This window comes from Halorubrum zhoui, from assembly GCF_051194155.1.
GTDB lineage: Archaea > Halobacteriota > Halobacteria > Halobacteriales > Haloferacaceae > Halorubrum.
Map to the genome: position 1 here is coordinate 1 of NZ_JBLZNJ010000007.1, position 57671 is coordinate 57671.

Annotated in this window: 44 protein-coding genes and 6 pseudogenes; 24 read left to right on the forward strand and 26 right to left on the reverse strand. The window is 57.6% G+C overall.

Translation table 11 applies throughout. The features are described 5' to 3' along the window. Nucleotides 1-191: 191 nt before the first annotated feature. The 3 pseudogenes from ACNTAO_RS10640 to ACNTAO_RS10650 all read right to left on the reverse strand — a co-directional run. A pseudogene (locus ACNTAO_RS10640) lies at nucleotides 192-704 on the reverse strand (UDP binding domain-containing protein); the annotation flags it as partial. 3 nt (nucleotides 705-707) lie between these two features. After that, a pseudogene (locus ACNTAO_RS10645) lies at nucleotides 708-2060 on the reverse strand (LAGLIDADG family homing endonuclease); the annotation flags it as partial. Nucleotides 2061-2099: 39 nt separating this feature from the next. Next, nucleotides 2100-2927, reverse strand: a pseudogene (locus tag ACNTAO_RS10650) (nucleotide sugar dehydrogenase); the annotation flags it as partial. A 417-nt stretch (nucleotides 2928-3344) separates the two neighbouring features. Between ACNTAO_RS10650 and ACNTAO_RS10655 the strand changes: the two are divergent. Beyond that, nucleotides 3345-4166, forward strand: a complete 822-nt coding sequence (locus ACNTAO_RS10655; protein ID WP_435161989.1) for an SWIM zinc finger family protein — start codon at nucleotides 3345-3347, stop codon at nucleotides 4164-4166. Nucleotides 4167-4211: 45 nt separating this feature from the next. Here ACNTAO_RS10655 and ACNTAO_RS10660 read toward each other — a convergent pair whose 3' ends face one another. The 8 genes and pseudogenes from ACNTAO_RS10660 to ACNTAO_RS10695 all read right to left on the reverse strand — a co-directional run bounded on the left by ACNTAO_RS10660 (nucleotide 4212) and on the right by ACNTAO_RS10695 (nucleotide 9160). Then, nucleotides 4212-4763, reverse strand: a complete 552-nt coding sequence (locus ACNTAO_RS10660; RefSeq protein WP_435161990.1) for a DUF7342 family protein — start codon at nucleotides 4761-4763, stop codon at nucleotides 4212-4214. Nucleotides 4764-4774: 11 nt separating this feature from the next. Next, nucleotides 4775-5146, reverse strand: coding sequence for a type II toxin-antitoxin system VapC family toxin (locus ACNTAO_RS10665; RefSeq protein ID WP_435161991.1), 372 nt, complete (start codon nucleotides 5144-5146; stop codon nucleotides 4775-4777). A gap of 132 nt (nucleotides 5147-5278) precedes the next feature. Then, nucleotides 5279-5590 (reverse strand): hypothetical protein, encoded by a 312-nt coding sequence (locus tag ACNTAO_RS10670; RefSeq protein WP_435161992.1) that lies wholly within the window; start codon nucleotides 5588-5590, stop codon nucleotides 5279-5281. Nucleotides 5591-5789: 199 nt separating this feature from the next. Further along, nucleotides 5790-6074: pseudogene (locus ACNTAO_RS10675) on the reverse strand (zinc ribbon domain-containing protein); the annotation flags it as partial. A 26-nt stretch (nucleotides 6075-6100) separates the two neighbouring features. Beyond that, nucleotides 6101-6334 carry a hypothetical protein gene (locus ACNTAO_RS10680; protein WP_435161993.1) on the reverse strand — a complete coding sequence of 78 codons (234 nt, stop codon included), beginning with the start codon at nucleotides 6332-6334 and terminating at the stop codon, nucleotides 6101-6103. Next, nucleotides 6331-6606 (reverse strand): hypothetical protein, encoded by a 276-nt coding sequence (locus ACNTAO_RS10685; protein WP_435161994.1) that lies wholly within the window; start codon nucleotides 6604-6606, stop codon nucleotides 6331-6333. The genes ACNTAO_RS10680 and ACNTAO_RS10685 overlap by 4 nt, the downstream gene beginning before the upstream one ends. A 76-nt stretch (nucleotides 6607-6682) precedes the next feature. Beyond that, complete coding sequence (gene aglF / locus ACNTAO_RS10690; protein ID WP_435161995.1) at nucleotides 6683-7462, reverse strand: UTP--glucose-1-phosphate uridylyltransferase AglF; 780 nt, start codon at nucleotides 7460-7462, stop codon at nucleotides 6683-6685. A 282-nt stretch (nucleotides 7463-7744) separates the two neighbouring features. Next, nucleotides 7745-9160 carry an ATP-binding protein gene (locus ACNTAO_RS10695; protein ID WP_435161996.1) on the reverse strand — a complete coding sequence of 472 codons (1416 nt, stop codon included), beginning with the start codon at nucleotides 9158-9160 and terminating at the stop codon, nucleotides 7745-7747. Nucleotides 9161-9384: 224 nt separating this feature from the next. Here ACNTAO_RS10695 and ACNTAO_RS10700 point away from each other — a divergent pair, with 224 nt between their 5' ends. The 3 genes from ACNTAO_RS10700 (at nucleotide 9385) to ACNTAO_RS10710 (ending at nucleotide 13897) form a co-directional block, all read left to right on the forward strand. Continuing rightward, nucleotides 9385-10371, forward strand: a complete 987-nt coding sequence (locus ACNTAO_RS10700) for an SDR family NAD(P)-dependent oxidoreductase (protein WP_435161997.1) — start codon at nucleotides 9385-9387, stop codon at nucleotides 10369-10371. A 101-nt stretch (nucleotides 10372-10472) separates the two neighbouring features. Then, entirely contained in the window at nucleotides 10473-12272 is a 1800-nt protein-coding gene (locus ACNTAO_RS10705; RefSeq protein ID WP_435161998.1) for an ABC transporter ATP-binding protein, read from the forward strand. A gap of 470 nt (nucleotides 12273-12742) precedes the next feature. Further along, the gene (locus ACNTAO_RS10710; protein WP_435161999.1) at nucleotides 12743-13897 is read left to right on the forward strand and encodes an N-acetyl sugar amidotransferase; all 1155 of its coding nucleotides are present in this window, start codon (nucleotides 12743-12745) and stop codon (nucleotides 13895-13897) included. Nucleotides 13898-14311: 414 nt separating this feature from the next. Here the strand turns inward: ACNTAO_RS10710 and ACNTAO_RS10715 are convergent, their stop codons facing one another. Further along, nucleotides 14312-15439, reverse strand: a complete 1128-nt coding sequence (locus tag ACNTAO_RS10715) for a DegT/DnrJ/EryC1/StrS family aminotransferase (protein WP_435162000.1) — start codon at nucleotides 15437-15439, stop codon at nucleotides 14312-14314. Continuing rightward, nucleotides 15436-16455, reverse strand: coding sequence for a UDP-N-acetylglucosamine 4,6-dehydratase family protein (locus ACNTAO_RS10720; protein ID WP_435162001.1), 1020 nt, complete (start codon nucleotides 16453-16455; stop codon nucleotides 15436-15438). Before ACNTAO_RS10720 ends, ACNTAO_RS10715 begins: the two co-directional genes overlap by 4 nt. Nucleotides 16456-16554: 99 nt before the next feature. On the opposite strand from ACNTAO_RS10720, the gene neuB reads away from it, so the two are divergent. Further along, the gene (gene neuB, locus ACNTAO_RS10725; protein WP_435162002.1) at nucleotides 16555-17610 is read left to right on the forward strand and encodes an N-acetylneuraminate synthase; all 1056 of its coding nucleotides are present in this window, start codon (nucleotides 16555-16557) and stop codon (nucleotides 17608-17610) included. Between the two features lie 32 nt (nucleotides 17611-17642). Here the strand turns inward: neuB and ACNTAO_RS10730 are convergent, their stop codons facing one another. Beyond that, nucleotides 17643-18044, reverse strand: a complete 402-nt coding sequence (locus ACNTAO_RS10730; protein WP_435162003.1) for an acyltransferase — start codon at nucleotides 18042-18044, stop codon at nucleotides 17643-17645. Nucleotides 18045-18103: 59 nt separating this feature from the next. Beyond that, entirely contained in the window at nucleotides 18104-19267 is a 1164-nt protein-coding gene (gene neuC / locus ACNTAO_RS10735; RefSeq protein ID WP_435162004.1) for a UDP-N-acetylglucosamine 2-epimerase, read from the reverse strand. Between the two features lie 43 nt (nucleotides 19268-19310). On the opposite strand from neuC, the gene ACNTAO_RS10740 reads away from it, so the two are divergent. The 5 genes and pseudogenes from ACNTAO_RS10740 to ACNTAO_RS10760 all read left to right on the forward strand — a co-directional run bounded on the left by ACNTAO_RS10740 (nucleotide 19311) and on the right by ACNTAO_RS10760 (nucleotide 25592). Next, complete coding sequence (locus tag ACNTAO_RS10740) at nucleotides 19311-20270, forward strand: Gfo/Idh/MocA family protein (RefSeq protein ID WP_435162005.1); 960 nt, start codon at nucleotides 19311-19313, stop codon at nucleotides 20268-20270. Further along, nucleotides 20257-20973 (forward strand): acylneuraminate cytidylyltransferase family protein, encoded by a 717-nt coding sequence (locus ACNTAO_RS10745; RefSeq protein ID WP_435162006.1) that lies wholly within the window; start codon nucleotides 20257-20259, stop codon nucleotides 20971-20973. The genes ACNTAO_RS10740 and ACNTAO_RS10745 overlap by 14 nt, the downstream gene beginning before the upstream one ends. Then, entirely contained in the window at nucleotides 20970-21746 is a 777-nt protein-coding gene (locus ACNTAO_RS10750) for an oxidoreductase (RefSeq protein ID WP_435162007.1), read from the forward strand. Before ACNTAO_RS10745 ends, ACNTAO_RS10750 begins: the two co-directional genes overlap by 4 nt. Before the next feature lie 136 nt (nucleotides 21747-21882). Continuing rightward, entirely contained in the window at nucleotides 21883-23787 is a 1905-nt protein-coding gene (locus ACNTAO_RS10755; protein WP_435162008.1) for a sulfatase-like hydrolase/transferase, read from the forward strand. A 743-nt stretch (nucleotides 23788-24530) separates the two neighbouring features. Further along, nucleotides 24531-25592 (forward strand): annotated as a pseudogene (locus tag ACNTAO_RS10760) (transposase). Nucleotides 25593-25687: 95 nt separating this feature from the next. On the opposite strand, the gene ACNTAO_RS10765 reads toward ACNTAO_RS10760, so the two are convergent. From ACNTAO_RS10765 to ACNTAO_RS10775, 3 genes are all read right to left on the reverse strand, one after another. Further along, nucleotides 25688-27046 carry a surface carbohydrate biosynthesis protein gene (locus tag ACNTAO_RS10765; RefSeq protein WP_435162009.1) on the reverse strand — a complete coding sequence of 453 codons (1359 nt, stop codon included), beginning with the start codon at nucleotides 27044-27046 and terminating at the stop codon, nucleotides 25688-25690. Nucleotides 27047-27112: 66 nt separating this feature from the next. Then, a complete protein-coding gene (locus ACNTAO_RS10770) occupies nucleotides 27113-27904 on the reverse strand; it encodes an alkaline phosphatase family protein (RefSeq protein ID WP_435162010.1) in 792 nt (263 codons plus the stop codon). A gap of 322 nt (nucleotides 27905-28226) precedes the next feature. After that, a complete protein-coding gene (locus ACNTAO_RS10775) occupies nucleotides 28227-28862 on the reverse strand; it encodes a hypothetical protein (protein WP_435162011.1) in 636 nt (211 codons plus the stop codon). 415 nt (nucleotides 28863-29277) lie between these two features. On the opposite strand from ACNTAO_RS10775, the gene ACNTAO_RS10780 reads away from it, so the two are divergent. Next, nucleotides 29278-30399: a glycosyltransferase family 4 protein gene (locus ACNTAO_RS10780; RefSeq protein WP_435162012.1), complete on the forward strand. Its 1122-nt coding sequence runs from the start codon at nucleotides 29278-29280 to the stop codon at nucleotides 30397-30399. A gap of 159 nt (nucleotides 30400-30558) precedes the next feature. Continuing rightward, the gene (locus tag ACNTAO_RS10785) at nucleotides 30559-31662 is read left to right on the forward strand and encodes a glycosyltransferase family 4 protein (RefSeq protein ID WP_435162013.1); all 1104 of its coding nucleotides are present in this window, start codon (nucleotides 30559-30561) and stop codon (nucleotides 31660-31662) included. Nucleotides 31663-31765: 103 nt separating this feature from the next. On the opposite strand, the gene ACNTAO_RS10790 is transcribed toward ACNTAO_RS10785, so the two are convergent. Together ACNTAO_RS10790 and ACNTAO_RS10795 are read right to left on the reverse strand one after the other, a co-directional pair. Continuing rightward, nucleotides 31766-32743 (reverse strand): alkaline phosphatase family protein, encoded by a 978-nt coding sequence (locus tag ACNTAO_RS10790; RefSeq protein WP_435162014.1) that lies wholly within the window; start codon nucleotides 32741-32743, stop codon nucleotides 31766-31768. Nucleotides 32744-32836: 93 nt separating this feature from the next. Then, nucleotides 32837-33979: a glycosyltransferase family 4 protein gene (locus tag ACNTAO_RS10795; protein ID WP_435162015.1), complete on the reverse strand. Its 1143-nt coding sequence runs from the start codon at nucleotides 33977-33979 to the stop codon at nucleotides 32837-32839. Between the two features lie 204 nt (nucleotides 33980-34183). Here ACNTAO_RS10795 and ACNTAO_RS10800 point away from each other — a divergent pair, with 204 nt between their 5' ends. Beyond that, entirely contained in the window at nucleotides 34184-35935 is a 1752-nt protein-coding gene (locus tag ACNTAO_RS10800) for a carbamoyltransferase family protein (protein ID WP_435162016.1), read from the forward strand. Here ACNTAO_RS10800 and ACNTAO_RS10805 read toward each other — a convergent pair. After that, nucleotides 35932-37206 (reverse strand): nucleotide sugar dehydrogenase, encoded by a 1275-nt coding sequence (locus ACNTAO_RS10805; protein ID WP_435162017.1) that lies wholly within the window; start codon nucleotides 37204-37206, stop codon nucleotides 35932-35934. The two genes, ACNTAO_RS10800 and ACNTAO_RS10805, sit on opposite strands and share 4 nt — an antisense overlap. An 84-nt stretch (nucleotides 37207-37290) precedes the next feature. Beyond that, nucleotides 37291-38211, reverse strand: coding sequence for a glucosyl-dolichyl phosphate glucuronosyltransferase (gene aglG, locus ACNTAO_RS10810; RefSeq protein WP_435162018.1), 921 nt, complete (start codon nucleotides 38209-38211; stop codon nucleotides 37291-37293). 225 nt (nucleotides 38212-38436) lie between these two features. On the opposite strand from aglG, the gene ACNTAO_RS10815 reads away from it, so the two are divergent. The 4 genes from ACNTAO_RS10815 (at nucleotide 38437) to ACNTAO_RS10830 (ending at nucleotide 44788) form a co-directional block, all read left to right on the forward strand. Then, nucleotides 38437-41709: an oligosaccharyl transferase, archaeosortase A system-associated gene (locus ACNTAO_RS10815; protein ID WP_435162019.1), complete on the forward strand. Its 3273-nt coding sequence runs from the start codon at nucleotides 38437-38439 to the stop codon at nucleotides 41707-41709. Between the two features lie 7 nt (nucleotides 41710-41716). Beyond that, nucleotides 41717-42661 carry a DUF368 domain-containing protein gene (locus ACNTAO_RS10820; protein ID WP_435162020.1) on the forward strand — a complete coding sequence of 315 codons (945 nt, stop codon included), beginning with the start codon at nucleotides 41717-41719 and terminating at the stop codon, nucleotides 42659-42661. A 351-nt stretch (nucleotides 42662-43012) separates the two neighbouring features. Beyond that, entirely contained in the window at nucleotides 43013-43273 is a 261-nt protein-coding gene (locus ACNTAO_RS10825) for an AbrB/MazE/SpoVT family DNA-binding domain-containing protein (RefSeq protein WP_435162021.1), read from the forward strand. Between the two features lie 249 nt (nucleotides 43274-43522). Continuing rightward, nucleotides 43523-44788, forward strand: coding sequence for an RNA-guided endonuclease InsQ/TnpB family protein (locus tag ACNTAO_RS10830; RefSeq protein ID WP_435162022.1), 1266 nt, complete (start codon nucleotides 43523-43525; stop codon nucleotides 44786-44788). 45 nt (nucleotides 44789-44833) lie between these two features. Here ACNTAO_RS10830 and ACNTAO_RS10835 read toward each other — a convergent pair whose 3' ends face one another. Then, complete coding sequence (locus tag ACNTAO_RS10835; RefSeq protein WP_435162023.1) at nucleotides 44834-45166, reverse strand: type II toxin-antitoxin system PemK/MazF family toxin; 333 nt, start codon at nucleotides 45164-45166, stop codon at nucleotides 44834-44836. A gap of 1 nt (nucleotide 45167) precedes the next feature. Continuing rightward, complete coding sequence (locus tag ACNTAO_RS10840) at nucleotides 45168-45524, reverse strand: MarR family transcriptional regulator (protein ID WP_435162024.1); 357 nt, start codon at nucleotides 45522-45524, stop codon at nucleotides 45168-45170. Between the two features lie 786 nt (nucleotides 45525-46310). Here ACNTAO_RS10840 and sucC point away from each other — a divergent pair. From sucC to ACNTAO_RS10870, 6 genes and pseudogenes are all read left to right on the forward strand, one after another. Next, complete coding sequence (gene sucC / locus ACNTAO_RS10845) at nucleotides 46311-47456, forward strand: ADP-forming succinate--CoA ligase subunit beta (RefSeq protein WP_435162025.1); 1146 nt, start codon at nucleotides 46311-46313, stop codon at nucleotides 47454-47456. Next, nucleotides 47453-48322, forward strand: coding sequence for a succinate--CoA ligase subunit alpha (gene sucD / locus ACNTAO_RS10850; RefSeq protein WP_435162026.1), 870 nt, complete (start codon nucleotides 47453-47455; stop codon nucleotides 48320-48322). Before sucC ends, sucD begins: the two co-directional genes overlap by 4 nt. Before the next feature lie 165 nt (nucleotides 48323-48487). Continuing rightward, a complete protein-coding gene (locus tag ACNTAO_RS10855; protein WP_435162027.1) occupies nucleotides 48488-48763 on the forward strand; it encodes a winged helix-turn-helix transcriptional regulator in 276 nt (91 codons plus the stop codon). Between the two features lie 87 nt (nucleotides 48764-48850). Beyond that, on the forward strand, nucleotides 48851-49540 hold the full coding sequence (gene deoC, locus ACNTAO_RS10860; protein ID WP_435162028.1) for a deoxyribose-phosphate aldolase: 690 nt from the start codon (nucleotides 48851-48853) through the stop codon (nucleotides 49538-49540). Nucleotides 49541-49637: 97 nt separating this feature from the next. Next, nucleotides 49638-50199 (forward strand): annotated as a pseudogene (locus tag ACNTAO_RS10865) (DUF2267 domain-containing protein). A 3-nt stretch (nucleotides 50200-50202) separates the two neighbouring features. Beyond that, nucleotides 50203-51606 (forward strand): tRNA (N(6)-L-threonylcarbamoyladenosine(37)-C(2))-methylthiotransferase, encoded by a 1404-nt coding sequence (locus ACNTAO_RS10870; protein ID WP_435162029.1) that lies wholly within the window; start codon nucleotides 50203-50205, stop codon nucleotides 51604-51606. A gap of 91 nt (nucleotides 51607-51697) precedes the next feature. On the opposite strand, the gene ACNTAO_RS10875 is transcribed toward ACNTAO_RS10870, so the two are convergent. Then, complete coding sequence (locus tag ACNTAO_RS10875) at nucleotides 51698-53218, reverse strand: uracil-xanthine permease family protein (protein WP_435162030.1); 1521 nt, start codon at nucleotides 53216-53218, stop codon at nucleotides 51698-51700. A 160-nt stretch (nucleotides 53219-53378) separates the two neighbouring features. Further along, complete coding sequence (locus ACNTAO_RS10880) at nucleotides 53379-55433, reverse strand: AMP-dependent synthetase/ligase (RefSeq protein ID WP_435162031.1); 2055 nt, start codon at nucleotides 55431-55433, stop codon at nucleotides 53379-53381. A gap of 110 nt (nucleotides 55434-55543) precedes the next feature. On the opposite strand from ACNTAO_RS10880, the gene ACNTAO_RS10885 reads away from it, so the two are divergent. Next, complete coding sequence (locus ACNTAO_RS10885; RefSeq protein ID WP_435162032.1) at nucleotides 55544-57391, forward strand: helicase C-terminal domain-containing protein; 1848 nt, start codon at nucleotides 55544-55546, stop codon at nucleotides 57389-57391. Nucleotides 57392-57671 lie beyond the last annotated feature (280 nt).

Below are 57671 nucleotides of genomic sequence, written 5' to 3' on the forward strand. Positions count from 1 at the left end.
AACGGCCAACGAGGAATGCACAACCCAGAGTACCACAGCGAGTGGGAATGTCGCTCTCGGGGAAGCTCAGACCGACTGAGACTCCCACGAGAGGAATCCCACGACTTCAGTCGTGGGTGGATGTCAAGTGGAGACGGCAGAGACGGTCGATGGGTGGTTCTGATCGCTGAACCGACTGGTGGCGAGCAAGCTCACCAGGTCAATCCCTCGTAGATGATTCCCTCGCGGCGCTCGATGATGCGCCTTCCATCGACGACGATCGGGATCGTCATCGCATCGAACGCCTCGTCGAGGGCGGCAAACTCGTCCCAGTCGGTCACGACGACGGCACCGTCAGCACCCTCGAGTGCGGCTGCTGCCGAGTCCGCGTACGTCACGTCGTCGACGTAGTTCGGCGCGTTGTCGGTCGCGACCGGGTCGTAAGCGGTGACCATCGCGCCGCGGGCTTGGAGGTCGTGGATGACCGGGATCGCTCGGGAGTTCCGCATGTCGTCGGTGCCGGGCTTGAACGCGAGTCCGAGCACCGCGATCTCGGCGTCCTCGAACCCCGCGTCACGGTTCGCTGTGAGGTGGTCGGCGAGGAGGGAAACCAGGCGTTCCGGCTGGCGATCGTTGACCTCGACCGCCGCGTTGAGGACGGCCGGGTCGTAGCCAGCCTCCTCGGCGGCCGAGATAATTGCAGCGACGTCTTTCGGGAAGCAGTTGTGGACAACGACTCCATCGGTCGTGACGAACGTGTGCTCGTCGGCGACCTCCAGTGAGTACACGTCAGTGGTCGTCTCCTCGACGGTGATGTCACGAACAGGGACCGACGTGAAGCCGCCGTCTGCGGTGTGCCCGGTCGGCGCAATGTCCCGATCATACTTCGCGAGTCGGTCGTCGATCCGGTCCCGCTCTTCCGGCAGAAACATTTCTTTCAGTCGGATAATCTGTCGCTTTGAGCTCACACGAAGGAAATGAGCCGGCCGCGTCGCCTTTGCTGATGTCGAGGTTTTGTAACTCGGAACGATACCGAGGCTGTGTAAGAGTAGCGTCATCCCATCGATGAGCTCCTCACTTACCGACCCGTACTCGTAGACGACTGCGTTTGAGTGGTTGGGGTAGGCGACATGACCGTCCCCCCGGAACAGTCCCGAAAGCAGTGCGACGCGCTCGTCGGCTGTTGCTTGAAACGCCGTGTCAGGAACAGCCGCGGAGTAGGATCCGGTCCCACACCCGAGCCACTCAAGGAACTCGGCGAATACACGGCTGGAAACGGTGACAGCCGTCGCGGTCTCTTGTTGTGTCGTTTGATACCGGATACCTAGCCGCTCGTAGTACGACTCCACATCGCGGACGTACGCCGGCTCATCGGTGGGATGAAAACTCAGTTCTGCCCGCCGTCGCGCTGTAGAGCCGTGGCCGGAGGTGTCGTCGTTGATGTGTCCCTCGCTGAGATAGTAGCCGATAAATCGCCAGAACTGCTCATCAACGGGAAGGATCGCTGGGATGTACGTCTGTCCACCGCCTCGCGTCGTGTACAGCGAGAGCTCTGCCCTGTCGACGGGCAGCGTATCCTCGTAGTTGAGGAACACATCAAGGGGGAGATAATTATTCCGAACGAGGTCGTGGACCTTGTGATAGCTGAACTGTCGGTTGTACTCCTGGAGCGTCTCGTACAGTTCCTCTTTGACCGTCTCAAGCGGCGTCGATGGTTTCAGATAGACGCGATCGTTCTCGAAGGTGGACGACGCATCGATAATATCAATAATATCAAAGGTTGAGACGGGGTCGTTCGGGATATCGGCCACCACGGGCAGGGAATCACCCACTTCGAGCGCGTTGGCTGGCTTGACCGTGGTTTCGTTGCCGTCAAGCGTGAGCATGGGATGATCATGGGTGACGGTTACGCGCTTGTTCATTTTCGTCCGAATCGTGTGGAGCGGACCCTCGTACTCTCGGCGTGTCGCCGCAGTGACCGGGTTGAACACGAACGTTCCACCAGTGGACCGACTGAGGACGGAGACATCCTCAAGCGTCCCTTCGGAGACGTATCGCTCGAAGAACTCGGCAAGCGTGAGGTGCTTCGTTCCTGTATCGTCTTTTGCGACAACGTGCTGGTCGCCCGTGAGACAACTCCCGCCCCAGCCCGCGCCACTCTGGAGGAACTGCTCGCTGATTCGGTCGTCGAGGCCGATCGCATCGGCGACCTCGTAGGCGTCGACGCCGAGCTCCTTACAGATATTTCCGAGGTCGTTGATGAGGCTGACCTTCGCCGCGAGGAAGCCGTTGTTGGCGTACTTGATCATCTCGGCGGTACGGGTGTCGGTCTCGACGACGGGCGCGTCGGCCGCCTCGACGAGTGGTGCGAACACGTCGTGCATATCCGCGAGCGCGCGGTCGTCGTCGGCACCGAGGACGACCTTGTCCGGGTGGAGGAAGTCGTGGACGGCCGTCCCCTCGCGGAGGAACTCCGGGTTCATGCCGACGCCGAACGCCTCGCCGGCGGTCTTGCCGCTCTCGCTTTCGAGGATCGGCGTGATGGTGTCTGCGGTCGAGCCGGGCACGACCGTGCTCTTGACCACGACGGTGTGCCAGTCTTCTTTGCCGGCGAGCGTCTCGCCGAGTTGGCGCGCGCCCGCCTCCATGACCGAGAGGTCGATGCTGCCGTCGTCGTGCTGCGGCGTGGGGAGACAGAGGAAGGTGACGTCGGTGTCGAGGACGGCCCCGTAGTCGGTGGTCGCCCGAAGGCGACCAGTGCCATCTGGCCCGGTGTGGGTGGCGATGAGATCCGGGAGGCCCGCCTCGTGGATCGGGGCGTCGCCGGCGGTGATCGTCTCGACGACCGACTCGTCGATGTCGATGTTGACGACGTCGTGGCCGAGATCCGCGAAGCAGGCTGCGACAGTGGTGCCGACGTAGCCGCTGCCGACGATAGAGAGGTGCATGTGACTGGGTTCGTGGATTACCGATAAGAAACGTGTGGTCGGGAGGGTGGGCGAGGCTGATTGGGGTCGCGCGTGCTGACTCGGGGATACGCTGGGGTGCTGGTAGCTATTTCACAACGAGTGCACCGATACATAATTTTCTCAGAAAATTATTTGTCTCTCAATCGCGTAACATCTAATGATCTGCCCCCCGAGGAGGCGCGGCAGTATCTCATTCGATTCCTCGGCCGGCAGGACCTCGACGAGCACGAGGAGATCTACGACTAACTCGCGACCGAGTAGGACTCTCTCCAAGCTGTTCTTCGTAGTACTGCGACAGTACCGTGGTTTCTCGCAGAGCAAGACCGTTCCAATCCGGATCGAAAGCGAGATTGACGCATCGGTTTTCCCGTTCGCACTGGAACATCGGCCACGCATATGGGCGTAACCGAGGACGCAGTTCGGGATATCTGCACGGACGCGGTCTTCGAACGCGGCAAACGATATCTCGCTGACGGTCGTATCCGCGAGATCCACCGCGTCGACAGCACCGTCACCGCCGTCGGGAGCGGTAGCCGTCAGTACGATGTCCGTGTCAATCTTGTCGCCGACGGGTTCACCCCGTGGTGTGATTGTCCGTACGATGGGCCGGGAACGTGCAAGCACATCGTCGCCGTGTTGTGTCGGTGTATCGACGACCCACCGGCAGATGACGGCGACCGACTCGACGCCGCACTTGACGATGCCGACGCCGACGACCTCCGCGCGTTCCTGCGTGGGGAACTCGCGAGCAATACGGCTCTCCGCGAGCGGTTTCTCGCCCGCGCTGGCGAGCCGACGAGCCGGTCGGTCGACGAGCTTCGGGCCGCGATCGACCGGCAGTTTGACCAGACGAACCCCGAGTACCACGTCGTCTTCGAGCCGATCGACGTCACGCGGTGGTTCGATCTCGCGAACGAGTACCGCGAGCAGGGGCAATACGCGTCGGCGGCGACCGTCTATCGGGCGCTCGTCGATTCACTTGACGACAACATGGTGCGCGTCGACGGCGCGTACGACCACTTCTCGCGTGCGTTCAGTCGGGCACTTGATGGGTACGTCGACTGTGTCGTGACCGCGGAACGCGACGCTAATGCGGTCACTGACGCCGTCGCATTTCTTGAAGCACGGGGGACATCGGGCACACCGCTCCTCGCGGAACACTTCGAGAAGGCCACAGTCGAACTCCGGGAGAAGGCGAATGAACAGTCTGACAAGTAGCCTTGTCGCCCTCGATGACGCCCGCAAGTTCGAAGATCACGAGAATTAGTTTGTGTCGCGGTCAGCCACGTCGATCATCTGCTCGCGGGCGGCTTCGACGTCGGTGTAGAGTTCCAGTGCGTGCTTGATGAGGCGACGGTCGTCCGAGTTCTCTTCCCAGCGTGTAATCACGTCGCGGCGGTCTCGGAGCTTCGCACTTGCGAGGTCGCCGTCGGCGAGCGACTGTTCGAGCCCTTCCCACGTCTCAACGTCGTAGGTCACCTGCCACTCCTCGATCTCCTCAGTGATCGCGGTCAATTCACTCCGCAGCTCCTCGCGAGTGTTCTCCTCGATGAGCGTCCGGATCTCCTCGAAGAGTAGTCGCGTGTAGTCCGGCTGGTAGCGTGTGGTCTCGCCAGCCTCGATGCGACGCAATTGGTCCTGGTCGACGAGATCCTGCAGTTCCTCGTTGGTCGTGCTCCAAGCGGCGTCGGCCTGCTCGCTGATCCTGTTGACCGACCGCGGTTCCCGAAGGGTCTCGGCAACTGCTCGAATGCGGGCGCGGGCGCTCATCGACTCCGTCCACGACTGGATTCCATTTTGTGGAGGATCGGACATGTTTGGCACCGCTAGTCCTGATTCCGATACGGGAGCGTTGTCACGTCGAACGCATCGTAGTGTCGGTCGTAGGTGAGGATGTGATCGACCGCCAGCTCATCCATGTGTGCGGCGACGGCGAAATCAGTGAATGACGCATTCAGGTCGGTCCACTCGACGAACGTCGCTTTCGCGGCATCGAAAACATCCTCGGAGACGGATTCGAACTGATAGAGCGTACTCTCGTCGAGCGTCGTTAAGAATGAGGCTGCGTTCTGTATCGCCGCCTGCTTTTTCAGCCGGGTGGCCGCCTCGTCGACAATGTGATCGTTGACGATGAGGCGACGATACGGGAGATCGCCGTCGCGGACGAACGCCATGAACGCCCGCGAGACTGTGTGCATCTGCTCTTGCGGGTTAAATAATGCATATAGGAACTTCGGACCGACGACGACCTGATGTCGGACGTGACCTGGGCGAAAATGCTCGGGTGTGACCGTCCCGATCGGGGTTTCAACTGGCTCTGCCATCTGGATTCAGGGTTGCGCGGACGGGTCGTCGGCGAGCGTGAAGGACTCGTTGCTCCCATGCCACTCGTCAACGGGATCGTCTTCCTCGCGGGCATCGGTCGCCGCCGATGCTGGAAGCGATTCGTCCTCGAGGTCGTCGAGGACGGTAAACGCCGGGTCGTTTGGATCGGCTTGCTGCTGGCGTTCGATCCACTCGATGAGCGCCTCGTGGCCGGCTTGTTTGAGCGAGAGACCGTGTTCGCTCGCAAACTCGCGGAAGCGTTCGTATTCGTCTTCGTTCAGTTCGGTTTGAACGTGCTTGGTGTCGTTACTGCTCATAGGGACCCTCGTTGCTACGTTCTTCTAGTTTTCTATGAAGTATAAGATGTTCGCATGAACATTCTCATGAGATTTGCTACAGACGGATGATAGCAGGGAGTTCTGACCACCTGAAGGTCAACTGCCCCGCGCACGGTGGCGCGGGGCTTGTCAGTGAACTCGGCCTCTACCCCAAGAGTGGGGGAGCCAGTGTATCTGGCTAACTCGGCGTCCTTGCTCCTGACTTTAGAGCGGATTGACTGACGCTCTTCCGACCGTACGGCTGATGGCCCCGCCGGAGATACAATTCTGCCACGTTCTTCGCCGCATTATAATCCGCGTGATTCGACTTCCCACACGACTGGCACTCGAACTGCCCAGCGTGTCGGTTGTCATTGTGTGTGAACCCGCACTCGTTACACCGCTTCGACGTGTTCCGAGGATTCGTCGTATCAACAAACAGGCCCTCGTACTCGGCTTTGTACTCCACGAACTCCTTCAGCTTATGTGGTTGTCGTCGGGAGAAAGGAATTATCGCATCGGTTCTCTGCCCCCGATGGGTCCTCTCACCAGACGGACACCAGCGATCACTCTCCGGACGAGAGCGTGCTCAGCACGAGCCGAGTAGATGTAGTCGCTCGTCATCACGTGGCCGTATTCGGGCGATCTGAGAACGGCGTTCAGCGCCGCCGTTCCCGTCCCGTGTCGGCTGGCATCGGTATCGTGGTGCGCGTAGAACACCCCGGTATCGACGAAGACGCTCATCCGTAGAGGACGTCGTCGATATCTTCTTGATCCGTCTCCACGCCGGACGCGATCGCCCCCTTATTAAACGCTTGTATCTCCGTCTCACGCAAACTCGTCTTCCCGTCGCGAAACGAGTCGACGAACCCCGTCCGCGAGTCGACGGCCGATTCGATCAGCCGCGTGAGGAGCTCCTGTTGCGTGACCTTCTTTCCGGTCTTCAGCCTGATCTCCGCCTGAAGCTCCTCGAGTTTGGATTTCGCCGCTTCGTCCATTTTCACCGCTGTCGACATACATATCAGTAGTTTCTGCAACGTAGTTACTCTTTAGACCGAGTGTCGTAGTGGTGGATTAGTCTGATACGAATCGTCAGCCGTCGACGACCGCTTCGTCGCTGTCGGCGGCTCCCTCGGTATTCTCGGTGCCCGAGTCGGCCGCCAGCTCGTCCAGTCGCTCCGCGGCGCGGTCGCGGTCCTCGGGGTAGCCCACGTCGATCCGCCAGCCGTCGAGTCGGAGCGCGTCGATGGTGCGGCCGGACTGGATGAGCAGATCGATCGCGTCGGGAAGTTCGTACTCGCCGCGGTCAGAGGGCTGGACGAGGTGACACGCGTGGAAGATGGCGGGCGTGAACGTGTAGAAGCCAGTCATCACGAGGTTGCTCGGCGGGTCGTCGGGTTTCTCGACGACTTCGACGACCTCGCCGTACTCGTTCGTGTCGAGGACGCCATAGCGGGAAGCCTCCTCGTAGGGCACCTCTTCGACGAGGAAGGCGGCGTCGGCGCGATCTTCCTGCTGGCGATTGGTGACGTCGCCGAGGTTGCCACGGAAGATGTTGTCACCGAGCATGAGCATGAAGTCGCCGTCGATGTGTGGCTCCGCCTGGAGGATGGCGTGCGCGAGGCCGAGCTGTTCGCGCTGGTGCGCATAGGTGATCGGGACGTCGCGGTAGGTGTCACCGAAGTAATCGATGATCTGTTCGGCCTTGTAGCCGACAACGACGACGAGGTCGTCCGCGCCCGCGTCGATCAGGTTGTCGAAGACGTCCTGGATGAGTGGGGTGCCGTTCACCTCGACGAGGACCTTCGGTTTGTCCTCGGTGAGTGGTTGAAGGCGCGTGCCCTTGCCGGCGGCGAGTACGACTGCTTGCATGGGTTTTCGGTATCAGCGTGGTGGCAAATAGTTTGTGAGATTCGTCTCCGAATCAGCTGTTGATCCATGGGTACGCGAGTGTCGAATTGTCGGTCGTCTGGGCAACCATCTACGAGGGGATCCTGATCTTGAAAACGTGAACCCACCCCGAGGTCAAGCCTCGGGGCTTGCCTTCGAGGCACTCGCTTGCGTTCTCTGTGGGTATCAGACCGTTTGCTCGGCGAGAGCAGAAGCACCTTGTCGATTGCGGCAGAGCAATTGCGGTACCGATTCACGTCGACATCACCGGTCGGATTCACGCTCGAGAACGGCAACAATATCGGACAGATCGAAGAGCCGAAGATTGTCACGCTCGTCTGCCGCTTCTTCGACGGACCGTTTGAACCCGGCGCGGCTGAACAAAGCGAACTCATACGTGGGCTCGCCACCTCCGGTAGGTGTCCAGTCGATATGAGAGATATCGTCCTCAAGCGTCGCGAGCACAGCATACCCGAGAGGAGTGGAGGTGAATTTCGCTTCGCCAGCGATCAGCGTTGACTCGTCGGTTGGTGCAACAACATCTATTTCGCGGCCCTTGTACCACCACTGACTCGGAACCTGTGTCAGCTGGTAGTCTGGATAGAGCGCTGGCACCGCCTGGTGACAGAGTGATTCGAACGTTTCGCTGACAAAGTCGGCCAGTTCCGGCTGAATGAGATCCTCATAGGCGCCCTCGCCGTAGAGGTCGTACTGCCCCCCACGGCCGTAGAGATACCGGAAATAAAACCGGAAGACGGGATCACGAATCCGATACCGCGTCCGCTTGCTGCGCGCCGGCTCGGCGAGTGCTGGATAGTGTTTCTCGATAATCTGGAGCGTGTCCAATCGGTCGAAGTAGTACGATGTGTTGGTGCTCTCGATGCCAGCCCCCTGTGCGATCTCGTTTCGACTGCGGTTCCCGCTCGCCATCGACTCCAGAATCGAAAAATACGTGTTCACCTCGGTGAGTTCCATCTGGAGGACCGTTTCGGGCTCGTTGTGGAGTGGCCCATCCGGGTCATACAACAACCGCGTGATATTCTCACCAAGGCTCCGTGCTGGATCGAGTGGGGTGAGATAGCGGGGTGTGCCGCCGAAGACGCCATAGACGAACACCCGCTGTTCGGACGTGTAGGTCGGTACGAACGCTTTGATGGAGTGAAACGGCAGCTGGGTGAGTTCGACACGACCATTCGGTGTCTGAGAGACCCGACCGTAGAGTGGCGCACCGCCGTCCAGGACGTGGGTGTGAATCATCCCGATTGCAGAGCCCGTGAGCACGAGGGTTGCTTGGCTTTCGTCGACGGCGGTATCCCACAGGTGCTGAATAATCGATGGGAGCCCCTCGTTCGATTCGATAAGGTATGGAAATTCGTCGATGACGATGATGGCGTCTCGCTCAGTAAGGTACGTTACGAGGGGTTCCCACTCTTCTTTGACGGCCGTACTGTCCGGATAGGTCGTCGCCGCGGCCTCGACAAACCGCCGGAGCTGTGTCGTCGCTGTCCCCTGGACGGCCTGATAGTAGACGGCATCGTCGCGGTCGGCGATCGATCGACGGACGAGTTCGCTTTTGCCGATCTGACGACGCCCATACACGATCGCGAGTTCTGCAGTGTCACTCGCATAGAGGGACTGTAACCGATCAAGTTCCTCAAGACGGTTGACAAACTGGGTCATACTGTTCCTCGTTGTGTGAGATACATATATGCTCCGAAGTTAGAAACGAGGCTATAATAGTCTGCGCTATAATAGTCTATTTACTAATATGGGGCCGCTGACCAGAGAGCACACGAAACGTACTCTCTCACCACTGAACAGATCGTCGTATTTGAGCACTACCGGTCGGAGACGTCAGCGCGACGTTCCACAACCCATTTGACTACACCCCGAGACGAACCCGCATGGATATTCTCGTCACGGGTGGGGCCGGGTTCATCGGCGGCCACCTCGCCGAGACCTTCGCCGAAGACGGCCACGACGTCGTCGTCCTCGACAACTTCGAGCCGTACTACGACCTCGGCATCAAAGAGCACAACGTGGAGGTCGCTCGGTCGGCAGCCGACTCCTCCGCTGGAAGCTACGAGCTCATCAGGGGATCGACAACCGATGCGGACCTGGTTGCTGACATCGTCTCCCGAGTCGACGTCGTGTACCACCAGGCGGCACAGGCGGGGGTTCGGACCAGTGTCGATGAGCCACGAAAGGTCACCGACTACAACGTGGAGGGGACGCTGAACGTGCTTGACGCGGCTCGAGACGCCGAGGTGACGCGGGTGGTAAACGCCTCCTCCTCGAGTGTGTACGGCAAGCCGGAGTATCTCCCGTACGACGAGGCTCACCCCACGACACCGATCTCGCCGTACGGAGCCTCGAAGCTCGCTGCGGAACACTACGTGCGCGTGTACAACGAGGTGTACGGACTGCCGACGGTTTCGTTGCGATACTTCACCGTGTACGGCCCCCGGATGCGTCCGAACATGGCGATCACGAACTTCGTGTCGCGGTGTCTGCACGGCGAACCGCCGGTCGTCTACGGTGACGGCTCACAGACGCGAGACTTCACGTACATCGAGGACGTCGTCGCCGCGAATCAGCAGTTGTTAACCGACGACAGTGCAGACGGCGAGGTGCTAAACATTGGCTCGACGGACAACATCGACATCCTGACGCTTGCCGAGGAGGTCCGGGATGCGATTGATCCGGGGCTTGCAATTGAGTTTGCGGATCGCCACGACAGCGACGCCGAACACACCCACGCAGACATCACGAAGGCGGCCGAGTTGCTCGGGTACGAGCCGACCAAGAACATCCGTGCCGGGGTGTCGGCGTTTATCGAGTGGTATCGAGCAAACGAGGCGTGGTACGACCCGCTGGTTCGGAACTCCTGACGCTGGGATCTGGATGTCTCTCGTCAAATTGGGGAGCGAGACCTGCGCGGAGACAAACAGCATCCTTATGCCGAAACACGAATGAGCCGTTCGTACACCAGATGTCCACCTCCGAACAGCTCTCGAACCGAGAGAAGCTGCAGGCACTCCGACGGGTTGCAGCGTACCGACCAGGATTCTCCTTCGGTCTCGTCGTGCTCGGTGCAGTCGTCGCGGTGTTTGAGGGAATTGGCCTCGGATTCATCTACCCGATAATCGAGACAGCGCAGTCCGAGGATCCAACGGCGGTAAGTGGGCCAGTGATGGAGACGTTCGTCGGGGCCTACGAGCTTGTTGGGCTGCCGTTTACGCTTGGGTATCTCATTCTCGGTGTCGCCGGGGTCATGACCGTTCGGTACACGATGTCGTTCGTCGTTAGTTGGCTTTCAGTCATCCTCACAAAGCGGTACGAGAAGCACCTCCGTGAGCGTGCCTTCGATGGTGCACTCGACGCTGAGATTGGCTACTACGATCAAGAGGGAACAGACGACATTCTCAATGCGATTATTACTGAAACGCGGTACTCAGGAGGAGTCATTGATAAAGGCGTTAGACTCATGCAGACGTTCTTTCTCGTCGGGATGTACACCGCCGTGATGCTATACACGTCGCCACCGATGACCCTACTCGCAGTCGTGATTCTTGGCGGGATCACGATCCTGCTACGGTTCGTCATTGAGCCAGCAGTGACTGTTGGGTCGCGGGTCGCCGAGGCGAACGAACGGATTCAGGAGGCAGTGCAAGCCGGTACACAGGGCATTCGAGACGTGAAGCTGTTCGGGCTCCGTGAGGAGACGTTCGAGTCGTTCGACGAGTCAATTTCTCAGTACGTCGACTCAGAGATCGACCTCGGCCGAAATGAAGCGGCGATCAAGAATTTATTTGAGCTTTCTGCAGCGGTCACAATCTTCGTGCTGATCTACGTCGGATTCACATTCACGGGGCTCGCACTCGGTGAACTCGGCATCTTTCTCATTGCAATGTTCCAGCTTGCGCCACGGGTGAGTACACTCAACAGCGTGTACTACAAAGTCGAGGGCCGACTCTCTCACGCGGTTCGTACGTACGACTTCTTGGACAGGCTGGATGCACGCACAGAGGCGAGTGGTGATCGACCAGTCGATGCCATAGACGCGATTGAGTTCGACGACGTGGTGTTCAGTTATACCGACGACGAGCCCGTGTTACGCGGGTTGTCATTCGAGGTCACTAAGGGTGAATTCATTGCGTTTGTAGGACAGTCCGGGGCAGGCAAATCGACGATCGTCTCGTTGTTAGCGCGAATGTACGATCCAGATAGAGGGGTCATCCGTGCTGATGGAGTGCCGATCGATGCGTACGACATCAGGGCGTGGCGCGAGCGGATTGCAGTCGTCCGGCAGAAGCCGTTTATTTTCACTGACACACTAGAGAACAACGTAACCATCGGTAATCGAGATGCGACGCGTCGAGAGGTTGAACGCGTCTGTGAGATCGCCAAGGTTGACGAGTTTGTCGATGAGCTTCCGAATGGGTATGAGTCACAGCTGGGTGATGATGGTGTTCGGCTATCAGGAGGGCAGCGGCAGCGAGTGGCACTGGCACGGGCTCTCCTGAAGGACGCTGACTTTCTGGTGTTAGACGAGGCAACGAGTGATCTCGATTCGAATCTGGAAAAAGAAGTGCAGGCAGCTATCGAGTCGATGGATCAAGACTATGGGATTATCGTAATTGCTCACCGGTTGTCGACGGTGAAGAACGCGGATCGGATCTATACTGTTGACAACGGTGAGATCATCGAAGCCGGCACACATCAGGAGTTACTTGGGGAGAAAGGGGAGTATGCAGAATTGTATACTGTTCAGTCGTCAGGTACATCATGACGCCCAACAAGAATTTTGTTAATTAATGAAATAATCAAATTCGTCACTGATTTACAATCGCCACTGTAGATCTTCCCTTCTGATTGTTAACTATGAATATTTTATATAGGCTCTTACCTAATCTGGTGAAACAACTGTCTGAAGTGTGATATGGGAATGTTCGGAGTGCTGAATATAGAGAATCCATGCAGCACGGGATTGTAATACAAAACCAACATCCGGATCTGTAGTAAACTACGACGTTCGCCGGACGCCGTGACACACCTCGAAGGGTGGATACATTACAGTACGTCAGACAAAGCGGGCCGGCGTTACTCCTCGCCGGCGCTCGGGTTTGGGACGCCGAACCCGTCCCGGTAGCACGGTCAACACGGGAGTTCGGCGTCCCAACAGTCGCAGTCCTCGGTGGTGGTTGCGGAAGTCGATATATCTCATAAGATTTAATTTTGTTGCGGGCCACGCTTGAGGTTGTGCGACGATGCACTAATTGCTTGATTCCAGTCACAAAACCTGGTGTGGAACTTGATTCCGATGGGCGGTGCCAAGGTTGCGCACATCTTGAAATGCGCGAGGATACCGATTACGAGCAGAGATTCGAGAAACTCGAGAAAATCTGCGATCGGCATCGGAGTACTGACGGGTCGTACGATTGTATTATACCGGTGAGTGGGGGGAAAGATAGCCACTACCAGACGTACATGATGAAAGAGGAACTAGACATGAATCCTCTGTTAGTAGCTGTGAGCGATCCATTCTCAAAGACTGAGGCTGGGAAACATAATATATACAATAACTCGGAGGCCTTTGATTGTGACCTAATCACTGTTGACCTCAGTCCAGCAACGGTGAAGAAAATGATGCGAACGGCGTTCGAGGAACTTGGGAGCCCGACCTGGCCAGTCGACCGGGCTATCTACTGTGTGCCTATCCAAATGGGCATCAATCTCGATATTCCTCTTATCGTGTACGGCGAGAATACGAGTTGGGAGTACGGTGGCGTGCAGTACGACCACGAGGCAGAAGAACCGTATAGTGCCATCGACCAAATCGAGAACGACGTTGCGAAGGAAGTAGACTTCGACCTCTGGTTTGAGAATGGCGTAAGTGAAGAGGATATGAACATGATGCGCTATCCCGAGATCGAAGAGCTGGAATCTGCTGGTCTTGAGCCAATCTATCTTAGCTACTTCCAGCCCTGGGACGGATATAGAAACTATCAAATCGCGAGAAACTACGGGTTCCGGACGCTCGAAAACGAGTGGAATCGTGAGGGGTTCATCGAGTCGTACGATCAAATTGACTCGAAGGCCTATCTGATGAATGTATGGATGAAATATCCCAAGATGGGGTATATGCGGACTACAGATGTTGTCGGGTATCGTCGCCGAAGTGAATATTTTGACATTAGCGTGGAAGAAGGCGTGGAACTTATTCGCGAACACGATCACAAACTTGACGAGGAGATTCTTGACGATTTCTTGGATTTCACTGGATACTCCGATCGTGAGTTTTGGGAGATTGTCGAGAAACATCGAAACGAGGAGATTTTCGACGAATCCTTCCTCAAATCCGGCACAGTACCCAAACCAGTTTCCGACTTCGAGAACATAGAGTACGCTAACTGAGGAACTATTCCACTGTTTCTCTGAACTGGTCTGAGCTGATCCAGTATAGCAGGCTGATCATAAGTCGGTACCATTGGTGTTCGGTTAACCCCGAGAGCGCCAGATTGTTCGGTACCAGCTTTGACGAGGAACGTTCAAGCAGTCGAATTCGGCAAGTTCAGCGAGTCCGGTTGATTATCACTGCTCGAAAATATTACCGGCAGTGTTAACCGAGCATGAATTGAGTCGGCACCTAGTCCTCGCCGGCGCTCGGGTTCGGGACGTCGAACCCGTCTCGGTAGCACGGCTAACACAGGAGCTCGGCGTCGGCGTCCCAACAGTCGCAGTTCGGTGCAAGATACGCGCGTTCCATCTTGCACTGCCCATCTTGATAGAATCGTGATAAATATGTTTCGCCATCTTCGGTAAGAGCCTTTATATATTTTCACACGCGTCACGAATAGTTTTTACTACTCTCTCCACATCTCGGAGCGGTAGTGTTGGATACATTGGTAAGGAGACCACTCGATCACTTACATCTTCGGTCTGGGGAAGTGATTGGTGTTGTTCTGACGCAAAGGTTCCATTACGATGGACTGGAGTATCCCAGTAGATTTTACAACTGATGTTCGCTGCTGTCAGGGCGTTTATAATATGGGATCGGGTGATTTTATCTTCACAGAGCACAGTATACAGTTGGTATACATGATCATGACCCTCCACTGGCTTGTGAGGGTTAATTTTGTTGACTGCTGACAACCCATCATGGTAGCGGGCTGCTATGTTTTGTCGGGACTCAATGAGGTCATCAACTTTCGAAAGCTGAGCACAGCCGACTGCGGCAACCATGTCTGCCATCCGATAGTTTGAACCGACAGTGACGTACTCACCGCTTTCGACCGAATCGAAGTACTCTCCTTCAGTTCGGCCGTGATTACTGAATTGACTTATCGCCGCTGCGAGTGTTGCATCATCTGTTATGATTGCTCCACCCTCTCCAGTCGGGAGTATCTTGTTCTGGCAGAAGCTCAGTGCTGCGATATCACCAATTGTTCCTACTAGGTCTCCATTTGCGGTGGCACCGAAGGCTTCGGCCGCATCTTCGATAACCCACAGATCATGATTCGCTGCAATTTCAGTGAGTTTGTGGATTTGACACGGAGCTCCATAGAGATGTACTGGTATAATGGCTGCTGTATTCTCCGTAATCTTCGATCTGACTGACGCTGGATCGAGCCCGAATGTATCTAATTCAATGTCTGCAAATACTGGTTCTGCACCAACTAATTTCACTGCATTGGCTGTTGCAATGAATGTAAATGAGGGAACGATCACCTCATCACCGTTACCGATGCCACAAGCCTTGAGTGCTGTGACCAGTGCAGTTGTTCCAGAATTTACTGAGATTGCATAGTTAGCTCCAAAATACGATTCAAGCTCCGTCTCGAACTGGTCAACAAACGGACCCTTTGCCCAATAACTCCCTCGAGAAATAGATTGAACTACATTACTTATATCCTCTTCATCCCATGAAATTTCGAAAAGTGGAATTTCTTCGCTCATTGATTTACGCCTTTTGCGATGGTATCAGTCTGTTCAATCATATCAAGGAGTTCTTTTGGGGGTAATGGCTTATCCTTCTCGGAGGTATATTCATTCGTGAGCGAAACCGTCTCGTCCTGCCGGTCACAATCACTGAGGTCGATATCTGGATAGATAACAAACATGTTTGGTTTTTCAACTGTGTTCTTGAGTTCATCTTCTGACAGAAGCTTTTCATGTTTCCGTTCGCCGGGACGTGGACCGATGATATCGATCTCAATGTCGTCTGGCGACTCGGGACTGTAAGCATCGATCATTGTTTCCGCAAGTGTCCCGACCTCAAATGTTGGCATTTTGAATACGAATACTTCTCCCCCGTTCATCTGTTCGTTTGCACTGAAAACAAGGTCAACTGCCTCGTTGATCGGCATAATAAACCGCGTCATCTCCGGATCTGTCACGGTTACTGGGCCTCCGGCCATAATTTGTCGGTAAAACAGTGGAATGACAGAACCGCTGGATCCAATAACGTTCCCGAATCTGACACAGCTAAACTGTGTATTTCTGTGGCCTTTGTACCAATTCGCAGCGATGACAAGCCGCTCCGAGAGCAGCTTCGTTGCACCCATTACTGATGTTGGATTTGAGGCCTTATCGGTGCTGATTCCGACGAACGACTCAACCTCCTCTTCGAGTGCTGCCCGAATCAGGTTCTGAGTCCCTTGGACATTTGTCCGGACGGATTCGAAGGGATTGTATTCATTGAGTTCGACGTGCTTCAGCGCGGCTGCATGAAAGACGATATCGATGCCTTCGAGTGCGAATCGGAGCCGATCACGATCACGGATATCTCCTAATAGTGTCCGGAGACGACTGGTGTCATCGATTTCCTGTTGTAGTTTGAAAAGAGCTGCCTCATCATTGTCTAGCACCCTGACAGTGTCAGCACCTTCATTGAGTGCGCGTTTCGTGATCTGAGATCCAATCGATCCACAGCCACCTGTGACGAGGAGTTGTTTCCCTCGAATCGCATCCATGAGCGTAGACAGAGAGTTGATGGTACTAATCCTTTTGAAAAACTCATCGGATCGCTTGCTACTCGTTAGATACATTATGGCTAGTCAACTATGTTATGTATGGAAATCGACGACATTACACTCGATGAGGATACTGTCTATTTCATTGCGGAAGCGGGTGTCAACCACAACGGGAGCCTCGAAACGGCCAAGAAACTGATTGACGCCGCCGCAACGAGTGGCGCGGATGCAGTCAAATTCCAGACATTTAGCGCTGATCGACTCGTCACGAAAGATGCCTCGAAAGTCGACTACCAGTCCGAGACAACTGGCGATGGATCACAGTATGAAATGTTGAAACGATACGAGCTTGACCGCAAGGCTCACGAACAATTGATAGAGCACTGTAACGAAAGAGACATTACCTTTCTATCGACGCCGTTTGATTCGGAAAGCGCAGACATGTTGGCTGATCTCGGAGTCTCCGCGATAAAGATTGGATCTGGTGAACTCGACAACCATCCGTTGCTTGAACACGTTGCCGGATTGGGACTACCGTTGATCGTCAGCACCGGGATGAGCACGATGGATGAAGTTCATGCCGCACAAGACGTGATCCGATCAGTAGATCACAAGCTTGATGTAATTTTTTTACACTGCACTTCTGCGTATCCATGTTCGCTGGATGATGTGAATTTCCGGGCGATGAGGACAATGATAGACGAACTGGACGAACCAGTTGGCTATTCAGATCATACGACTCTTCCGGAAACGCCCGCTTTTGCTGTCGCTGCGGGTGCGGTGCTTGTTGAGAAGCACTTTACGCTTGATATATCCCTGGCCGGGCCGGATCAAGAAACATCGTTGGAGCCTGCCGAACTGACCCGATCTGTGGCGTTAGCACGTGATGCATTCCGATCCCGAGGCTGCTCGGTAAAAAAGGTCACTGAAGCAGAACGAGTCAACCGTTCGGCTGTCCGAAAGAGTATACACGCAGCGACTGACTTGCGTGAAGGCGCGATCCTCACAGAGGCGAACACGACAATCATTCGGCCCGCTGATGGTCTCTCTCCAACGGTATATGAATCTATTCTGGGGAGTAAAATAACTGAAGATCTTTCTGAGGGTGACCCGGTTTTGGAGTCTGTATTGAACTCGGACGTAGGGTCTGGGTAGCTGAGAAATTATCTGATGGCAATTTACTGCGTTTAATCGACGACTTCGCCAGGAACACCGACCACAAATGAATTCGCGGGGATGTCTTCGCGGATCAAGCTATGTGAGCCAACAACTGCATTCGTACCGATCTCGACATCCGGTAGAATCGTCGTGTGTGATCCGATACGTGCACCTTGACGGATAACGACTGATCCCCTCCGTTCGTCGATTGTCGATTTGCTGTGGATGTCACAATGCGGCCCGATCTGCACTCCTGATTCGATGGTAACACCGTTGTGTGCGTTGATTACAGTGAACGCACCGATATCTACGTATTTACTGAGCTGCAACTCTTCCGGTCTGTGAACAACCCAATTGTATTCTGTAAGCTCTCCGTGAGCTATTTCCGGTTGTTCCCAGTCGTCAAATCGATCACGTGGATCTTCACTCATGCTGTATTACGATTCTCTATTAAAAACGTTCTTTCGATCGTATCTTAATTATAATGTCGTTAGTAGTCGAAATCTGACTCTTTCCTCAATAGCTTTTCGTTTATTTCTACCTGAGATAACTTTGCAGAAATTTTTTTTCCGGCACCACCGTACTTGTAGGGGTTCTCACACTCTTTGGCCCGCTGTTGAGTCGACTGATCTTCAAGACTATCAAAAATTGCTTTTTGAATCGCTTCGGTATCGTGTGGGACGGAGCGTACGTTTGCGGCTCGTTCGCGGCCATCCTGTCGTGGTCCGATATCAACCACTGGAAGGTCAAACGAAGGGGCTTCAATAATTCCGCTGGACGAGTTCCCAACCATCACGTCGGCTGCGGCCATCGACCCAAGATACTCTCGACGAGGGAGGCTCTGGAATAGCTGTATACTACTGTCGAATGTCCGGGATTCAATCTCCGAGATTATTTGATCACTGCCCGCGTCCGAGTTCGGGTAGATAATGACTGTCTGTACATCAAATTCTTCGACAGCATCAAGAGTGACTGCCATCTGGTCGCCGGCTCGCTCCGACTGGGTAGTCACCGGATGTTGAACGAGAAGTAATAACTGCCGTTCGGGATCGAAACCATATCGGGTGAGCACTGTTTTTGGATCCTCGTACTCGCCAGCAAGAATGTCATCAAGTCCTGGTGCACCCGAGATTTGTATTCGCCACTCTGACTCACCCAACTTTCGAATCCGCTCAGCACTTTTTTCCGAAGCTGGGAAATGGATATGTGCAAACTTCGTGATCGAATGGCGAATACTATCATCGATTACTGCCCCTCTCATCGCATCTCCTCCATGAATATGTGCAATTGGGATATTCATATGAGCCGCAGCGAGTGCACCTGCGAGTGCCTCGTCCCGGTCTCCAAGCAAGAGGACGATATCCGGGTTGAGGCTTTCAAACGCATCTGCGAGGCTAGCTGTCCCGATTCCCAATGATTTCGCCATCGCAGTCCCCGTATCTCCGTCAAGAAGCATCAGTACCTCTCGGTCAACAGTGAATCCATCATCGCGAATATCAGAGACTGTGTTCCCGTATCTGGGAGAGAGATGCATACCGGTCGCGACAACGGAAAGCGATAGCTGTTCATGTGCTTCGATAGCTTCCATAGACGATTTGAGCAGGCCGTATTCAGCCCGCGTACCGGTGAGGACTAAGACGTTTTTTGAGGCCATTGTTACCAGACGATGTAAGTGCGAGCAAATTATATCGCCAACCATGTATAAAATCTTGTTTACTGGGCTAGGCTCGATTGGCGAACGGCATCTACGTCTCCTCCAGAATCATGACGACCCGATGGAACTCCATGCATATCGGAGTGGTGGCATAGATGAAGCTGCGTTTCCGGATGTTGTCCAGCATGCAAGCCTCACTGATGCGCTGGCTATGGATCCAGATATTGCTTTTATTACGAATCCGACATCGTTACACGTTGAAACTGCGACAGTGTGTGCCGAATCAGGTTGTCATCTGTTCATTGAAAAACCACTCTCTCACACACTGGACGGTGTAGACGAACTGATTACAACTGTCTCTGATAATGGGCTACTCACATATGTTGCGTGTGTTCTCCGGTTTCACCCGGTCTTACAGCGCATCTCTACGCTGTTAGCCAACGATATCATCGGCGAAGTGTATAGTTTTCGTGTCTACTCAGGCTCGTATCTACCAGACTGGCGTCCAGAGCAAGATTACAGAAGCTCTTACAGTGCTGACCCGGAGATGGGCGGCGGTGTCATACTGGATCTCATTCATGAAATCGACTACTCATACTGGCTGTTCGGTGACATCACAATTGTTAATTCATGGGTCGGTCAGGTAAGCAATCTTGATATCGAATCAGAGGATCTCGCCGAAACGATTGTTGAGACGGAAACGGGTGTTATCGGACAGATACATCTTGATTACTACCGCTCAGAGCCACGGCGGACAATCGAGATTAGTGGCGAATCAGGCGTTATTCATGGTAACCTCGTTGATAACACTGTCACTATACTGACGAACGGTAATCGAGACACTGAACAGTATGATATTGACCGGGATGAATTGTATAAACGCCAGTTGGATTTGTTTCTCTCACACATACAGAGCGGAACCCCCTGTGAGAACGACCTTCGAGAAGCAAGAAAGGTTTTAGAAATCGCACTCGAAATCAAGACAGACGATGACAGATACTGAGAACGTTCTGTGTACTATCTGCGCACGGGGGGAATCCAAGGGGATTCCAAACAAAAACCTTCGCGAAGTCGGGTCGAAACCGCTGATAGCCCACACTATCGAACACGCAGTAGCTTGGAACCGCCAGACAGAGGTGGTTGTATCGACAGACAGTGAGATGATCGCCGACATAGCACGGGAGTACGGCGCGACCGTTCCATTCATTCGACCCGATAGGCTCGCTACCGATACCGCTGCGAAACTACCTGTGATCCAGCACGCCGTAACTGAAGCTGAACAACAGTTCGGAACGACGTACGACTACGTCGTCGATCTAGATGCTACAGCCCCGATCCGCGAAATCGAAGACATTGATAACTGTTTCGACCTCGTCGCTGACGGCGATGCCCAGAACGCATACACAGTTACCGAAGCTGACAAAAACCCCTATTTCAATATGGTCGAACTGGATGAGATGGGGTATGCATCGCTTTCAAAAACGACCGAGTCTGGAGTTGTCCGCAGACAGGATGCACCGACGGTGTACGAAATGAATGCATCCATCTATGTATTCGAACGAGATTTTCTTCTGCAGGCGGACTCGGTTCACGGTAACAAAACAAAGGCCTCAGTAATGCCTCCGGAGCGATCAGTCGACATTGACCGACCGATTGATCTTGCGTTCGTTGAGTTTTTGCTTGAGAACGGGATAGAGTATCTATGAGTGACCTGTTTGACCTCTCCGACGAAGTCGCTGTGGTAACCGGTGGTGCCGGACTCATCGGTAGTGCGCTCTGTGAGGGACTTGCAGAACATGGCGCAACTGTGGTTCTCGTCGATGCCGACGAAGACGCGGCTGCAGAAACAGCCAACTCGATCGGTGGTCACGTCGTCACACAAGCAGCCGATGTCACGTCAGCACCTGAGATGGGGGCAGTGTTCGAGTATGCAGTCGACGCGTTTGGGTCAGTAGATACTGTTGTCAACTCAGCATACCCGAGAAACGAGCGGTACGGAACCGAATTCCAGGACGTGTCTCTCTCCGACTGGGAAGAAAACATCGCCCTGAATTTAAACAGTTACTATATATCGTGCAAGAAGTCATTTGAAATAATGAGACGACAAGAAACTGGTGGATCCATCGTAAATCTGGGTTCGATCTATGGTGTTCAGGCCCCCGATTTCGACGTGTATACTGGAACGGATATGACGGGCCCCGTCGAGTATTCCGCAATCAAGGGAGCAGTCATCAACTTCACGCGATATCTTGCTTCGTACGCGGGAAAGTACGGTGTCAGAGCGAATGTACTGAGTCCTGGCGGTGTGTTTGATGAGCAGGCTGAACAGTTTGTTACTCAGTACGAATCGAAAGTTCCGCTGTCTCGCATGGCACGTCCAGAGGATCTCAAGGGGCCTGTAGTGTATCTGTCATCGGATTCATCGAAGTACATGACTGGACAGAATCTGATTGTTGATGGAGGATGGACAATCAAGTGATGTTTTTTGATTCGTCTGCCGTTCCGAACCGACCTTCGTTGACTGCATCCAGCACTCTACTCGGTACACAGAGTCTCCAGTTTATTTTGATCGGTAGTTCCGAATTGCTTATATGCTTTCTACTGGAAAACTATCTATGATTGATGACATTTGGGATAGTTTTAAATGGGGGTTGAAGCACGCGCGGGATGGAGTTGAACGAACTCTCGCACCGTCCGAATTCCGGACAGTCACCGACAGAGTGTCTGTCCCACCCTCGGTTGAGACACCTAACCAGGGCGTCTATCTTGGCACCGAATCAGGTGTCAAAAACGAGTATTTCGCAGTAAAAAGAGGCCCCCGGCGGCCGCAGTTTTATCCCGTTTTTGATAGCTCAGACGCTACGCAGTCGGTGTCGGTATCTTCTTCAGAGAATTTCACTGGAATTGATACACAGATCGTAGATGTACAGAATACTGATACTGTAAATCTCAGTGCCACATTCACACACCCTGACGGGGGTACGACTAACGATTCTATCCGCTACAATCTACAGGATTACAGTCTCCACGACGGGAGAGTGTTGCCTCTCCATCTTTCCGCGCCTAGGCCAGCGACGGAAGCAACAGTTACACTCGAAACCGATCATCACGATACACGACCGATTGTATCACGACTACTGCCGGAGAAGTTCAGAAAACACGAGTGGAAACCCGACCAGTCGCCACGACTGTCTGTTCCTGCCCCACGTGGTCAGAATGGAACACCGATCTTTTTGATTTCAGTCGACACCTTCCGGTATGACGCCCTCGAAGCATTTGCGCCGGTGCTTGAGGCGTTGGGAAGTGATGCAATAATTCCCTCCGAACCGCGCACGCAGGGCCATTGGACGCGGCCAGCGCACGCTTCCATGTTCACCGGAGTCCATCCAAGTACACACAAATACGTCGGATTTGCCAGTGAAGAAGAGGGCCAGTACGGACTTCCCGCAGAGTTAACCACCCTTCCAGAACTCCTTTCCAACAGCTCGTATAAATGCTCGGGATGTGTGCCACGATCAAAAACCGGTGTCGAGTATGGATTCGGTCGTGGTATGCATCGATACAAATACAACCCGATCTCGTGGGCCGATCCCGACTATGACGGTGCTGATACCATAGACCAGGCGATCAGGTGGATTTCTGCCGATCAACGCACTCAGGGGAACCGACTGTTTTACTTCCTCCATCTTTTCGATCCTCACTACCCGTACGTACCAACTGTCTTTTCAGATGTTTCGCCCATCGATTTCGACTTAATTGAGCGTTTCGAGTCGAAAATGGGCGTCGATGATTATCTCGAGGCGCTTGACCAGCCTGCCTCAATGTCCGACACTGACGTCGATCTGATCAAATCCTATTATTATCGTGCGGTGAGATACGCTGCTGAACAGATCGTTCGGTTGGTCTGTCATCTCAAGCAGGTTGGGCTCTACGAGGACTCCCTCCTCATCATAACTGGCGACCATGGAGAAGACTTTTTCGAACGGGAGTTCGCAGGACACCAAAGCGTTACTGATGCAAACATCAGACCGGGTATGGTAATCAAACCACCTGCTGGTGTAGACTTCCGTGTCCCAGACACTCCTGATATCATCGATTTTCTTCCGACTATCGCAGAACTCATCGACGAAGACGTTCCCGCACAGTCCGAGGGGGTTGCCTGGCAACGGAAATCTGATACCCCTCGGATTACCGAACGTGTTCGCTCGGACTGGTACACTATTTCGGTGGAAGTAGAGTCAATAAAGGGCGTCTACACGTATCAAGAAAATTATCCTAGCCAACCTACGGAGGCACAGCTGACGGATGGACCCGTGGATGTGCGGTTTTTCAATACTACTTCTCGGAGACCGGGTGAGCCGCTGGATCGAGCTGATCCGTCTGACTCTCTGCGCGATGAAATCGAACGCGTTATCGAAAACCACATCGCTGACGCGAACCCCACACAGCCTATCGAAAATGGGCGTGTGAAAGTATCAGAAGATGCGAAAGAACGGCTCAGAAAACTCGGATACAAGTAGGTACCATGGTCGGAATTTCTTCGATCTACAAAACTTCCTTGATTATTACCGGTGCACGCTCTCGCGGTTCATCACCGATTTCGCTCTCGTTGCAGAGAATGTCTTCCTCGAATTAGTCCACGAGCTTGCGAGCAGGTACTGCTCGGCAAGCTTGTACGTATCGACGGGACAGACATTTTAGTTGATCAGTGTGACGACGACGTAGCGTGGAACTACGATCACACCGAAGATGATTACTACGGCTACGGCTGTTGTGTGGTGACTGCTGCAAATGACATCCCTGTCGTAGCAACGTTCACGCCTGCGAAAAAAGTCAATCAGGAGACGGCGATACGCGTCACTCGTGACGAGCCCGCCGTTGAAACTCCACGTTGAATAGTCGGTGACTCGGAGTTAGATATAATCCACGAACCACAGCTGATCCGCTGGATATAGACTACCGCGTCGAACAGCGACTCAAAGAGCACAGCGGGACTATGCGTCTGTGGCGGCTACAACTCGAAGAAATGTATCCGTGCCGTTCACAAGTTGAAACAGCGATTGGGGTTTATAATAATATCCGCCTCGGAACCCCACGGGTTCGAGGCCGAGTGAGAGTCAAATCACACGTATTTCTCGTCTTGTGCCTTCGGTTGGGTGTTGCACTCGCTAATCACGATCAAGGAAACGATCTCGCAAGCCAACTATTAGAGGGCATCACAGAAAAGTTGACACACCAGTGAGCGGGGAGTGGTAAATGGAACATGAGTGCCACAACCCCGCAGAATCATCCTTCGTTCGAAGAGCTATTCAAAGACGTGGATACGGTGCCGTTGGCGTTGTTCGAGCATCTTGATCTCTCGTTCTTGTAGGAGTTCCCCGTGTTCGCCCCCACGGGTCGGGGGCGAACACGGGAACACGAAGCACCAGAACTGTTCAAGGGAGTGCTCTACTGCTTCAGCCGAGACATCTACGGCGTCAAAGCAGTCACCAGAGAGCTCCACGATGAGCTGATCTGGCGACAGTGTGGCTTCGACAGTGCGCCGTCCTACCAGTCGATTCATCGGTTCTTCACGGACTTCGCCTTGGTCGCCGAGGACGCATTCACCAAGCTCGTCGAGCAGGTCGCCGACCGCGACCTGCTCGACAACACCTTCCGGATCGATTCGACAGATGTGCGGGCACACCCCAACGATGACGACGCTACGTGGAACTACGACCCAACGGCTGAATCAGACGACACAGAGAACGAGGATGACGAGAACGAAGACGAGGAAAATGACGAAGATGAGGACAGCTACTACTACGGCTACGGCTGTCTAATCGTCTCGACAGGGCCGAAACTGCCGATTGCGGCGGCCTTTACACAGCGAAAACAGGTCGATGAGGAGACGGCGAAGCGCGTCACCTGTGACGCGCTCGCCGTCGAAACGCCGATCTGGATGCTCGGTGACGGCGGCTTTGACATTCTTGAGTGGCACGATGACCTCGTTGACGAGGCCGTCGTGCCGGTGGCCCCGTACAATCCGAGAAACACCGACGATCCACTCGACATCGAGTACAGGATCGAAGATCGTATGGAAAACCACACCGAGGACGTTCATCTGAAGCAATCGGTGCTGGAAGAGACGTACAATCGCCGAACACAGGTCGAACGAACAATCGGTGCAAGCAAAGACTGCGGCCTCGGGACGCCGCGCGTCCGAGGCCGCGTTCACGTGAAAACACACGTGTTTCTAGCTCTCTGCTTGCGGCTGGCGGTTGCCATAGCCAATTACGAACGAGGTGCCAACCCCGGAAAGAACTCAGTCGAGGTGTGTCAATGATTCTGTGACGCCCTCAACCATTACGCTATGAGATCAATTCTGTACCACCGCCATACTGTTCATGATACATAGTCAAATATTAACTAATGAACCATCTATTCAGGTCGAATATAAAACGTATTATTCGTCATCGATACCTCTTCTACGGAAACAGGATTGATATCCAACACTTGTTCTATTTGCTGGATGAGTTGGAGAATCTCCTCCTTTTCGACACTTGTGAACTTTTGTTTGCGATACTGACGTTGTTTCTGTGGCGACTCGTTCCCTAGTAGCAAGTGTACTTTATCATATAATGTAATTATTTCATCAGAAAACACCGAAGTTTGGACTCGACGCTCAATATCTTGCTTGAGATCAGGCTTCAATTCAGCATAGTTCCTCTCGTTGTCTGTGTCTAAAGAACTAATCACGTCACACATCTTTTCCGCAGCAGACTCATCAATATTGTGAAAGTACTGTTTTAAATGCGTAGTTTGGTCTGTGGTCATCTCATAGTATTTATCTCTGTTAAGACTCTTAGAGATATACTCTGTGAGGTTCTCCAAGGTGAGGGCTTGCTTGCTTACAACTTGTGGTAGTTCGGCCTCATACTCCTTGTTTTGAATAGGACGATAGGAAACCACTGGTGTTCCCATAAGCGCGCTTTCAATACCAGTGGTACAATCGTGGTGTACCGTAACGCTTGCACCTGCAATCCAGTTGCGTACGTCACCTGTATCCTCTATGTGTACGTGATCACATCGCTGAAATGCTTCCTCGTATGTAGTATTATTTTCGGATGGGTGTGGTCGAATAATAATATCGGTCTCTGGAAACTTTGCTTGTAGGTGGTAAATTGCATCGAGAAAAAGATTAAAAATACGGTTTTTATACGTGTGTTCCTCCTCCGGGGCTGACCCATATATCTCTTCAATCTTGGTTATAACTCCTTGATTATCAGGATTTGCCTGGGAGAAATTTCCATTAAGTAATATGTAGTCCCCGTATCGCTCGTTAATTGGCTTTGCTCGGTTTTGATAAATAAATCTCAAATGTGGTTGCAACAGATCAAATCGTGGGTTTCCGGTGACATGAATGTTCATCATATTTTCATACTGATTCCGGATCTCGATGGCTGGTCTTTCACCCCATGCAAAAAATGCATCGAGATAATTAAGAACTTTCCTTTTGTTAATTGAATAGTTACTTATCGAGTCGAATACACCACCTTCTGTATCGAGCCCACATACTGAAATTCCTGCAGAGCGTAGCCGTTTGAAAAAATCGATATTACTATCACCAGGATCCTTTGTAATATACACATCTGGCTCGGTTACATCTACTGTGTTACGAATTTCATCACTAGGCCCAAGAATGACCTCTTTCCCTCGACTAACGAAATTCATCCCCAACCACAATTTACCATCGAATTCCCGCACTTTGGTTTCAACTGGGAGTACAATGGTTTCCATTGATTTATTTATCTGTCAGAGGTATACATATATTTCGCTATTGCCATACAATGCTTTACCGACGTATCATGCATATCCAAGATCAGCGAGCCGTTGTTCCACTTCCTCGTCAGTGAGTTCTGTCCTATGCCTTTTTTTCGGTTCGTATGAGTTTGTATCGATCGCTTGCGTTTCAGCCCATGGAACATGCTTAACCTCGGGCATCGGATTCGTCAGATTGTGTCCGAAGATTCCGTTCTCCCAGAGTGCTTCACCGTGGTCTGCGGTAATGACTGTATTCTCAGCGTCCACATTGTTGAGGAGTGTATCAACCTCGTCGAGGACGTATCGTAAGTTGTCGAGATACGCCTCCCACAAAGTCTCCCTATTGAGTTCACCCGCTACGTTCAAGTCCTTTATGCGTTCGTCCGTCGCGATATACGGCGAGTGCGGCTGCATGTAATGGACGATGAGCCGGCCGCGTGGACGCTCGCGGGCGAGCTGAATCGCACGATCCGTAACGACGTTCGGTGGAAACCCACCGCCTGCTCCGTGTTCAGTGTATTCCCAAACAGGATCGAGATGGTCGAAGTCATCCACATGCAGGAAGCTATATGATGGAAAGCTGAACGGAATTTCGTCTCTCCGACGACCTTCCGGAAGTTTCTTCTCTTCGAGTACTTTTTTTGCATTCAAATTCGAAGAAACGTACGTGGTATTTGCAACTTCGTCTTGGTACTTCTCGGTAAACGTCTTTGCGACCCACTCTCTGGAATGGCTTCCAACAGACACTCGCTTGTCGACCGTGTCAATAAACGAGTACTCCGGTGCAACCTTCCGCAGCGCGTCTACACGACACGCATCGAGTATGATCAGCATATCCCAGTCTTCTTCGTAGATGTTCTGCCCTATCGGCCACCGTGAGGTAACGGTTAAAAACAGTCCCGCATACCACCAGAACAGCTGTCTCCGTAACGAACCGATCCCATCAGAACGCACCCGTTGTACCGTGTCTTTGACCCACGATCGTAAATTAAGATGCATAACTTATCCTACCTGCAGGAGTATTTGTTTTTTGCGGAATTAGACAGTTTGGATTGATAATATCGTTCAGTGGTCGTCTACTGTCGGAATTGCTTGGTCGATTTTCATACCGATGCGACATAAAAATTACTGAGGTGACGTGTGAGCATTTTGGCTACTATTTATATCCGAGTGCAGTAAGCTGTTCAACGACCTCACCTTCGCTCCGTGTTTGTACTTCCGATGGTGACTCTGCAATGACCTGTCTCCGGGTGGCTGATTCGATCACGTGCCACGGGACGGTAACGAGTTCGGGAGACCGCATCCCACTGGGATGACCGTACCCCCGGACTGGTATCGGACGCAGGCGGTCTCCAATTAAATTCCCGTGATCCGCTGTAATCACTGTTTGACCGTTCAGTATATCTAGCAGATCTTGGACGTGACTGAGGACGATATCGAGATTTTCTTTGTACGCCTGCCAGACTTTCGCTTCAGTTACAGTCGAGTCCTTTCCCCACTGCAGCACGTCCCAAATGCTGGGTTGGTTTAGCTCCGGAGTATCCACATCCTTTTCGTGTCCTCTGTGGTTAATCGTTTTTCCGGTCTCGCCGAGAAACGGATAGTGTGGCTGCATAAAGTGAAAAATATACTTCTTGTGTGGATACTCTGACTTGACTACCTCGGCGGCAGCTACTACGTCTGCCGGCGAGACAGTTTGCAAATCGTCGTCCCAGTTCTCAAGCAGGTCAACGACGGTGTGGAATATCCCTTCTTCCAGCCGATAGAGGTGTGGATTGGCCGTAACGTACACCGTATCGTGTAGCTCTCTATCTTGGAAGTTCGCTCGGAGGAACTCCCAACTCGTGCTTCCAGAGGAGGTTCGGGACTCAAGTCGTCCTGGTAGGTGGTTTCGCTCTGCAAATGTGTCGAACCGACATCCGTCCAGAATAATGAGATTGTCCCATTCTTCTTCGAAGATATCGACTCCGTCGTGGCTGTAAAACCGTTGATGATACCAGTGATTGAAACGGTGACCGAATTTCCGAATCTCCCCACGGATGAGTGTCGGGTTATCAATTACTCGTCTAAGCTGTGATAATACATATTGCATCTGTGTGGATTGAATTATACGACATGTATTACGACTTTCCTAATATAAAAAAGATGACGATAGCCTGGGGGTACGAGAACACAGAGATTTATTCTCAGCGTGAATACGCATCAGCATGCTGAACATCGCTGTCTCTTACAGTAAGTTTGCGACCTCAGAATCCGGAGGGGCACGCGAATCATTACTGACGCTTCTCCGTGGAGTGGCTACAACGACCGACCTCACCGCGGATGTTTATCAAACACCCCCGACAGATGACCCACCGTTAACGAACTTCGAATACCAACTCCACACCAAACGGCTGTACGATATCCCGAAACTCACATGGACGAACCAAGTCATATCCCGTGCACAATGGGGACGCTATCTTCGGACACAGCTCACTCGAGACACCGACTGTCTAGTCACGCAAAATCGAATGGCACCGGTGTCGGTTCAGGTCGCGGCTGAACGGAATATCCCGTCGCTGCTGTTCATTCGCAGCATGGCGCTGACAGGATACGAAAAGTACGATCCAAGTCGGAGCCATCTCTCGAATATCCTCCGGACTGATATTGGCGGTCGGGTCCAGTACCCGTTCCTCTGGAAGAATTTTCATGAGTATAAACAAGCAACACATACAGCGACATACACCATCGCCAACAGTGAGTTCACCGCACGAAAAATCCGAGAATTGTTGGGCGTTGACTCTGAAGTAATCTACCCACCGATTAAGCTGGATAAATACCGAACTGAGTATGACGAAGACGGATATATTACTATGGTCAATCCACGCGCTGCATATAAAGGGGCAGATATATTCCTTGACCTTGCTGACAGTCTCCCTCATGATGAGTTCCTGCTAGTTGGACCGATGTCGCAACCAGAAATAAAGCAGCGAGCAACGCAATTGGCAAATGTCACCCACTGGGAGTGGTGTGAGGATATGCGTGAGGCATATGCAATGTCGAAGCTCGTTGTTGTCCCCTCACGGTGGGAAGAGCCGTTTGGTCGGGTTCCTGCAGAGGCGATGGTGAGTGGAATTCCATGTGCCGTCAGTAACCGTGGGGGACTACCTGAGGTTGTTGGTGACACGGGTGAAGTCGTAACTGATATTGAGCAGACTGACGCATGGATAGAGGCGATCAATCGTGCGTTAAAATCTCATGATCCACAGGCACAGAAACAACGCGTCGAGATGTTTTCGGCAGCCAATCAAATCCCAAAACTAGTAGAACTCCTTGGGGCGGTTCGCTAGCCGAGTACTCTGTTGCTACGCCATTTTGCAGTGGAGGATTCAGCTATCTTTCTTAACCGAAATTTATCGTTATTACGGAATGTATGAAAATGTCTGTACTGGCTTCTCTTCTTTAGTATCGAACTACTCAAACCACCTCGATAAGAATCTCTCATCAACATGGGTGCCAACATCTGCTACGTCGTAAATTCGGTCTCACCAACATCGGTTCCAGCCACAATTGCGACTGCACTTGTTGATTACGAGAATATAGCAGTCGACATCTTAGCATGGTTCGAGGGTGGGTCTTTTGAGGGTGATGGCCGTGTTGGACTGACAGTTCTTGACGCTCCACGGTCCGGTATCGGCCTTGATCGACAAACGTACCGCGAGGCACGTAATGTCCTCCGAGAGTACGACCTTATTCAAGCAAACCTCAACCACGCAGGATCACTCGCGAAAGTCATTGGTTACCGACTCGGTATTCCGCTTGTCTCCAGAGAGGGGAACACCCGTGATGGATTCACCCGAAAGGGACGGATGGCAAACGGACTCACTAACGCTCTTGTTGATCGTATCGTTCCGAACTCACAAGCAGTCTACAATTCGTTTACACGCTGGGAACGACTGCTTATTAATGACAACCACGTTCAGATTATCCCGAACGGTGTCGATCTCGAACGGATCGACCGGGCAGGCCGCTCCGACTACCGTCTCCGTGGCCAGTTCGGTATTCCCTCGGATGCGGTTGTCGTCGGCACTGCAGCCATGATCACCGAACAGAAGGCACACGACATTCTCGTCCAAGCAGTCGACCGTGCGAACACTCGCTTCGATTCCCATCGTATCGATCTCGTCGTCGCTGGAGACGGCCCGCTGCGGTCGGAGATCGAAACCCTCGCTGTGAGTCTCGGTATCGATGACCGGGTCCACTTTACAGGTCTGGTCGACAGAAAGCGTGTCTACGAGATCCTCTCAGAGATAGATATCTATGCCATGCCGTCGCGTTGGGAAGGGTTCTCGAACGCTGCTGTTGAGGCACTCGGTGCCGGCAAGCCGTGTGTGTTTTCCGATATTGATCCGTTCCTGATTCCCTACGAGGACGTTGCGCTGTTCCATACCCTCGATGACAGCCGTGAGCTAGGCGCCAGACTCGCTGAGCTCGCCGCGGATAGTGATCTCCGCGAGCAGTATGGACAACGGGGACGGAAACTGGTCGAAGAGCAGTATACTCTCGAACAGGTTGCGGCAGCCTACGCTGAGCTGTATGCAGAACTTCTCTAAATTATTCTGTTGGGTAGCATCTTTATACATAGTGACACGCAGCGTTTTTGAGAGAGCCGCTTACGATTACCACAATATGACCCGTCTTCTACTTATGTGATTTTCACATGTATCCCAAATCTTCGAGCTGTTCGGCTACGCGTCCTGCTGTCTCGTAGTTTGAGATTGTTTCGTCCCATGGAGAATCCGGGATATGATTCTCTGTTCGGAGTTCGTCTTCAATTGCTTGCCGAATGTCGGTTACGCTCGAAACGTCATGGATTAGCTCTTTGGTAGTGCTTGCAACCATCGCCTCGTCGGTATGCAGTCCGTTCTGAAGACCATGATCGCTTACGAGCAATAGTTCATCACTGTCATGCAAATCCGCAACGAGTTCACCGACGAACTGATTTATTTCCTCGTATGCGCGGCGTTGAAGCGTAGGCCGGTCGTACGATACGTGACCGACCAGATCAAGTCCGCTCGTGTATCCAAAGACGAGTTCATGCTGTTTGCCGCGGAGAGCGCGCCGGACGCGAGCGATACGGAGCATTACCATCTCTAAACACTGCTCATAGAACGTTTCCGGGTCGGTAGAGGTGTGACCTCCTTGTGCCGTTGGATCGCGTTTGAACAGCTCACCCATGTGCCGCCGTAACTGATGTTCCCTGTCCTCTGTATCGGGGTCAACGACGTAGTTCGGTATGCCAATCGCCTTCGACTCATGCCCATCAAAAACCGTCTCGATACCGTTGTCAGCATAGTACGTTGCCGGTGTTCGGAAGGCGTCGGCATCAGTGTTGGTCAGCAGCCAGCCACCGAGCCGTGTCTGGAGGCTGTCGGGGAGGACGTAGTCGGCGACGGTACTCGCGGCGGCGAAAAGCGGGTTCTCCCAACTGACTCCGTCGTCAAGGATGAGGCCGTGGTCAACCGGCTGGAGACCAGTAATAATCGTCGGCCACAGTTCGTGGGTGCTCGGTTCTCCGCTGGACGAGACGATGGTATCGATATCCCGGTGGGCCGCCAGCGTCAGCTGTGGATACTCGTCGGGATCGACGATGTCGGGATCCAGAGCGTCGATACCCAAGACGACGACAGTCATGGCTGCATACTGGCCTAGTAGGTGAATGAATGATTCGGTCTTGATCGCCAGTTTGGTGACCGACTCGCCCGCTTCCAGCCGTCGCCCTTCAGCCTACTCCGGCGTCGAAAGCTCGGCTAGGATTGTCCGGTAGCGTTCGACCGACGCCTCGAAGCTGTACTCCTCGCAGATCAGCTCCCGCCCGGCCGCACTGATCTCGTCAAGATCGTCCCGCTGCAGGATCTCGGCCATCTCTGAGCGGATCGTCTCGGCGCGGTTGGCCGCCATCAGAAACCCGGTTTCGCCCTCCCGAACAACGTCTGGAACGCCAGAGACGGGTGTGGCGTACACTGGGGTCCCACAGGCAAGCGATTCAAGAATCGCGGTCGGCAGCCCCTCGGTCGGCTCCGACGGCAGTACGAGTAATTTAATTTGGTTTAGCTCAGAAGGGACTTGGTCGTGGTCAACCCACCCTGCCGTCTCAACTGAGCCCGCCTTGATTTCGTCAGCGAGTTCGTCTTCCAGCCACGACCTGAGTCTACCATCGCCGACAAAGCGGAACGTGATGTTGTCGGGAAGCTGCTTCGCGACCGCCGCTAGCGTGCGGATGTTTTTTTCTTCGTCCATCCGGCCGATGAAGCCGACGACCGGCTCACGGTCTTCGAACGGTGTTTCGAGTGCGAATCGGTCAGTGTCGACGTACCGGGCCCCGTTCGGGTAGAGTTTGTCGGCGTAGCGGTCGAGACCCAACTCCGTGGCCATCGCTGGTGTGTAGGTGATAATTCCAGTTGATACTTGGTATCCGATCCGTTCAAGCAGGCCGACGCTTCCGGCCAGCAGCTTCGCCACCAGCGTGGGAATCTGTTGTTCCCAGTTGAGTTTCAGTGACAGTGGCACGTCACCTCGCGGTTCCAAGACGACCGTTTTCCCCAACAGTCGAGCAAAGAGAATCGGAAGCAGATACGAGGTCGCACCAAAGAATATTACCACGGGCTCGTCCCGGCGGCGGAGCTGTTGACACATCCGTAGCTGATTGCGGAGGTATCGGAATGCCGAGATCATAACGCTACGGCCGGTATCATCTCCTGAGATAATGACGACTTCGCAGTCGTCGGGCATCCCCGACTCGTCGTCGATCCCGGCAGTGATCAGTGAGGTTGCGGTAATTGTGGTGAGCACCGCAAGTAGATCCTCAACGGCAACTTCAGCCGCACCGATCGGGTGGGACACAACACAAACATCAGGCCGCTCGTTCATTGGTGAATCACACTCGGAGAGTGTGTATCACTCCATGGACCGTTCATATCTCTTCATCTGTGAGATCATAATAAAACGGTTCTCCCATCGATCCGACGTGCCTGTGTCTCGAGACGGTACCGTCGTCTATGGTTGCTTGTCAGGCCGGCGCTGGCAGACTTCATTCCCAAAGGTATATATCGCTGATCAGGAAAACCCCCGGTAATGTCCGAGTACGTTCTTTCGTTCAAACCCACTACTGCTGGCTTCGGAACTCATGATCCGAGCGCCGTTATTTTCAAAAACGGAGTCCCCGTCTACGGAATCGAAGAGGAGCGACTCTCACGCCAGAAACACGCCGAAAACCAGTTTCCAAGGCGGGCGATTCGTGGTTGTCTCGACTACTGTGGCATCTCTCTGTCCGATGTCGACCGGATTTATCTCCCATACAAGCCCGAACTGCTCTCGAAACTCATCACTGCAAACGTTCGAAACGTCGTTCAGAATCCATCGTTTTTCCGCCGTTCGGCGGGTGATGAGAGCTCCGGGTCGTTCCTCGGCAACGTCGCAACTGTCGCCGGCACGGCCGACGAGTATCTTGCCGCCCGGTCTGGTAATCTCCTCGATGTCGTCGAGCGACAGCTCGAAAAGACCTTCACCGGTCCGCTACCGCCGATTTCGACGCTTGAACACCACCGCTGCCACGCTGCAAGCGCGTACTATCCGGCAGAGTTCAACGAAGGGCTCGTCCTCACAATCGATGGACGTGGCGAGTACGACTCGACTGTCGTATGGCGCGCCCAGAACGGACAGCTGACGCGGGAGCAGACCTACGAACACCCAAACAGTCTCGGACATTTTTTCGGTGCTGTGACTGAGTTCCTCGGCTACCGTGCGTTCAACGGAGAGGGAAAGATCATGGGGCTGGCTCCATACGGCCAGCGAAACCAACAGATCGACCGCAAACTCCGCAGTGCCGTCAGCGGCGGGGTCGACTACGATGTCACCGAGATCACCACTGGCACTATCGAAGACGGTGTTAGCCAACTCGAGACGCTGTTCGGTCGATCGCGGAAGAAGGATTCAACTGACTTCACACAGTGGGAGAAGGACTTCGCCTTTAGCGTCCAGACGTTCGTCGAAGAGACTGTCGTCTCCATCGTTCGCGCTTACACTGACGATTTCAATACGGCGAATGTCGGGCTCGCGGGGGGTGTAGCGCTTAATTGTAAAATGAACAAACAGGTAATGGAGCTCGACTGTGTCGACAATATTTTTATTCAGCCAGTCGCCCACGATGGTGGGCTTGCTCTCGGCGCAGGACTCCTCGACTCGCAGGCCGACATCGACACGCCGAACATCTACTACGGTCCGGAGTACTCGACCGAGGAGATCACTGCGGTACTCGATAAGAACAAACTGAACTACGAGATTCCCGATGATCTCGAACGAACCATCGCGGAGCGACTCGCCGACGGCAAACTCGTGGGGTGGTTCCAAGGCCGCATGGAGATGGGGCCGCGGGCACTTGGAAACCGGAGTATCCTCGCCGATCCCCGAACGGCGGCCTCGCGTGACCGTGTCAACAAGTACGTCAAACACCGTGAGGAGTGGCGACCGTTCGCGCCGTCGATGCTCGAATCAGCCATCGACGACTATCTGCTCAACGCAGAGCCATCGCCATACATGATCAAGACGTTCGGTGTTAAGCCCGAAACAAGAGACGACATCGAAGCTGTCCTCCACCCGGCTGACGACACGACACGGCCACAGACAGTCCGCGAGGAGCAGAACCCACGCTACTACCGTCTGATCAGTGAATTCGAGGACATTACCGGCGTTCCAGTTGTCCTCAACACCTCATTCAACGACCACGGCGAGCCGATTGTCACCACACCAACCGAGGCAGTCAAAGACTTTTATGGGATGGGACTCGATATTCTCGTGTTAGGTGATGTCGTCCTTGAAAAGCCCTAGAGTTGAAACACGTCGTCCCGCTTGGTCTCTTTAATTGCGTTTCGTGTATCGAAGACGGTAGATGCCGAGTCAATGACGGCGTCGATGTCTACGGCGTCGTGGTCGGTCAGTACCACCGCACAGTCGTAGGCCTCGCGGCTCCCGTGATCCAGCGGTACTGAGTCGTAGTGTAGTCCGTCAGTCTCGAAGACCGGCACGTGTGGGTCGTGGTAGTCGACACCAACGCCGCGGTCTTCAAGTAACTGTATCACGTCGTGAGCGGGCGACTCTCGGGTATCGGTTACCTCCGGTTTGTACGCAACACCGATGACGAGCACGCGGGCATCGGGGAGTGCCACACCGTTGTCGTTGACGATATCAGTGATCCGTTGGACAACGTAGCTAGGCATTTCGCGATTGATCCGGTCGGCGAGGTCAATGAACCGAGTTTCGATGTCGTGCTGGTTGGCTTTCCACGAGAGGAAGGTTGGATCAATTGGAATGCAGTGGCCGCCTAGTCCTGGGCCGGGGTAAAACGGCATGAATCCGAACGGCTTGGTTGAGGCTGCATCTACTGTCGACCAGATGTCGACGTCGAGTTTGTGGGCGATCTGTGCGAGCTCGTTTATTAGACCAATATTGACCGCCCGGAACGTATTTTCGAGCAGTTTCACCAGTTCGGCCTCAGTAGCAGAGTTGACACGAACCAACTCGTCAAAGACCGGAGTATACAGCGCTTCAGCCCGGTCACCACAAGTGTCAGTCACGCCTCCGATAACCTTCGGGATCTCGTGTGGCTTGTACTCCTCGTTGCCCGGGTCGATCCGCTCGGGTGAGAAGGCTAAAAACAAGTCCTCACCGGTCAGGTAGCCATTCTTCTCGAAAGCCGGCACCACGACCTCCCTCGTGGCACCGGGGTAAACCGTGCTTTCGAGCACCACCGTACAGTTCCGCGGGACGATCTCCGCTAGTCGTTCGACAGCGTCGGCGACGTACGACATCTCCGGAGTCCCCGTCTTACGGAGCGGTGTCGGCACACAGACTGACACACCCTCGGCATCGCCAAGCTCTGCGTATTCAGTCGTTGGTCGGAATCCCTCGGCAACTGCGTTCGCAACTGCGTCGTCGGTAACATCTGTCAGATATGATTCTCCGCTTTGTAGCGCGTTGATCCGCTCTTCATCTATGTCAACACCAATGACCTCGTAACCAGCACGTGTAAACGCTAAAGCAAGCGGGAGCCCGACGTATCCCAGCCCAACAACACCAATTTTATTTCGCAGTTCTTTCATTTATATCTACTTTGCCACCGGTAGATATATATTTGTTGATGTTCCTGATCGTTAGGTCATCGTAAGCACCCAGCGATATGCGCGTTATCTCCACTTGATCATGCCGTAAATATACCCGCTCCCGACGAGACCGGTCAGTAAGACAAGCCAAATGAGTTGAGCAATCGGGGTTGTTGAGGGCGAGGAGATGAACCGTTGAATACGTAACGGGACTGAATCCAACAGCAGAAACGACAGAAACGCCGATTCTTCTTGACGGCTGGAATTTGGAAGCAGTATTTCTAAGACCCGTTTAGAGTACCCTTGCCAGAAGGCGCGTTCAATTAGCCATCTTGGCTCAGTGCGATAGTGGAATACTTTGTGTGCAACCTTTGCGTTGGGGTTGTACACCACCCCTTGGCCGAACTCTTGGCGGAGTCGAGTGCAGAGTTCTGACTCATGCGCTTGAATCTCGGCATCACCCTTTCGGCCGACATTAGGATCAAATCCACCGAGTTCAGAGATCACCTCTCGGCGGAAGGAAATATTTGAGCCAAACGTGTTACGAACTTCCTCGCCCGGCTCAGCGAAGCCCCTGTGTGTGACTCCGATAAGCCAGTAGAACTCCTCTGGGAGAAAGTCAGGTTTGCCACTGACCCACAATGGGGTCATTTTTCCACCTGCTGCGATAGCATCTCTTTTCTCATACACTGAAACAAGTTCTTTTACCCAGTCGGGTTCTGCGACAGCATCGTCGTCAATTTGGCCTACAATATCTCCAGTTGCAGCCTCTATTCCGTGATTGCGTGCCGCTGAGATACCAACATTTTCATTCGTCATGGTGACAATTGTGTCAGATCGGTTCCCATAATCGGATTGAATTTGATTATATACCTCAGTGTTCCCATCGGAGACAAGCACAATTTCAATATCATCGTAAGTCTGCTCAGTTATACTTTCGACAGCATCCTGAAATTCATCGTACATATCGATGGAATACGTGCAGATGACGACAGAGAATTTCATATGGAAATTTCTCTAAGCCCACTCAAAAAAATTGCTATTCATCAATATGTCTCAGTAGTGCCGAGATGAATGTCATGATATCACATGTACAACCGCGATCGAATAAATATGGTGTGAATTTAACCCTCTGATATAATATTCGATAGTTGTCAGATAAATTGTCTCGCCCTACTACTCATACCAAGATAACAAGTCTTAAGCACGATTTGACAGTCCACATCAGTAATGAGCGATCAACAGGGAGTGTTCAAAGAGTCAGGTTCGGCTCCGGTTGATATATTAAAGAAGTGGTATCATATACCAACATTGGCAGGTATTTTTATATTAATGCTGTGGACACGACTGCAGTCGTACGGAAATTTCGTCCGAAATGGCCAGGTGTACTTCCGCGGAAACGACCCCTGGTACCACCTCCGTGAGACGTCGTATCTCATGGCGAACTATCCAAACCGGCTCCCCTTCGACGTTTTCACTGGGTTCCCATTGGGTCGACAGGCAGGTCAGTTCGGCACGCTCTGGGACCACATCATGGTAGTCAGTACGTGGATCGCGGGCCCGATCATGGGTGGCACCGAAGAAGTCATGCTCATCATGGCCCCGCTCGCTGGGTCACTCGTCGCGATTCCAACGTACTTCATCGCCAAGCGGTTCGTCGACAGACCGGCTGCCCTCGCCGGAGCAGTCACCTTGGCCCTCCTTCCAGGCACGTTCTTCAGCTACTCACTCGTCGGGTTCCCCGACCACACCGCGGCCGAAGTGCTCTTTCAGAGCATCGCCGTCTTAGGGTTCCTCGTCGCATTCGGTGTCGCCGAGCGAGAGAAGCCGGTCTGGGAGCTCGTCGTTGATCGCGACTGGACCGCCCTGAAGCGACCGGTCGGCTACGCAGCAGCAGCCGGTGTCGGGCTTGGGCTCTACATCTGGACGTGGCAGCCGGGCATTTTGATGGTCGGGTTTACCGGGATCTACCTCGCAGTTAAGATCACGAGCGACGTGTATCACGACCAGAGCCCCGAACCAGTCGCATTTGCCGGCGCAGTAGCGATGGGCGTGACGACGGTGATGCAACTCATTGCTCTGGATACGCTCTCGTTCGACACCACTGGCTACTCGCTTCTCCAGGTCATCTTACCACTCGGTGTCGCTGCTGGTGCCGTCTTCCTCGCGTGGCTGGCTCGATTCTGGGAGTCTCGCAGCATCGATATGACAACTTACCCTCCAGCCGTCGGTGGCTTGATCGTCGCCAGTGTCGGTGTAATCTGGGCTGTGCTGCCGTCACTGTACTCGCTACTCATCGGTAATCTTCTTGGATTCGTCGGCTTCTCCGCCTCCGCCGGTGCCCGCACCATCGGTGAAGGCCAACCCCCCCTCCAGAACGCCGCCTTCTCCGACTTCGTCATCTCTCAGTACGGCCTCGCGTTCTTCCTCGCACTCGGCGCGGTCGTCTACATCCTCGCGCGGCCCCTGTACGACTCCGACGACTTCACCGACTCCGTCTACATCGTCTCCGCGCTCGCGCTCGTCGGCTCCGTCTACGCGGTCCCACAGCTCTACGGGGCCATCGGCGGCCTCGTCGGCGTGAGCTGGCAGGTCGTCGGCCTCGCACTCGCGGCCGCCCTGCTCGTCGGCGCGACGTTCCTCGTCGAGTACGACGCCGAGGAGCTCTACCTCGTCGTCTGGGCGGCCTTCATCGGTAGCGCCGCCTTCACCCAGGTCCGGTTCAACTACTACCTCGCGGTGGTCGTCGCTGTCGGCGCGGCGTACTTCCTCCAAGTCGCCTTCGACGTCATCGACCTTTCCTCGCTCGCGGCCCTCCGCGATATCGAGGGGTGGCAGGCGATGACCGCCCTCGCCGTGATCGCGATCCTCTTTGTCCCCCTCGTCGGGGCCGCCACCCCGGTGTGGGCCGCCGGCGCCTCCACCGGCCCCGGCAACGTCGTCCAGTGGGACCAGAGCCTCCAGTGGATGAACGACGAGACCCCCGTCCCGGGCGAACTCGAGGGCCACGACAACGCGATGGACCCGTACGCGACCTACGAGCGCCCGGCCGACGACGACTTCGAGTACCCCGAGGGTGCCTACGGCGTCCAGTCGTGGTGGGATTACGGCCACTGGATCACCACCCGCGCCGAACGCATCCCGAACGCCAACCCGTTCCAACAGAACGCGGGCGAAGCCGCCGACTACCTGCTCGCCCCGAGTGAACAACAGGCTCACCAGGTGTGGGCTGATCAGAGCACCGAGGGCGCGAACACCCGCTACGTGATGGTCGACAGCCAGATGGCCTCGCCGAACTCGAAGTTCAACGCCCCGGTCACCTTCTACTCGGGTAACGAGACCACGAGCGACTTCAACCGAGTCATCTACCAGCAGCGCGAAAACGGCGGGTTCGGTCGGGTGATGCAGGTCCACACCCAGCGCTACCACGAGAGCCAGATGATCCGGCTGTACGAACACTACGGCAGCGCGGTCGACCCGCAGCCGGTCGTCGTCGACTGGCAGCCACAGGCCGCCCAGACGCAGGGCGGCGACTCCATCCAGGTCGACACCCTCCCGCAGAACGTCACCCGGACGATCCAGCGCTTCGAGAACGTCTCGGCCGCCCGCGAGTACGTGGCCGACGACGGCAGCGCCCAGGTCGGCGGCCTTGGCGGGGTCCCCTCCGAGCGGGTCGCCGCCCTCGAGCACTACCGGCTCGTCCACGTCACCGACACGCAGGGCTCGGCCCCCTCGGTCGGACAGGCCCGCGTGGTCCAGCAGCTCGTCCAGAACCCGCGGGCCGTCCTGGGTGAGTCGCTCCAGAGTGCGGCCGCCGACGACTTCGTGAAGACCTTCGAGCGGGTCCCCGGTGCAACCCTCGAGGGCTCGGGTGCCGAACCCGGCGCGGAGGTGCGCGCCGCAGTACAGCTGGAGAAGCCGACCGGTGAGACGTTCATCTACCAGCAGTACGCCGAGGCCGACGCGAACGGCGAGTTCACGTTCACGCTGCCGTACTCGACGACCGGTTACGACGCGTTCGGCCCCGAGAACGGCTACACCAACACGAGCGTCACTGCCACCGGCCCCTACGAGATCACGACCGGCGTGACGGACCCGACGAGTGAGGCGTCCCCGGCGTCGGCGCGCGCGAACGTCACCGAGGCGCAGGTCGTCGGCGTCGACGAGACGGCCACGACGGTCGAACTCGAGCGGATCGTCGTGCGGGACTCCGGCGACGAGGGCGACACCTCGAGTGACGCCGACACGACGAGCGGGGAGACAAGCGGTGAGTCGCCGACAGAGGGCACGAGCGACGACACGACAGCAAGCGACTCTCCAGACGACACGACGACCGAGGACACGACGACTGACGACACGGCGACCGACGACACGGCGACAAGCGACTCAGCCGACGACACGACCAACGGCTCCGATTCCGACGGGGGGTATCAACTCACTCCGGTAACGGGGCTCGCGGCGGGTGCCTCGATCGCGACACCCCGTTTGCGTCGGGTCGGGTAACGGGTCGATGGTCGACCTCCGGGCGTGGGTCGGCGTCTACCTCCGGGGGCTCGCGATGGGCACAGCCGATGCGGTCCCGGGCGTCTCCGGCGGGACCATCGCGCTCATCGTCGGGATCTACGAGCGACTCATCGCCGCCGTCACCGCGATCGACCCGGAACAGATTCGGCGCGTCCTCGCAGGCCTCACCGCCGAGAATCGCGCCGACGCCCGCCAGGCCTTTTACGAGGTCGACGGGGCCTTCCTGACGGTTCTCGGTGCGGGGATCCTTACCGCGGTCGTGCTCGTCTTGCGGCTGGTCGACACCCTCCTCGAGACCCTTCCGGTCGCCACGTACGGCTTCTTTTTCGGGTTGATCGCGGCGTCGGCGGTCGCGCTCTTCGGTGCGGTCGACCTCACGACTCCACGACGAAAGATCGCCGCCGTGGCGGGCTTTCTCGTCGCCTTCCTCGCGTCGGGGTACGCGGCGACTGCCCTTGGGCACGCGCTGCCGGTGGTCTTCGTTGCCGGGGCGGTCGCGGTCAGCGCGATGGTGCTGCCCGGGCTCTCCGGGTCGTTGTTGCTCGTCGTGCTCGGCCAGTATGCGTTCATGGCCGACACCCTCAGTGACTTTTTCGACGGCCTCGCGGCCGCCGCACGCGGGGGTGGGCTCGACGCCCTCCTCGACCCGCTCCCGACCATCGTCGTCTTCTGTGCAGGGGGCCTCGTCGGGCTCTTCACGATCGCCCACGCGGTTCGGCGGGCCCTCGAGACCGCTCGGGCGGCGACCTTCGCATTCCTAGTGAGTCTAGTCGTTGGGGCGCTTCGCGCACCCGTCCTCGAGGTCTCGATGCGACTCACCGCGGCCGGTGAGTCGTGGGCGAGTGCCCTCCCGCGGTTCGGGCTCGCTGCGGTCGTCGCCGCCGCTGGCGTCCTCGCCGTCGACCACTACGCCGGCGTCTTGGAGTACTGAGACGCACCGACGCGAGCACAGCCCACCGACCTGCGGTGGCGCGCGCCTCGTGAGCACGCCGAAGGCGGGCTCGCGAGCGCGTGCGAGGGATGAGCGAGGGAGCGAAGCGACCGAGCGAATCGGCTGGGGAGGGTGTGGCGGGAACTGGTGCCCGGCTATCGCGGAGTCGTCTTGTTCACCTAGCCATGGTTCGTCATGTATCGGGAGGGAGTAGCTGATAGGTGCCCGGCCGTCGCAGATCGTCTCGTTCACACAGTCACCACCAACGTACAGGGTCGCCCGGGAAGCGTGTCGCAATGTAGCAGTGACCGGTAGATTCAATCCCGTGCGTAAGGAATTCTTACCCACAGCATGGCTTCCAGCGACCCTGAAGTAACAACCGTAACGTCGAAAGGGCAGATCACGATTCCACGTGCACTCAGAGATCAATTTGGCCTCGAACAAGGGACGAAGCTCATGGTAGTCCCAACAGAGTATGGCCTCGTGTTAAAGAAGATTGATCTGCCATCGGTAGAGGAGTTTCAGCGCCGCGTCGAGGCGCGAGCGGAAACGACCGAGATTTCTCTCGAGGAGGTCTCACAGATGGTCCACGAGGGACGAAACGAAACATAATGGCGCGCGCCTTGTGAGCACGCCGACGGCGGGCTCGCAGAGGATACTGCTGGATATCTTGGTGTTGAATTGCAAATCTGAATCTGCTGTACTTATGGAAAGTTACAAGGCTAAAACCCCGCCGTTCAGGGCGGGGATACAGCCGACAATTTCTACACAACCCACCGCCGATAGCACTGCCGGATATTCCACGTTTCAACCGCTACGTTTAATACACTAATCCTCATAAGTGCTTATGAACACAGTCCGATGCTGGAGACAACCCGCACCTACCGAGCGAAAATCGTCAACCACACCCAAGTGAGTGACGACCTCGATGACTGCGGACACTCAGCATCCAAACTGTGGAACGTCGCCCGCTACCACTCCCAACAAGAATGGGATGACACGGGCGAGATTCCGTCCGAAGCCGACCTCAAGCGCGAATTAAAAGACCACGAACGATACAGTGACCTACATTCTCAGTCAAGTCAGCGCGTTCTCGAAGAGCTCGCTGAGTCGTTCAACGGTTGGTTCAAAAAGCGCAAGAAAGGCGACACAGACGCGAATCCACCCGGCTACCGCAAGCGAGGCGACAACCACCCGCGCTCCACCGTAACGTGGAAGCAGAACGGTATCAAGCACGATTCTAAGCACAACCAACTCCGACTGAGCAAGGGGTTCAACCTGAAGAACCACCGCTCAGACTTCATCCTCACAGAATACGAGACACGACCGGACGTGACCGTGGAGAACATCCAGCAGGTGCGAGCCGTGTGGAACGGTGACCGATGGGAACTCCACCTCGTATGCAAGGTCGAAATCCCCGTCGAGGACGCACCCGGCGACAATACGGCGGGTATTGACCTCGGAATCAGCAATTACCTCGCTATCGCCTACGATGACGGTGAGGCAGAGTTGTATCCGGGGAACGTGTTGAAGCAAGACAAGCACTACTTCACCCGCGACGAGTACGATACGGAAGGCGAGAACGGGCCGTCACGCCGTGCGCTCCGCGCCCGGCAGAAACTCTCGCGTCGGAAAGACCACTTCCTCCACGCGCTCGCCAAGCACGTCGTGGAGCAGTGTATCGACCACGAGGTTGGTCGCATCGCCATCGGTGACTTGAGCAAGATTCGTGAGGAGGACGGCAAGGCTCGGAATTGGGGTCGGAGTGGGAACAAGAAACTCCACGGCTGGGAGTTCAACCGCTTCACCACGTTGCTCGAATACAAGGCCGAAGAACACGGTATCCTTGTTGACCGCAAGAGCGAGCGAGACACGTCGAAGACGTGTTCGTGTTGTGGACGGAAGCGTGACTCAAACCGTGTGGAGCGTGGCTTGTACGTCTGTGAGTCGTGCGGTACAACGATGAATGCAGACGTGAATGGTGCGGTGAACATTCGCAGAAAGATAACTCAGAATCCCCCAACTGGGGATATGAGTAACGGTCGTTTGGCACGGCCAGTAGTTCGCTTGTTCAATCAAACCTCGGGGCGTTTCGCACCGAGGGAACAGGTGGGTTGCGAACCTTAATATCCCAACGCTCGGGAATCCTCGCCCTTCAGGGCGGGGAGGATGTCAACGCATGATCCTGGTCAGTTCGTGGATACGGTCTGCGACGATACTCATGGTTGAGTTGTCGACCTCCGCCACACGCTTGGTGATCGCTTGGTGGGGAAAGACGTGCAGCGACCACGGACTCACGTAGCTCGGATACGTCTTCAGTTCGCCTTCGGTGAGTGAATCGGCCGTCAGTGCAACTGCCGTCTCCCGCTCGGTTGACGTGATGACCGCAACCGTATACCGATCGCCGAAGAACGGTCGGTTCCGATTCGAGACGATGAGATACGGTCGGACCCCGCTTTTGAACGTTGCTGGCGCGAGGACGACACTGCCTTGTGCGTAGGCCATCCTACGCGTTCTCTCCTAAATCCGGCGCGGCGTCGGCCCACTCGTCATCGTCGCCATAGGCGTCATCGCCGTACTCGGCTTCGATCTGCTGGAGGCTCACTACGTTCGCAATCGTCGAGGCTGCGACGTCCTCGGCAACCGCCCAGTAGGAATCGACCTTCTGAACGAGGCCCTTCTCTCGGAGCCGGGAGAGGGTCTTGTGGACACTGGAATACGGAACGTCGGTCAGTTCCGTCAGTTCCTTGGGGCTGAACCCCATCTCGGGATGATCGCACAACACTGTGAGCAGTTCGTGGGCGTTCGTCCCCGGTTTAACAGGTGGCGTGTCCCCTCCGCTGGAATCGATTCTGATTGGCATTGCTGTCTGTCTATGTCAGTAAATGCCCGAAAACGTCATAACTCTATTGCCGTCGGAGCACACTCGTGATCAAAATCTCTATCAGGCGTCGTCAGCAACATCATGAAGCGTTCCAATGCTGAGTAAGTCGTGAGCCGAGACAGTCACGGTACGCGTATCCGTGTTCCCGTGGCTTTCTGGTGGATCCCATCGAAGAATCACCGTGATTCGAGACCAGAGACCCGTGCCTTTATTGGGTTTCGACTTGGAAAAACAACGGCGCGCGCCTCGCGAGGGCGCCGAAGGCGGACTCGTGAGCGCGTGCGAGGGATGAGCGAGTCGCCCATGGGCGACGAGCGAATCGGCTGGGGAGAGTGTGGCGAAGTAGTGTCCGGCTATCGCGGAGTCATCTCGTTTACACAGTTACTTCCACGAACGCATAGAATCGGCCCGGGAGGGTGTGGCGGTAACTGGTGTCCGGCTATCGCAGAGTCGTCTTGTTCACGCAGCCACCTCCACGAACGTATAGAATCGGCTGGGGAGGGTGTGGCAGTAACTGGTGTCCGGCTATCGCGAAGTCGTCTTGCTCACCTAGCCATGGTTAGTCATGTATGGAGAGGGTGTGGCGGTAAGTAGTGCCCGGCTATCGCGGAGTCATCTCGTTTACACAGTCACCACCAACGTACAGAATCGGCCCGGGAGGGCGTGGCTGTAACTGGTGTCCAGCTGTCACAGCGTCGTCTCGCCGCGCGACGGTCACGCCGAACCGGCACCATTTAAGCCGGCGTCGGACGCGGGTGTACGTGAATGAAACTGCACGAGCACCAGGCGAAAGCGATCTTCGCCGATGCCGGGATCCCGGTACCGGAGTCGCGGCTCGCGTCGACCGTCGATGAGGCGCTCGCGGCCGTCGACGAGATCGGCTATCCAGCCGCGATCAAAGCACAGGTCCACGTCGGCGGACGCGGCAAGGCCGGCGGCATCGAGATCGCGACCGACCGCGAGGAGGCGGCCGACTACGCCGAGGCGATCCTCGGGATGGATCTCAAGGGATACACCGTCGAGGAGGTCCTCGTAGAGTCGGGCGTCGACTTCGTCGACGAGCTCTACGTCGGCGTCACGATGGACCGCGGCGCGGGCGAACCCGTCCTCATGATGTCGACGGAGGGCGGCGTCGACATCGAGGAGGTCGCCGAGACGACCCCCGACGCGATTGCACGCGAACACGTCGACCCCGCCTTCGGTCTCCACCCGTATCAGGCCCGGAAGGTCGTCTACGAGGCGGGCGTCGACGGCGACGTCGCCCTCGAGGTCGCGTCGGTCCTCTCGACGCTGTACGAGCTGTACGCGTCGAACGACGCGTCCGAGATCGAGGTCAACCCGGTGATGATAACGAGCGACCGCGATGTCGTCGCCGCCGACGCGGTGATGAACGTCGACGAGGACGCGTTGTTCAGACAGCCCGACCTCGCCGACCTCGCCGAGGCCTCCTACGAGGACGACTTAGAGCGCAAGGCGGGCGAGTACGGCTTCGATTACGTTCGACTCGCGGGCAACGTCGGCATCATCGGCAACGGCGCGGGCCTCGTGATGACGACGCTCGATTTGGTCGACCACTACGGCGGCGAGCCCGCGAACTTCCTCGACATCGGCGGCGGCGCGAAAGCCGAGCGGGTCGCGAACGCCCTCGACATGGTGTTTGCAGACCCCAACGTCGACAGCGTCGTCTTCAACATCTTCGGCGGGATCACCCGCGGTGACGAGGTGGCGAAGGGAATCAACGAGGCGCTCGGTCAGTTCGAGGCGATCCCGAAGCCGGTCGTCGTGCGACTCGCCGGGACGAACGCCGACGAAGGGATGGCGATACTGAACACCGACCGGATCGCGGTCGAAGAGACGCTGGAGGCGGCGGTCCAGCGTGCGGTTGCGGACGCCGCGGAGGTGACACAATGAGCGTATTCGTCGACGACGACACCCGAGTGGTGGTCCAGGGGATCACCGGCGGGGAGGGCGGCTTCCACGCCGAACAAATGATCGAGTACGGGACGAACGTCGTCGCCGGCGCGGTGCCCGGCAAGGGCGGTCAGGAGGCCGCGGGCGTCCCCGTCTACGACACCGTGAGCGCAGCTGCTGCGGCCGAGGACGCGGACGCGTCCGTGATCTTCGTGCCGCCGGCGTTCGCGACGGACGCGATCTTCGAGGCGCTCGACGCCGACCTCGACCTCGCGGTCGCGATCACCGAGGGGATCCCGACCCAGGACATGGCGACGGTGAACCGCGGGCTCGCCGACACCGACACCCGGCTGCTCGGGCCGAACTGCCCCGGGATCATCACGCCCGGCGAGACGAAACTCGGCATCCTCCCGGGGAACATCTTCGCGGACGGCAACGTGGGGCTCGTCTCGCGCTCGGGCACGCTGACGTACCAGGTCGTCGACAACCTCACCGAACGAGGGATCGGCCAGACGACCGCCATCGGCATCGGCGGCGACCCGATCATCGGCACCTCCTTCGTCGACGCCTTAGAGGCGTTTGAGGACGACCCCGAGACCGAAGCGGTCGTGATGTGCGGTGAAATCGGCGGCGAAGACGAAGAACGGGCGGCGCGGTTCGTCCGCGACCACATGGACACGCCCGTCGTAGGCTTCATCGCCGGGCGGACGGCCCCGCCGGGCAAACGCATGGGCCACGCGGGCGCCATCGTCTCGGGGTCGGGCACCGGGACCGCGGCGTCGAAGATCGAGGCGCTCAACGACGCGGGCGTGCCGGTCGGCGACACCCCCGAGGAGGTCGCCGACCACGTCGAGCGTATCCTCTAAGCACGGCCCCTGCGGACGCACGCGACCGGCCGGGCGCGTCGCACGGTCGGACGTGCACCGACCACGCGCGTCGCACGGTCGGGCGCGCGCCGACCACGCGACCGCCTGTGCGCACTGGGCGCACAGCCGGACCACGATTATCCACGCGACGGCCCATACAATGTTATGAACGAATCCGTACGCGATCGGCTCGATCCCCTCCCACCGAGCGCCAAGCTCGTGTACTACGTGCTCGACGCGGAGGGCCGGTACGACCAGACCGGACTCGCCGAGGCCACCCGCCTCTCGACGCGAACGGTCCGGTTCGCGGTCGACAAGCTCGCCGACGCCGGGCTCGTCGAAGAAGGCTTCTGTCCGACAGACGCCCGCCGGTCGGTGTATGAGCCGGCCACGGGCGTCGACACCGAGACCAGTCCCACTGCGGCGGTCGCCGAGGAGTGAGCGCCGGACGGCCGGCCGGGCCCCGAGCGGGCTGTGCCGCCGAAACCGGACGGCAGACATATGCCGGTTCGAGCGTGAGGTACCGATATGTCACTCGAAGCGACCCTCGACGCGGATCCCACGCAGATCGCCTCGATACTCGACCACACCAACGTCGACCCGGCGGCGACCGGCGCGGAGATCCGCACGCTCTGTCGTGAGGTCCGCGAGCACGGCTTCTGTTCGGCCGTCGTCGTGCCGTACCACGCCCCGCTCGCTCACGAGTGTCTCGACGGGGCGGCAAACGTCGTCGCCGTCGTCGGGTTCCCGTACGGGATCCAGAACGCTCCGGCAAAGCGGGCGGAAGTCGAGGCGCTCCGGCCGTACGTGGACGAGTTCGACATGGTGATGAACCGGACGGCGTTCGCGAACGGCGACGACGAGGCCGTGATCGACGACGTCGCCGCGGTTCGTGACGCCGTCGGCGATCGACCGCTCAAGTGTATCGTCGAGTCGCCGACGCTCGACCCCGAGGCGATCACCCACGCCGCCGGGCTCGTCGAATCGGGCGGTGCCGACTACGTGAAGACGGCGGTCGGGTACGACGGCCCGACGACCCGCGAAGAGATCGACGCGATCCGGGCGGGAATCGGCGACGACACCGCGATCAAAGCCTCCGGCGGCATCTCGACGTACGAGGAGGCGATGGCGATGGTGCGCGCCGGCGCGAGCCGGATCGGTGCCTCCTCCAGTGTCGAGATTCTCGAGTCGAGTCGCGACCACGTCGCCGACGCGTGAGGGGTGCACATCCTGTGCACCCGACACCGACGGCCAAACGTCTCATACACTGAGAACAACACAAACGGTGACATTTTCTCACCGGCCAGATCGGCGCATGAACTTCGACGAGTTCACCGGGCAGGCACAGAACCGACTCGGTACGGCCGACACCGGACAGACGCTGCGGGCGATCCGTGCCACCCTCTCGACGCTCGGCTCGCGGATCCCCGAGGAGAACGCCGCCGACCTCGCGGCGTCGCTGCCGATCGAGATCAAGTGGTACCTCACGGGCCCGGTCACGGAGCACGGCCAGCGGTTCGACTGGCCGACGTTCGTCGACCGCGTGAGCGAGATCGAAGGCTGTGAGCGAGGTGGCACCGCGCTCGGACGTCGAACAGCTCCGCGACATGCTCCCTGGCGGTCACGGAAGCGACGGGTGGGGTAGCCTCTTCGAACTCGTGGACGCGGCGACGGACACCTCCGGCGAGCCGAGTGAGGGGTGCTCCGTCGACGTCGCCATCGGCATCGCTGTCGACGTCGCCATCGCCGTCGACATCGCCACCGTCGGCATCGCCGTCGACGTCGCCATCGACATCGCCGTCGACGTCGCCATCGCCGTCGTCACCGATCCCCACGATCCGTCGTGTTTTTGCGTGGCGGCCGTCAAGAAACGATAGCTGATGGCGACGTACCACATCGAGACGTACGGGTGTAGTTCGAACCGGGGTGAGAGCCGAGAGATAGAGCGGGCGCTCCGCGACGGTGGTCACCGCCCGGCGGCAGGCCCGGAGACGGCCGACGTCGCCATCCTCAACACGTGTACGGTCGTCGAGAAGACCGAACAGAACATGCTTCGGCGCGCCGAGACGCTCGCCGAGGAGACCACGGAGCTCGTGATCACGGGCTGTATGGCGCTCGCACAGGGCGAGGCGTTTCGCGAGGCTGGCATCGACGCCGAGATCCTCCACTGGGACGAGGTGCCGGAACACGTGCTCAACGGCGAGTGCCCGACGGTCACGCCCGACGCCGAACCCGTCCTCGACGGCGTCGTCGGCCTCCTCCCGATCGCCCGGGGCTGTATGAGCAACTGCTCGTACTGTATCACGAAGTTCGCCACCGGCCGTGTCGACTCGCCGTCCGTCGAGACGAACGTCGAGAAGGCTCGGGCATTGGTGCACGCGGGTGCCAAAGAGATCCGCGTCACCGGCCAGGACACCGGGGTGTACGGCTGGGACACCGGCGAGCGAAAGCTCCCCGAGCTGCTCGACCGGATCTGTGCGATCGAGGGCGACTTCCGCGTCCGCCTCGGGATGGCGAACCCCGGGGGGATCCACGGCATCCACGACGAGCTCGCCGACGTCTTCGCGCGCAACGAGAAGCTGTACAACTTCATCCACGCGCCGGTGCAGTCGGGCAGCGACACCGTGCTCGCAGACATGCGCCGACAACACCGCGTCGAGAAGTTCCGCGCGGTCGTCGCTGCCCTCGACGACCGGCTCGACCACTGGACGCTCTCGACCGACTTCATCGTGGGCTTCCCGACGGAGACCGACGCCGACCACGAGCGGTCGATGGACCTGCTCCGTGAGGTGCGCCCCGAGAAGATCAACGTCACCCGGTTCTCGAAGCGCCCGGGCACCGACGCCGCCGACATGAAGGGGCTCGGCGGCACGATAAAGAAGGAGCGCTCGAAGGCGATGACCGAACTGAAGATGGACGTCGTCGGCGAGGCGTACGAGGCGATGGTCGGCGAGACGTTCGACGTGCTCGTCGTCGAGCCGGGCACGGGCGACTCCGTCAAATGCCGTGACGGCGCCTACCGCCAGATCATCGTCCAGCACGCGAGCGACCACGGGATCGCGGTCGGTGACTTCCTCACGGTGACGGTGACCGGCCACAACACCGTCTACGCGTTCGGCGAGCCGACGACGCCCGCCGACCCAGCAGACGGCACCGGTCCCGTCGCAGCCGCAGACGGTGGCGTCGAGTCGACCGACGAGAGTACAGAGTCGACACAGAGCGACGGCAGTACAGAAGCGAGACCCGCAGACGACACCCACGCCGCGCCGTCGTTCTCGCCGTGACGGCCGTTCGAGGGAGCGTCGACGACGACAGCGAGTAGCCGCACCGATCGGTGACTCGAACGCTCCTCGATGGAGCCGACGGTCGGGAGCCCTACGTCGACTCTTCGTCTCCGAGGAAGCGGTCGTACGGGGAGGCGAAGTCGACGTCCGCTTCCGCAAGCGCCTCCCAGGCCGCGAGCCCGCGCTCTTCGTCCGTCCCGCCGATCGTGTTGTCGAGTACGATCGCGACGATGCCGCCGACGGCCATCCCAGTCGACGCGATGACGTAGATCGTGTTGGCGACGACGTCGCCGCCGAGCAGCGGGCCGAGCAGGAAGGTGTTGGCGAGCCCCTCTTGGAACGCGCCCGCGCCCCCGACGTTGCGCACGTACTCCGGGATCGCCATCCCAGTGAAGAGCGTGATGCCGAGCACGAAGATGTTTCGCGACGAGTTGAGGTCGACGTGCGTGAGATTCGAGAGCCCGATGGCCACGATCTGTCCGAACATCGCGATGTAGAGCCCGCCGACGATCGGCCCCGGGATGGTGGCGACGAGCTGCCCGAAGTACCCCACGAATCCGACGAGGAGCATGACTCCCGCCCCGACTTGGACGACGTACCGCGAGGCGACGCCGGTGAGCCCAATGGCACCGACGTTCTCGGAGTACGACGTCGACCCGCTCGTGCCCATCAGTCCCGAGAACACGTTCATCAGTCCCTCCATGCCGATCCCGTGTGTCATGCGCTTGCCGCTCGGTGCGCCCTCTCCCGAGAGATGCGCGACGGCGTGGTAGTCGCCGATCGATTCGATGATCGAGGCGGCGACGCCGGCGAGCATGCCGATGACGAACGCCGGGGTCACGCTCGGGGTCCCCCACTGTAACGGGTAGATGAGGTGGACCGGGTCGGCCGCCGCGACGCTCGCGAGGTCGACGTAGCCGGACGCCTCCGGGCCGAAGACGCCGGCGACCGAGAGGACCGCCGCGACGAGCCACGCCGTCACGATCCCGAGCAGCACCGGAAACAACTCGAACAGCTTGGCGTTCGCGTCGAGGTACTGTGAGAACCCGACGATGGCGAGGAGGGTGAACCCGGTGAGCCACCAGTTCTGTGTCGCCGTCGTGATGTCGGGGGAGTTGAACAACGAGAGCCCGATGAGCGCGATGACCGGCGCGATGACGACGGGTGAGAGGAACCGTCGCAGCCGCCCGATGAGACCGAGATAGCCGACGGCGACCTCGGCGAGCGCGGCAACGATGATGGCGCCCTGGAGCTGTACCAGTGCGGCTCGCCACGCCTCGATACCCGCGGGCGGGTTCGCGGTCACGACGCCGACGATTGCGAGCGCAGGCGCGAGCATCGAGAAGGGCGCGCCCTGGACGATCGGGTACCGGTTGCCCACGGTCGTCTGTGCAAGCGTGGCGATCCCAGACACCACGAAGAAGGTGCCGACGAACCGCGGGACGATCGCCTCCGGCATCCCCAGCGCCGCCGCGAGAATGAGCGGCACCGCGATGTTGGCGCCGACCATCGTGAGGTAGTGCTGGATGCCCAACAAGAGCGACGTCTTCAGCGGCGGCCTGTCTTCGATCCCGTACTGAACGAGCGAGTCAGCATCGTCGGTGGGAGGCATCTACCACCACGATACGAACAACCGATATAAAACGTGGATATTTGTGTGCGCGTTCGCCCGCGATCGCTGTCGTTGGTTGACGAATGACCACACCGACGTGGTCGTCGCGGACGGCTGACCGTCGCCTCCGCCCGCGTGCTCGAGGCGGACGCCCGCGACGTCAGTCGTGGGTCGACGGCGCGTACATCGACTCGATCGCGTCGTCGAATCGGTCGCGTATCACCTCGCGCTTTTGTTTCAGCGTCGGAGTGAGCAGTCCGTTCTCTTGGGTGAGCCGCGTCGGGAGCACGCGGAACCGCTTCACGCGCTCGACGGATTCGAGGTCGTCGTTGGCCGTCTCGACGGCGGCCGCGAGCCGTTCACGCAGCCGGGGGTCCCGACTCGCTGCCGGTCGGTCGGTCGGCAGGTCGACGCCGGCGTCTGTGGCCCACCGCGTCGCGGCGTCGAGGTCGGGGACGACGAGCGCCGAGACGAACCGTCGGTCGTCGCCGAGCACGACACACTGGTCCACGAGCGGGTCGTCGGTGAGCCGCGTCTCGATGCGTCTCGGCGCGACGTTCTCGCCCGTCGAGAGGACGAGGAGACGCTTTTTCCGTTCGTGAAAGACGAGGTGGCCGTCGACGCGGAGCCGCACCACGTCGCCGGTGTGAAACCACGGTTCGTCCGGATCGCCGCCCCACGTCGCCGGCGACGGCCCGACCGTGACGAGGTCCGGAAGCGACGCCGGCGACGAGAACGCCTCCCGCGTGGCGTCCGGTCGATTCCAGTAGCCGTCGGTCACCTGGGGGCCGCGGACGAGGAGTTCACCGACCGGCTCGTCGTCGCGGTCGCCGACCGGGTCGCTGTCGCGTCCGCTGCCTCCGTGCGCGTCGTCGCTGCCGCGCGTACGCGCCTCGACGCCGTCGCCGACCCGCTCGTCGATCGCGATCTGGGTGTCCGCGACCGGGGGGCCGATCGTTCCGACGGCGGGGTCCCTCGGCGCGTTCACGCTCACGACCGGCGCGGTCTCGGTGAGCCCGTACCCCTCGAGGATCGGGACGCCGGCCTCGTGGTACGCCGCACACAACGAGGGCGAGAGCGCCCCGCCACCGGAGACGAGCCAGTCGATGGTCCCGCCGAACGCCGCCCGTGTCGCCGCCTCTGCGTCGGGGTCAACGAGCCCGGCGAACAGCTTCTCGTAGATTCGTGGGACGCCCGAAGCCATCGTCGGCTGCACGAGTGAGAGGTCCGCTGCCAGCGTCTTCGGCCCCTCCGCGTACGCGACCGTGCCGCCGGCGCCAAACACGAGGTAGTGGCCCATCGTCCGCTCGAAGACATGCGTGAGTGGGAGGACCGACAGTGCCGTCGAGTCCGCGTCGAGACCGTCGTCGTTCGCGTCGCCGCCGAGACGGTCGAGACACTGCGCGACGTTCGCGCGGAACGCGGCGTGGGTGAGCCGGACGCCCTTCGGTCGGCCGGTCGTCCCCGAGGTGTAGACGAGACTCGCGAGGTCGTCGGGAGCGACCGCCTCGACCCACGCTCGATACCGGTCGGCGTCGAACCGCCTCTCGCCCCGTTCGTACACGTCGCCGAGCGTGTAGACGTCGACGTCGGGATCGGCGTCACCGTTGGGATCGGCGTCACCGTTGAGATCGACGTCAGCGCGCACACCGAGCGGGCCCGTCTCGGCGACCGCGTCCATCGTCACCACGGCCGTGGGGCCGGTCGCGTCGTCGACCGCGGGGTGTCGCTCGTCGTCGGTCACGACGTCGTCGCCGAGCGTCTCGAGTGCGTCGACTTCGGCTGTGCCCCCCACGACGACGAGTGTCGGGTCGGCGTCTGCGAGGAGCGCGCCCAGCCGGTCGGGCGAGCTGCCGGGGTACGCCGCCGTGACGACGCCGCCCGCGGCGAGCGTCGCGAAGTCGACGTGTGCCCACTCCATGCGAGTCTCGGCCACGATGGCGACCCGGTCTCCCGGGTCGAGCCCAAGCGCCCGAAGCCCAGCCGCGAGTCGACGGACGACGTGGCGGAGGTCCGCGTAGGTGAGCGACGCGTACGCACCGGCCGGGGCGGGATCGACGACGCCTGCGTCGACGAGCGACCGGTCGTAGACGTCGCCTTTGTACCGCTGGGCGACGCGGTCAGGGGCGTCGGCGGCGACGCGCTCGAGCAGCTGCGGGAGGGTCTCCTCGCGCACCGCCGGCGACACCGTCGGGCCCGTCTCTCCGGAGGACACACCGGCGAGGAGCCGCGCGACGCACATAACCGATTCGGTGGCGTGAGGTACGCCGCCGGCGACCCACCGACCTCCGAGGGTTTAATTCGGAGAGCGCACCAGGGAGTCGTGTGGACCCCGACCGGATTCCAGACGCGTTCCCGGCGCCGAGCTTTCGCGGCGCACAGGCGCAGGCAGTCGCCGACATCCGTGACGCCTTCGCCGCCGGCAACGAGGTCGTCTTGGTTCGCGCGCCGACCGGCAGCGGCAAGTCGCTGCTCGCGCGCGCCGTGATGGGCGCGGCCCGGACCGCCGGGGAGGCCACACCGAGCGATCCGACCGGCGCGTACTACACGACGCCACAGGTGTCACAGCTCGACGACGTCGAAGGCGACGAGCTGCTCAACGACCTCCGGATCATTCGCGGGAAGTCGAACTACGACTGCATCCTCCCGGGTGAACACGACACGCCGGTCGATCGCGCTCCCTGCGCTCGCGAGCAGGGGTTCGACTGCGCTATCGAACACCGCTGTCCGTACTTTTCAGACCGGGCGATCGCCTCGGGCGGGCGATACGCGGCGATGACGCTCGCGTATTTTATGCGCACGGCCGGCTCCGAGCTGTTTCGCAAACGCGACGTCGTCGTGATAGACGAGGCGCACGGACTCGCCGAGTGGGCCGAGATGTACGCCACCATCGAGCTCACCCCCGAGCGGGTGCCCGTCTGGGACGACGTGGGCGTGCCCGACGTCGAGCGAGACGCGGCCGCAGACGAGGACGCGCTCGACCGCACCGCGCGCTTCGTCGAGACGCTCGTCGGCGTCGCGACCCGTGCGAAAGACGAGCTCACGGGGCAGCCGGAACTCACGCCGGAGGCGGTCGCTCGCCGTGACCGACTCCAGGAGCTGATCGGCGAACTGCGCTGGTTCCTTGAGGACTACCGCGACCGGACGTCGCCGACGACGTGGGTCGTCGACCAGTCGCCCGGGGCGGGCGACGGCGGTGGGCCGATCGCGATCAAGCCGCTCGATCCGGCTCGCTACCTCAGACACACCGTCTGGGACCGCGGCGAGCGCTTCGCGCTGCTGTCGGCGACGATCCTGTCGAAGTCGGCGTTCTGTCGCGGCGTCGGACTCGACCCATCACGGGTCGCGCTCGTCGACGTCGAACACACCTTCCCGCTCGAGCACCGCCGGCTGTACGACGTCACCCAGGGGTCGATGACGTACGAGCACCGCGACGAGACGATCCCGAAGATCGCACGCCTGATCGTCCGGCTGATGACACACCACCCGGACGAGAAGGGATTGATACACGCACACTCGTACGACATCGCCGAGCGACTCGTCGACCGGCTGGCCGATTTCGGCGTCGGCGCGCGCGTCAGACATCACACACGGGCAAACCGCGACGCAGAACTCGACGCGTGGAAGGCGAGCCCCGAGCCGTCGGTGTTCGTCTCGGTGAAGATGGAGGAGGCGCTCGACCTCGCCGGTGACGCCTGCCGCTGGCAGGTGGTGTGTAAGGCGCCGTACCGCAACACGAACGACTCGCGGGTCGCCCGTCGGCTGGCGGACGACCAGTGGGGGTGGTACCATCGCGTCGCGTTGCGCACCGTCATTCAGGCGTGTGGACGGGTCGTGCGCGCACCGGACGACTACGGCGCGACGTACCTCGCGGACGACTCCGTACTCGACCTGTTCGAGCGCGCACGGACCGACACCCCGTCGTGGTTTCGCGACCAGGTCGACGCGATGACGGCGCCCTCGCTCCCGCCGTTCGACCCGGCGGCGGCGCTCGCATCGATCGACGCCGACCCGGCCGGGACGGTTGGGACCGGCGCGTCAGGGTCGACAGATGCCACCGGCACACGCCCGAGTGCCGAGTCTCGTTCACACTCGGGGAGCCGTACGCGCTCTGAGGCCGACGCCGACCGCCGGGAGAACCATCCGCTCTCCGACGTCTGGGGCGATGGGTGATCGACCACGGTCGGCGCGCCGACCATCGCGACGCCGTCGTCGACTCGCCGTCCCGGCCTCACAGGAAGCTGATGCCCCACGCGAGCATGGAACTCACCATGAGGAACGCGAAGAACAGGGCCATGAGCTGCTGTCTGTCCATGCCCGACCTCAGATCGCCCGAAGTATAGTGGTTCCGGGAGATCCACCTGCGTGTGGATATATGTCACATCACTCACTGCCGAGAACGAATGACAATATATACCGTATAAGGTGTATGAGGCCCCTGAATGAAGTAGTA

Excerpts from the sequence above, each read along its gene's own strand:
- ACNTAO_RS10655 (WP_435161989.1), top strand. The coding sequence starts at position 3,345 with ATGGGCGTAACCGAGGACGCAGTTCGGGATATCTGCACGGACGCGGTC.
- ACNTAO_RS10660 (WP_435161990.1), bottom strand. The coding sequence starts at position 4,763 with ATGTCCGATCCTCCACAAAATGGAATCCAGTCGTGGACGGAGTCGATG.
- ACNTAO_RS10665 (WP_435161991.1), bottom strand. The coding sequence starts at position 5,146 with ATGCACACAGTCTCGCGGGCGTTCATGGCGTTCGTCCGCGACGGCGAT.
- ACNTAO_RS10670 (WP_435161992.1), bottom strand. The coding sequence starts at position 5,590 with ATGAGCAGTAACGACACCAAGCACGTTCAAACCGAACTGAACGAAGAC.
- ACNTAO_RS10680 (WP_435161993.1), bottom strand. The coding sequence starts at position 6,334 with ATGAGCGTCTTCGTCGATACCGGGGTGTTCTACGCGCACCACGATACC.
- ACNTAO_RS10685 (WP_435161994.1), bottom strand. The coding sequence starts at position 6,606 with ATGTCGACAGCGGTGAAAATGGACGAAGCGGCGAAATCCAAACTCGAG.
- aglF (WP_435161995.1), bottom strand. The coding sequence starts at position 7,462 with ATGCAAGCAGTCGTACTCGCCGCCGGCAAGGGCACGCGCCTTCAACCA.
- ACNTAO_RS10695 (WP_435161996.1), bottom strand. The coding sequence starts at position 9,160 with ATGACCCAGTTTGTCAACCGTCTTGAGGAACTTGATCGGTTACAGTCC.
- ACNTAO_RS10700 (WP_435161997.1), top strand. The coding sequence starts at position 9,385 with ATGGATATTCTCGTCACGGGTGGGGCCGGGTTCATCGGCGGCCACCTC.
- ACNTAO_RS10705 (WP_435161998.1), top strand. The coding sequence starts at position 10,473 with ATGTCCACCTCCGAACAGCTCTCGAACCGAGAGAAGCTGCAGGCACTC.
- ACNTAO_RS10715 (WP_435162000.1), bottom strand. The coding sequence starts at position 15,439 with ATGAGCGAAGAAATTCCACTTTTCGAAATTTCATGGGATGAAGAGGAT.
- ACNTAO_RS10720 (WP_435162001.1), bottom strand. The coding sequence starts at position 16,455 with ATGGATGCGATTCGAGGGAAACAACTCCTCGTCACAGGTGGCTGTGGA.
- neuB (WP_435162002.1), top strand. The coding sequence starts at position 16,555 with ATGGAAATCGACGACATTACACTCGATGAGGATACTGTCTATTTCATT.
- ACNTAO_RS10730 (WP_435162003.1), bottom strand. The coding sequence starts at position 18,044 with ATGAGTGAAGATCCACGTGATCGATTTGACGACTGGGAACAACCGGAA.
- neuC (WP_435162004.1), bottom strand. The coding sequence starts at position 19,267 with ATGGCCTCAAAAAACGTCTTAGTCCTCACCGGTACGCGGGCTGAATAC.
- ACNTAO_RS10740 (WP_435162005.1), top strand. The coding sequence starts at position 19,311 with ATGTATAAAATCTTGTTTACTGGGCTAGGCTCGATTGGCGAACGGCAT.
- ACNTAO_RS10745 (WP_435162006.1), top strand. The coding sequence starts at position 20,257 with ATGACAGATACTGAGAACGTTCTGTGTACTATCTGCGCACGGGGGGAA.
- ACNTAO_RS10750 (WP_435162007.1), top strand. The coding sequence starts at position 20,970 with ATGAGTGACCTGTTTGACCTCTCCGACGAAGTCGCTGTGGTAACCGGT.
- ACNTAO_RS10755 (WP_435162008.1), top strand. The coding sequence starts at position 21,883 with ATGATTGATGACATTTGGGATAGTTTTAAATGGGGGTTGAAGCACGCG.
- ACNTAO_RS10765 (WP_435162009.1), bottom strand. The coding sequence starts at position 27,046 with ATGGAAACCATTGTACTCCCAGTTGAAACCAAAGTGCGGGAATTCGAT.
- ACNTAO_RS10770 (WP_435162010.1), bottom strand. The coding sequence starts at position 27,904 with ATGCTGATCATACTCGATGCGTGTCGTGTAGACGCGCTGCGGAAGGTT.
- ACNTAO_RS10780 (WP_435162012.1), top strand. The coding sequence starts at position 29,278 with ATGCTGAACATCGCTGTCTCTTACAGTAAGTTTGCGACCTCAGAATCC.
- ACNTAO_RS10785 (WP_435162013.1), top strand. The coding sequence starts at position 30,559 with ATGGGTGCCAACATCTGCTACGTCGTAAATTCGGTCTCACCAACATCG.
- ACNTAO_RS10790 (WP_435162014.1), bottom strand. The coding sequence starts at position 32,743 with ATGACTGTCGTCGTCTTGGGTATCGACGCTCTGGATCCCGACATCGTC.
- ACNTAO_RS10795 (WP_435162015.1), bottom strand. The coding sequence starts at position 33,979 with ATGAACGAGCGGCCTGATGTTTGTGTTGTGTCCCACCCGATCGGTGCG.
- ACNTAO_RS10800 (WP_435162016.1), top strand. The coding sequence starts at position 34,184 with ATGTCCGAGTACGTTCTTTCGTTCAAACCCACTACTGCTGGCTTCGGA.
- ACNTAO_RS10805 (WP_435162017.1), bottom strand. The coding sequence starts at position 37,206 with ATGAAAGAACTGCGAAATAAAATTGGTGTTGTTGGGCTGGGATACGTC.
- aglG (WP_435162018.1), bottom strand. The coding sequence starts at position 38,211 with ATGAAATTCTCTGTCGTCATCTGCACGTATTCCATCGATATGTACGAT.
- ACNTAO_RS10815 (WP_435162019.1), top strand. The coding sequence starts at position 38,437 with ATGAGCGATCAACAGGGAGTGTTCAAAGAGTCAGGTTCGGCTCCGGTT.
- ACNTAO_RS10820 (WP_435162020.1), top strand. The coding sequence starts at position 41,717 with ATGGTCGACCTCCGGGCGTGGGTCGGCGTCTACCTCCGGGGGCTCGCG.
- ACNTAO_RS10825 (WP_435162021.1), top strand. The coding sequence starts at position 43,013 with ATGGCTTCCAGCGACCCTGAAGTAACAACCGTAACGTCGAAAGGGCAG.
- ACNTAO_RS10830 (WP_435162022.1), top strand. The coding sequence starts at position 43,523 with ATGCTGGAGACAACCCGCACCTACCGAGCGAAAATCGTCAACCACACC.
- ACNTAO_RS10835 (WP_435162023.1), bottom strand. The coding sequence starts at position 45,166 with ATGGCCTACGCACAAGGCAGTGTCGTCCTCGCGCCAGCAACGTTCAAA.
- ACNTAO_RS10840 (WP_435162024.1), bottom strand. The coding sequence starts at position 45,524 with ATGCCAATCAGAATCGATTCCAGCGGAGGGGACACGCCACCTGTTAAA.
- sucC (WP_435162025.1), top strand. The coding sequence starts at position 46,311 with ATGAAACTGCACGAGCACCAGGCGAAAGCGATCTTCGCCGATGCCGGG.
- sucD (WP_435162026.1), top strand. The coding sequence starts at position 47,453 with ATGAGCGTATTCGTCGACGACGACACCCGAGTGGTGGTCCAGGGGATC.
- ACNTAO_RS10855 (WP_435162027.1), top strand. The coding sequence starts at position 48,488 with ATGAACGAATCCGTACGCGATCGGCTCGATCCCCTCCCACCGAGCGCC.
- deoC (WP_435162028.1), top strand. The coding sequence starts at position 48,851 with ATGTCACTCGAAGCGACCCTCGACGCGGATCCCACGCAGATCGCCTCG.
- ACNTAO_RS10870 (WP_435162029.1), top strand. The coding sequence starts at position 50,203 with ATGGCGACGTACCACATCGAGACGTACGGGTGTAGTTCGAACCGGGGT.
- ACNTAO_RS10875 (WP_435162030.1), bottom strand. The coding sequence starts at position 53,218 with ATGCCTCCCACCGACGATGCTGACTCGCTCGTTCAGTACGGGATCGAA.